Source organism: Schaedlerella sp., assembly GCF_056796775.1.
The window spans coordinates 1-57,671 of sequence record NZ_JBQIKP010000019.1; the positions used below are offsets into that span (position 1 = coordinate 1).

45 protein-coding genes (1 of these 45 running past the window's edge) are annotated in these 57,671 nt (G+C 51.9%); 7 read left to right on the forward strand and 38 right to left on the reverse strand.

From position 1 onward, the window contains the following. The 5 genes from ACTOY7_RS10250 to ACTOY7_RS10270 all read right to left on the reverse strand — a co-directional run. Nucleotides 1-728, reverse strand: a 728-nt coding sequence (locus tag ACTOY7_RS10250) for an AraC family ligand binding domain-containing protein (RefSeq protein WP_482672672.1), incomplete at its 3' end; no start/stop codon positions are given. A 656-nt stretch (nt 729-1,384) separates the two neighbouring features. Continuing rightward, on the reverse strand, nt 1,385-2,872 hold the full coding sequence (malQ, locus tag ACTOY7_RS10255; protein ID WP_160282348.1) for a 4-alpha-glucanotransferase: 1,488 nt from the start codon (nt 2,870-2,872) through the stop codon (nt 1,385-1,387). 13 nt (nt 2,873-2,885) lie between these two features. Further along, nucleotides 2,886-5,312: a glycogen/starch/alpha-glucan phosphorylase gene (locus ACTOY7_RS10260; RefSeq protein ID WP_300885971.1), complete on the reverse strand. Its 2,427-nt coding sequence runs from the start codon at nt 5,310-5,312 to the stop codon at nt 2,886-2,888. A gap of 160 nt (nt 5,313-5,472) precedes the next feature. Next, on the reverse strand, nt 5,473-6,297 hold the full coding sequence (locus ACTOY7_RS10265; RefSeq protein WP_160282350.1) for a PHP domain-containing protein: 825 nt from the start codon (nt 6,295-6,297) through the stop codon (nt 5,473-5,475). A 59-nt stretch (nt 6,298-6,356) separates the two neighbouring features. Continuing rightward, complete coding sequence (locus ACTOY7_RS10270) at nt 6,357-7,151, reverse strand: ABC-2 transporter permease (protein ID WP_160282351.1); 795 nt, start codon at nt 7,149-7,151, stop codon at nt 6,357-6,359. 296 nt (nt 7,152-7,447) lie between these two features. On the opposite strand from ACTOY7_RS10270, the gene asnA reads away from it, so the two are divergent. Then, nucleotides 7,448-8,458 (forward strand): aspartate--ammonia ligase, encoded by a 1,011-nt coding sequence (asnA, locus tag ACTOY7_RS10275; RefSeq protein WP_160282352.1) that lies wholly within the window; start codon nt 7,448-7,450, stop codon nt 8,456-8,458. A 72-nt stretch (nt 8,459-8,530) separates the two neighbouring features. Here the strand turns inward: asnA and ACTOY7_RS10280 are convergent, their stop codons facing one another. The 13 genes from ACTOY7_RS10280 to ACTOY7_RS10340 all read right to left on the reverse strand — a co-directional run bounded on the left by ACTOY7_RS10280 (nt 8,531) and on the right by ACTOY7_RS10340 (nt 26,826). Beyond that, nucleotides 8,531-9,088, reverse strand: a complete 558-nt coding sequence (locus ACTOY7_RS10280) for a manganese efflux pump MntP (RefSeq protein WP_160282353.1) — start codon at nt 9,086-9,088, stop codon at nt 8,531-8,533. Between the two features lie 117 nt (nt 9,089-9,205). Continuing rightward, the gene (locus tag ACTOY7_RS10285) at nt 9,206-10,303 is read right to left on the reverse strand and encodes a galactitol-1-phosphate 5-dehydrogenase (protein ID WP_394684574.1); all 1,098 of its coding nucleotides are present in this window, start codon (nt 10,301-10,303) and stop codon (nt 9,206-9,208) included. A gap of 22 nt (nt 10,304-10,325) precedes the next feature. Continuing rightward, the gene (locus ACTOY7_RS10290) at nt 10,326-11,285 is read right to left on the reverse strand and encodes an alpha/beta hydrolase (RefSeq protein WP_394684573.1); all 960 of its coding nucleotides are present in this window, start codon (nt 11,283-11,285) and stop codon (nt 10,326-10,328) included. Nucleotides 11,286-11,713: 428 nt separating this feature from the next. Continuing rightward, nucleotides 11,714-15,259 (reverse strand): pyruvate:ferredoxin (flavodoxin) oxidoreductase, encoded by a 3,546-nt coding sequence (gene nifJ, locus ACTOY7_RS10295; protein ID WP_160282356.1) that lies wholly within the window; start codon nt 15,257-15,259, stop codon nt 11,714-11,716. A 286-nt stretch (nt 15,260-15,545) separates the two neighbouring features. Beyond that, nucleotides 15,546-16,760 (reverse strand): threonine ammonia-lyase, encoded by a 1,215-nt coding sequence (gene ilvA / locus ACTOY7_RS10300; RefSeq protein ID WP_160282357.1) that lies wholly within the window; start codon nt 16,758-16,760, stop codon nt 15,546-15,548. Then, the gene (gene ftsY / locus ACTOY7_RS10305) at nt 16,738-17,715 is read right to left on the reverse strand and encodes a signal recognition particle-docking protein FtsY (protein ID WP_160282358.1); all 978 of its coding nucleotides are present in this window, start codon (nt 17,713-17,715) and stop codon (nt 16,738-16,740) included. Before ftsY ends, ilvA begins: the two co-directional genes overlap by 23 nt. 17 nt (nt 17,716-17,732) lie before the next feature. Further along, nucleotides 17,733-21,293 (reverse strand): chromosome segregation protein SMC, encoded by a 3,561-nt coding sequence (smc, locus tag ACTOY7_RS10310; protein ID WP_300884839.1) that lies wholly within the window; start codon nt 21,291-21,293, stop codon nt 17,733-17,735. 9 nt (nt 21,294-21,302) lie between these two features. Next, nucleotides 21,303-22,010 carry a ribonuclease III gene (gene rnc, locus ACTOY7_RS10315; protein ID WP_160282360.1) on the reverse strand — a complete coding sequence of 236 codons (708 nt, stop codon included), beginning with the start codon at nt 22,008-22,010 and terminating at the stop codon, nt 21,303-21,305. A 119-nt stretch (nt 22,011-22,129) separates the two neighbouring features. Next, nucleotides 22,130-22,360, reverse strand: coding sequence for an acyl carrier protein (acpP, locus tag ACTOY7_RS10320; protein WP_044984316.1), 231 nt, complete (start codon nt 22,358-22,360; stop codon nt 22,130-22,132). 91 nt (nt 22,361-22,451) lie between these two features. Further along, nucleotides 22,452-23,483 carry a phosphate acyltransferase PlsX gene (gene plsX, locus ACTOY7_RS10325; RefSeq protein WP_300884837.1) on the reverse strand — a complete coding sequence of 344 codons (1,032 nt, stop codon included), beginning with the start codon at nt 23,481-23,483 and terminating at the stop codon, nt 22,452-22,454. Nucleotides 23,484-23,616: 133 nt separating this feature from the next. Next, complete coding sequence (locus tag ACTOY7_RS10330) at nt 23,617-24,771, reverse strand: ABC transporter permease (RefSeq protein WP_482670574.1); 1,155 nt, start codon at nt 24,769-24,771, stop codon at nt 23,617-23,619. Next, the gene (locus ACTOY7_RS10335; RefSeq protein ID WP_160282363.1) at nt 24,758-25,882 is read right to left on the reverse strand and encodes an ABC transporter permease; all 1,125 of its coding nucleotides are present in this window, start codon (nt 25,880-25,882) and stop codon (nt 24,758-24,760) included. Before ACTOY7_RS10335 ends, ACTOY7_RS10330 begins: the two co-directional genes overlap by 14 nt. A 14-nt stretch (nt 25,883-25,896) precedes the next feature. Beyond that, on the reverse strand, nt 25,897-26,826 hold the full coding sequence (locus ACTOY7_RS10340) for an ABC transporter ATP-binding protein (RefSeq protein ID WP_482670573.1): 930 nt from the start codon (nt 26,824-26,826) through the stop codon (nt 25,897-25,899). Between the two features lie 274 nt (nt 26,827-27,100). On the opposite strand from ACTOY7_RS10340, the gene ACTOY7_RS10345 reads away from it, so the two are divergent. The 3 genes from ACTOY7_RS10345 to ACTOY7_RS10355 all read left to right on the forward strand — a co-directional run bounded on the left by ACTOY7_RS10345 (nt 27,101) and on the right by ACTOY7_RS10355 (nt 31,074). Next, nucleotides 27,101-28,201 carry a sensor histidine kinase gene (locus ACTOY7_RS10345; protein ID WP_482672673.1) on the forward strand — a complete coding sequence of 367 codons (1,101 nt, stop codon included), beginning with the start codon at nt 27,101-27,103 and terminating at the stop codon, nt 28,199-28,201. A 16-nt stretch (nt 28,202-28,217) separates the two neighbouring features. After that, nucleotides 28,218-28,838, forward strand: coding sequence for a response regulator (locus ACTOY7_RS10350; RefSeq protein WP_300884833.1), 621 nt, complete (start codon nt 28,218-28,220; stop codon nt 28,836-28,838). A 139-nt stretch (nt 28,839-28,977) separates the two neighbouring features. Next, on the forward strand, nt 28,978-31,074 hold the full coding sequence (locus ACTOY7_RS10355; RefSeq protein WP_160282367.1) for a glycogen debranching protein: 2,097 nt from the start codon (nt 28,978-28,980) through the stop codon (nt 31,072-31,074). 36 nt (nt 31,075-31,110) lie between these two features. On the opposite strand, the gene dnaJ is transcribed toward ACTOY7_RS10355, so the two are convergent. The 4 genes from dnaJ to hrcA all read right to left on the reverse strand — a co-directional run bounded on the left by dnaJ (nt 31,111) and on the right by hrcA (nt 36,099). Beyond that, nucleotides 31,111-32,286: a molecular chaperone DnaJ gene (gene dnaJ, locus ACTOY7_RS10360; RefSeq protein WP_160282368.1), complete on the reverse strand. Its 1,176-nt coding sequence runs from the start codon at nt 32,284-32,286 to the stop codon at nt 31,111-31,113. 138 nt (nt 32,287-32,424) lie between these two features. Continuing rightward, nucleotides 32,425-34,290, reverse strand: coding sequence for a molecular chaperone DnaK (gene dnaK, locus ACTOY7_RS10365; RefSeq protein ID WP_160282369.1), 1,866 nt, complete (start codon nt 34,288-34,290; stop codon nt 32,425-32,427). 36 nt (nt 34,291-34,326) lie between these two features. Next, the gene (gene grpE / locus ACTOY7_RS10370) at nt 34,327-35,019 is read right to left on the reverse strand and encodes a nucleotide exchange factor GrpE (RefSeq protein WP_160282390.1); all 693 of its coding nucleotides are present in this window, start codon (nt 35,017-35,019) and stop codon (nt 34,327-34,329) included. A 30-nt stretch (nt 35,020-35,049) separates the two neighbouring features. Further along, nucleotides 35,050-36,099 (reverse strand): heat-inducible transcriptional repressor HrcA, encoded by a 1,050-nt coding sequence (gene hrcA / locus ACTOY7_RS10375; RefSeq protein ID WP_394684602.1) that lies wholly within the window; start codon nt 36,097-36,099, stop codon nt 35,050-35,052. 229 nt (nt 36,100-36,328) lie between these two features. Between hrcA and ACTOY7_RS10380 the strand changes: the two genes are divergently transcribed. After that, nucleotides 36,329-36,874, forward strand: a complete 546-nt coding sequence (locus ACTOY7_RS10380) for a chromate transporter (protein WP_160282370.1) — start codon at nt 36,329-36,331, stop codon at nt 36,872-36,874. Continuing rightward, entirely contained in the window at nt 36,871-37,425 is a 555-nt protein-coding gene (locus ACTOY7_RS10385; protein WP_300885998.1) for a chromate transporter, read from the forward strand. The genes ACTOY7_RS10380 and ACTOY7_RS10385 overlap by 4 nt, the downstream gene beginning before the upstream one ends. A gap of 162 nt (nt 37,426-37,587) precedes the next feature. Here the strand turns inward: ACTOY7_RS10385 and ACTOY7_RS10390 are convergent, their stop codons facing one another. From ACTOY7_RS10390 to argC, 15 genes are all read right to left on the reverse strand, one after another. After that, the gene (locus ACTOY7_RS10390) at nt 37,588-38,754 is read right to left on the reverse strand and encodes a M20 family metallopeptidase (protein WP_160282372.1); all 1,167 of its coding nucleotides are present in this window, start codon (nt 38,752-38,754) and stop codon (nt 37,588-37,590) included. A 47-nt stretch (nt 38,755-38,801) separates the two neighbouring features. Continuing rightward, nucleotides 38,802-40,067, reverse strand: a complete 1,266-nt coding sequence (gene hemW / locus ACTOY7_RS10395; RefSeq protein WP_300886003.1) for a radical SAM family heme chaperone HemW — start codon at nt 40,065-40,067, stop codon at nt 38,802-38,804. Between the two features lie 79 nt (nt 40,068-40,146). Further along, a complete protein-coding gene (gene lepA / locus ACTOY7_RS10400; protein ID WP_160282373.1) occupies nt 40,147-41,961 on the reverse strand; it encodes a translation elongation factor 4 in 1,815 nt (604 codons plus the stop codon). Nucleotides 41,962-42,042: 81 nt separating this feature from the next. Further along, nucleotides 42,043-43,020, reverse strand: a complete 978-nt coding sequence (holA, locus tag ACTOY7_RS10405; protein WP_160282374.1) for a DNA polymerase III subunit delta — start codon at nt 43,018-43,020, stop codon at nt 42,043-42,045. 71 nt (nt 43,021-43,091) lie between these two features. Beyond that, nucleotides 43,092-45,404 carry a ComEC/Rec2 family competence protein gene (locus ACTOY7_RS10410; protein WP_482670571.1) on the reverse strand — a complete coding sequence of 771 codons (2,313 nt, stop codon included), beginning with the start codon at nt 45,402-45,404 and terminating at the stop codon, nt 43,092-43,094. Continuing rightward, complete coding sequence (locus ACTOY7_RS10415; RefSeq protein ID WP_305182237.1) at nt 45,401-46,342, reverse strand: GerMN domain-containing protein; 942 nt, start codon at nt 46,340-46,342, stop codon at nt 45,401-45,403. Before ACTOY7_RS10415 ends, ACTOY7_RS10410 begins: the two co-directional genes overlap by 4 nt. A gap of 24 nt (nt 46,343-46,366) precedes the next feature. Next, on the reverse strand, nt 46,367-47,707 hold the full coding sequence (locus tag ACTOY7_RS10420) for a sensor histidine kinase (RefSeq protein ID WP_330690737.1): 1,341 nt from the start codon (nt 47,705-47,707) through the stop codon (nt 46,367-46,369). 100 nt (nt 47,708-47,807) lie between these two features. Continuing rightward, nucleotides 47,808-48,497: a response regulator transcription factor gene (locus ACTOY7_RS10425; RefSeq protein ID WP_300886047.1), complete on the reverse strand. Its 690-nt coding sequence runs from the start codon at nt 48,495-48,497 to the stop codon at nt 47,808-47,810. Between the two features lie 13 nt (nt 48,498-48,510). Next, nucleotides 48,511-49,269, reverse strand: coding sequence for a helix-hairpin-helix domain-containing protein (locus ACTOY7_RS10430; protein ID WP_482670570.1), 759 nt, complete (start codon nt 49,267-49,269; stop codon nt 48,511-48,513). Nucleotides 49,270-49,412: 143 nt separating this feature from the next. Continuing rightward, nucleotides 49,413-49,847, reverse strand: coding sequence for a DMT family transporter (locus ACTOY7_RS10435; protein ID WP_160282378.1), 435 nt, complete (start codon nt 49,845-49,847; stop codon nt 49,413-49,415). A 246-nt stretch (nt 49,848-50,093) separates the two neighbouring features. After that, nucleotides 50,094-51,275 carry an aspartate aminotransferase family protein gene (locus ACTOY7_RS10440; RefSeq protein ID WP_482670577.1) on the reverse strand — a complete coding sequence of 394 codons (1,182 nt, stop codon included), beginning with the start codon at nt 51,273-51,275 and terminating at the stop codon, nt 50,094-50,096. Continuing rightward, nucleotides 51,265-52,164 (reverse strand): acetylglutamate kinase, encoded by a 900-nt coding sequence (gene argB, locus ACTOY7_RS10445; RefSeq protein WP_300886045.1) that lies wholly within the window; start codon nt 52,162-52,164, stop codon nt 51,265-51,267. Before argB ends, ACTOY7_RS10440 begins: the two co-directional genes overlap by 11 nt. A 77-nt stretch (nt 52,165-52,241) precedes the next feature. Next, nucleotides 52,242-53,465 carry a bifunctional glutamate N-acetyltransferase/amino-acid acetyltransferase ArgJ gene (gene argJ, locus ACTOY7_RS10450; RefSeq protein ID WP_482670576.1) on the reverse strand — a complete coding sequence of 408 codons (1,224 nt, stop codon included), beginning with the start codon at nt 53,463-53,465 and terminating at the stop codon, nt 52,242-52,244. Between the two features lie 108 nt (nt 53,466-53,573). After that, nucleotides 53,574-54,020, reverse strand: coding sequence for a GNAT family N-acetyltransferase (locus tag ACTOY7_RS10455; protein ID WP_160282380.1), 447 nt, complete (start codon nt 54,018-54,020; stop codon nt 53,574-53,576). A 111-nt stretch (nt 54,021-54,131) separates the two neighbouring features. Further along, nucleotides 54,132-55,172 carry an N-acetyl-gamma-glutamyl-phosphate reductase gene (gene argC, locus ACTOY7_RS10460; RefSeq protein ID WP_482670569.1) on the reverse strand — a complete coding sequence of 347 codons (1,041 nt, stop codon included), beginning with the start codon at nt 55,170-55,172 and terminating at the stop codon, nt 54,132-54,134. A gap of 467 nt (nt 55,173-55,639) precedes the next feature. Here argC and ACTOY7_RS10465 point away from each other — a divergent pair, with 467 nt between their 5' ends. Next, on the forward strand, nt 55,640-55,999 hold the full coding sequence (locus ACTOY7_RS10465) for a metal-dependent transcriptional regulator (protein WP_160282382.1): 360 nt from the start codon (nt 55,640-55,642) through the stop codon (nt 55,997-55,999). A 61-nt stretch (nt 56,000-56,060) separates the two neighbouring features. Here ACTOY7_RS10465 and ACTOY7_RS10470 read toward each other — a convergent pair whose 3' ends face one another. Beyond that, nucleotides 56,061-57,671, reverse strand: the 3' portion of a protein-coding gene (locus ACTOY7_RS10470) for a hybrid sensor histidine kinase/response regulator (protein WP_482670568.1). The gene runs 1,536 nt beyond the window's last position; 1,611 of the gene's 3,147 nt are visible here — the last part of the coding sequence; its start codon lies off the right edge, out of view — the gene reads right to left on this strand; it ends in the stop codon at nt 56,061-56,063.

Consider the following 57,671-nt stretch of genomic DNA (forward strand, 5'->3'; position numbering starts at 1 on the left):
AACCCTGTCCTTATGGCCGCCTCCACGGGCGGCACACCTTCCGATAACAGCTTCTTTGCCTCATTGATGCGGACTGTCTCAAGGTATCGGTACGGCGTGACTCCTTTTTCTTTGGTAAAGGCCCGCAGCAGCGTTGACTTGCTAAGCCCGGCATGGCGGCAGATCTGGTCTAAATAAATGCGCTCCGTAAAATGCGTTGTCATGTATTCGCAGGCTTTTTCAATCTCCTGCCCGCATTCCGGGATGCAGCTTTCAAAAGGCTTCCCATAATTCTGGATGAGGTATGAAAGCAGGAACAGCAATGTTTCCTCCTTCCCAAACTCCCCTGTTCCTTTCATGACCATCTCATGCAGCGGGCGCAGGTGGCAGGCTGTTTCCTCATCACAGATAACATTCTTTGAAAATCCCGGAAGCTCCCGTTTCCCGGTAGCTTCCTCCGCCAGATCGAGCATGACCTCCTTTGAAATGTTAAAACCCCGGTAATCAAACGTCCCTTCATCACTCTGCACACAGGCATGGCTGTCGCCCGGATTAAAAAGCACAATGCTCCCTTCCTCTATGGCATATTCCCTGTCACGGCAGGAAAGCACCCTCTCCCCTTTCTCCACAAAACCTATGACATAATGCTCATGGAAATGGCTTGGAAACGGCTGCACGATTCCCTCAAAACGGTATGCCTCCATCCTCAATTCATCATCATATACCACTGTCCTTATTTCTTTCTTCATGTGGATTACCTCCAAATTCAATTTTTGAATTTTGTCAAGAGCCATTTTACCTCTTATTTTTTCCTGCGTCTTGTAAAATATCTTCATTTTTCAGATTTAACGTTTCCTGCTATCGTTAAAAAGTGGTGCAAAATCAAAAAACGGAGCTGCTCCCTCAACAGAAAAAAGGCTCAAAAAGCGAAAAAATAAAACCGAAGAACCCGCGAAATGCCTTATTTTCAGGCTTTTCAGCCATTCCGCATTGTATCAATTTCGGTGTTGCGATGTTTCTTTACACCTGTGGATATTTTCCCGATTTTAGCCAAGTGTGATTTGTAAAGCATTATTTTGAAGTATAAAAGCGTGTTGCGTCTTTATCCCTCATTCAGATACTCCTGGCATTTTCGGATAGAATGTGCGATTGCCGGGCGCACAATAAAAACTGCCATACCAACGCTTTCCCGTAAGTATGGCAGTTTTTTCTCAGGTTACAGTTCACTGGCAAGCCAGCGAACTGTAACGAATCCGACCTATTTAAAGTTGCCTTACGGCAAGAGGCCGTATTCCAGCCCCAGTATGTACTAGACTGTGACCGTTCAGCGTGGCGCACGGCCCAGGAGTGAACAGTAACTTTCTCGGGCCATATCCGACCAGGATCAGTCTCTATCCAGCCTTAGTCATCCCTCGCCCGGTATACGCCCGTACAGCTTCGTCATCCTGCGGATTTCCTTTGTCAGTTCCTCCGTGATCTGGCCCTTTTTCAGCCTCCACACCCAGTTATTGCCCAGTGTAGACGGAATGTTGATCCTTGCCTTCTCATCCAGACAAAGGAAATCCTGGATCGGGATGATGCACAGATCCGCAACGCTTCCCATTGCCATGGCGATGAAATCCCAGGACAGGGTATCTTCATCCAGCGCCGGCTTGCGCAGATATTCCCGGGCAAAATCCCGGCATCCCTTGTCTACATTATGGAACCAGCCCCGGGTGGTATCATTGTCATGAGTTCCGGTATAGACCACGCAGTTCGGGATATAGGTATGGGGCAGGTAGTTGGCCGCCTCCCGGGAGTCAAACGCAAACTGGATCACCTTCATCCCCGGGAACCCGGTATCCTTCAAAAGCTGAAGCACCGTGTCCGTCAGATAGCCCAGGTCCTCGGCAATGATATCCAGCTTGCCCAGCTGCTTTTCAATGGCCCTGAAAAACGCGATTCCCGGTCCCGGCTTCCAGCATCCGTTGACCGCCGTCTCATCCCCGTAGGGAATGGTATAATATTCATCAAATCCGCGGAAATGGTCGATCCGCACCTTGTCGTACAGCTTGAAGCTGTAGGCGATCCGCTTCGCCCACCATTCGTAGTCCGTTTTCTTGTGGTATTCCCAGTCATACAAAGGATTCCCCCAGAGCTGTCCCGTAGCCGAAAATGCATCCGGCGGGCAGCCCGCAACCGCAATGGGCAGGTTTTCCTCGTCAAACTGGAACAATTCCGGATTGGCCCAAGTATCCGCACTGTCAAATGCCACATAAATCGGGATGTCCCCGATGATCTGCACACCCTGCTTGTTGGCATAGGCATGCAGCTTCCTCCACTGACAGTCAAACTCGAACTGCTGGAATCGATAAAAGTCCATCTCCTCTTTCAGTTCTTTCTTCGCCTCTTCCAGTGCTTTCGGATCCCGGTCCCGGTATTCCTTTGGCCACTCAATCCAGCTCTTGCCGCCCTGCCGGTCCTTGATCGCCATATACAGGCAGTACTCCGTCAGCCATTCTTCATTTTTTTTCAAAAATTCCTCATATTCGTCATTCTTTTTAAATCGATGAAATGCTTTCCGAAGCACTTTGGACCGCCCGAAATACAGTGCTTCGTAGTCGATCCGATCCTTCTGCTTTCCAAAATTCTGGGCCTTGCACTCTGATTTTGTCAGAAGCCCATCCTTTCGGAGTGTTTTCAGGTCGATATAATAAGGATTTCCCGCAAATGTCGAAAAAGACTGATAAGGAGAATCTCCATAACCCGTAGGCCCCAGGGGCAGGATCTGCCACTTGCTCTGTCCGGCCGCCTTCAGCTGGTCTACAAAATCATACGCTTCCTTCGAAAAACAGCCGATTCCATATTTAGAAGGCAATGCAAAAATCGGAAGCAAAATTCCACTTTCTCTCATACAGGTTCTCCTCCTATTCCTCTGTCTTGTCCGTATTTTCAGAAGCTGCGTGTCCCTCTGTGGATTCGCCGGATGCATTGCCGTCAACATCTGCCTCGCGGGCCTGGTCTTTATCTGTCTCTAATTTCCAGATATCCCTGTTATACTCTTCGATGGTCCGGTCAGACGAGAAAAATCCTGCCTTCGCAATATTCACCAGCATCTTCTTCGCCCATGCTGTCCGATCCTCATAAGCCTTTAACGCCTCTTCCTTTTTCTTCGTATAGGCCTTGAAGTCAAGCAGCGTCATGAACCAGTCTTTATTTAGGAGCTCGTTTTTCAGCCTTGTCAGGTTCTCCTCCTGTCCGATCTCCAGCATCTTCTCACAGGTAATAAAGTCGATCGCCGCCTTGATATCCTGATCCTTTTCGTAATAGCTTCTGGATACATAATCCGCATGCTCATAGTGCTTGATGACCACATCACTCTCCGCGCCGAACACAAAAATATTGTCGTCTCCCACCAGCTCGTGGATCTCCACATTTGCACCGTCCTCGGTTCCCAGGGTGACCGCGCCGTTGAGCATGAACTTCATATTGCCGGTGCCGCTGGCTTCCTTAGATGCCAGGGAGATCTGCTCGGAAATGTCACATGCCGGGATCAGCTTTTCCGCCTTTGTCACGTTGTAGTTCTCAACCATAACGACCTTCAGATAAGGACTGACCTCCGGATCCTGGTTCACGATCTCCTGCAGACAGAGGATCAAGTGAATGATGTCCTTCGCGATCACGTAAGCCGGAGCTGCTTTTGCCCCGAAGATTACTGTAATCGGGGTCGTGGGCTTCTTCCCTGCCTTGATCTCCAGATACTTGTGGATCACATAAAGCGCGTTCATCTGCTGCCGCTTGTACTCATGGAGACGCTTGATCTGGATATCAAAAATCGAGTTGGGATCCAGTTCTACCCCCTGGGTGTGCTTCAGGTACTCACAGAGCACCTTTTTATTTTCATTTTTTATCTCCAGAAGGCGTGAGAGAACCTTTTCGTCCTGTTCAAATTCGAGAAGCTTTTCCAGCTCCTTGGCATCCTTCTTGTACCCGGTTCCGATCTGCTCGTCCAAAAGCCTGGTCAGGAGAGGATTGCAGTAGAGAAGCCAGCGCCGGAATGTGATGCCGTTGGTCTTGTTGTTGAACTTCTCCGGATAGATCCTGTAGAAGTTGTGCAGCTCATTGTCCTTCAGGATCTCGGTATGGAGGGCCGCTACGCCGTTCACACTGAATCCGTAATGGATATCTATATGTGCCATATGTACCACATCCGCATGGTCGATAATCGCAACACTCTCGTCCGAATATTCATTGACTTTTTCTGAGGTTTCCTTCGAAAACTTCCGACTCACCGAATGCCTGCTGATGACGGTATATTTTCTCCTCACCTTGTCATCCAGGATCTCAATGATCGGCACGAGCTGGGGAACGACCTTTTTCAGATAAGCCATGGGCCATTTTTCCAGCGCCTCCGCCAGTATCGTATGGTTGGTATAAGCGCAGGTCCGGGAAACCACGTCGATGGCTTCGTCCATATCCAGTCCCCGGGCAGTGAGAAGCCGGATCATCTCCGGAATCACCATGGTGGGATGGGTATCATTGATCTGGATCACCGCATAGTCCGGCAGGTCATAGAGATTGCTTCCCCGGGCAATACATTCATCCAGGATCAGCTGCGCTCCGTTGCTGACCATAAAATACTGCTGATAGATCCGCAGCAGCCGTCCGTTGTCGTCGCTGTCATCCGGATACAAAAACAGCGTCAGATTCCGCGCGATATCCTCCTTGTCAAAGCTGATCCCGTCCGATACGATGGATTCCTCCACGCTGTCCACGTCAAAGAGATGAAGCTTGTTGGTCCTGTTTTCATAACCTGTCACTTCAATATCATACATTCTGGACTGCAGTGTCAGTCCCCGGAAGGAAACCGGATAAGAGACATCGGTTTTCACAAGCCAGCTCTTATCTTCGATCCATGGATTCGGAGTTTCCTTCTGCAGCCGGTCTTCAAATTCCTGCTTGAACAGCCCCAGGTGATAATTCAGCCCGATCCCGTCGCCGCACATTCCCAGCGTGGCAATAGAATCCAAAAAGCACGCCGCAAGACGACCCAGTCCGCCGTTTCCGAGAGACGGCTCCGGCTCCAGCTCTTCGATCTCGCAGAGGTCCTTTCCGTTTTTCGCAAGGACATCCCGCGCTTCCTCATAGATCCCCAGATTGATCATGTTGTTTGACAGCAGCTTTCCGATCAGAAATTCCGCGGAAATATAGTAGATCTTTTTCTTTTCTTGGACTGCTTCCTTTTCTTTTGCAAGCTCCTGTACCATCTGCAGGAGCGCGCCGAAAATTTCTTCATTGGATGCTTCTGCAATTCCCTTTCCCAGATGTGTCTGCAATGTTTCCTGTACGCTCATAGTCTGTTTCAAATCCTCCTTAAATATCATTATACTCACGGCCGATGAAATCTGCTGTAAGTATCTCGCCAGCCGCAGTCGCGAAGCGGCAGATTTCCTTATACGGCTGTGTGCGTCATATTATACTGAACGGCAGATTTATCCGGCGCTCAGTATACATTTACCCCTGTTTCCCGATGTAGTATAATTCGATGGGGTCGATGGGATCAATGGGATTCTCCTGCTCCATCTTCGTATTGCGTCCGTGGCGGCGCAAAAGCTCTCCGCCCTTGTTATAGAACCAGAAGGAATAGGTCAGGATCAGCTTCACCTTCCCCATCTTTTCTTTTGTTGTCCTGTGATAATAGTTTCCCCCTGTCTCAAAGGCCGTCTTCTTATGGATCATGGAGATCAGTTCGGTCTCACAGGTCACTGGCTCCGGCAGAATGGTATAGGCCCTGCCCACGCAGTCCGGCTTGTGGGCGTCGCTTCCCCCTACCCGGACCTTGTCATATTTTTTGGCCAGCTTCAACGCATTCGCATTGGACTCCTCGGACTCACAGCAGTTGAATGACTCCACAAAATCAAACCGCTTCATCAGCTCCGGAGATATTCGGTAACGCTTGGTGTTGGCAAAGCTTAAGTACTTCTCCCCGCATGGATGAGCAGGTCCGAGCACGCCGCCGTTGCGGTGTACAAAGTCGATCAGGACGGAGACCCGCATCCCGCGCAGCTCCAGCAGCCGCATCTTTACTCCTTCCGGCATGATGACCAGAATATGGCCCGCGTCACGGGTATCGTACTCGATCCCCTTCAATACGACAAAATCCTTATGCCGTTTTCCCTTGATATGGTTCTTCCAGTAACGGTAGCCCTTGTAGGTGTTGTGATCGGTAATCACCATCCCCTGGAATCCCTTTGCCTTGAGCAGCATGATATACTCTTCCACTCCCACCTTGCTGTCCAGGGATCCTTCCCTAACATGACAATGCATATCAATCTTCATTCAGATATCATCTCCTTAATATCGATAGAGTTTACCTCCTCCTTATCTTGTGTGTTCTCTTATTTCTTATTCTTTTTCGGCGCTGCTTTTTTCTTTTTTTGATTCTTTCCCGCCGTGCCCTTTTTTGCGGCAGCCGGCTTTTTGTCCAGTTCATCAATCATAGCGCGCGCCTTTTCCACTTCATTTGCAGTGGAGTTCTGTTCCCGGATCTTTTTTGCGTTCTCCAGGGTTCTCTTTTTCCGCTTCCCGGATTCCATCAAGAGCTGCACGGCGATACCTGCGACAACAAGGACTCCGATGACCGCATACCGGACGATCTGATTGTCAAACGGCAGAAAGGATATGATTCCCGTGCCGGCACTCATTCCGCCGTTGATACCTGTGATCACGATGATGATCAGTTCCGCAAAGCGGATCGTAAACAGTGCCACAACCAGGCCGATTCCAGCGCAGGCCAGCGCAAGCTTCCAGTCCTTCGGCCGCAGGACAAGCAGCGCCAGAGAGCTTCCCGTGATCCAGGCGATCAGGAATACCCCGACATGATAAAATACCGCGCCCAGAATCGCCAGAAGGATTCCTCCTACTGCTCCGCAGATCAGGATCAAATTGGAACTCAGATTGAACGCCGCGGCAACTCCCGTACCGATTCCGAATCCGAGTGCCAATCCCAGGATCGCCGCCCATACCCGGATCAGCTTCAGTCCGAAGAAGCACCATAAAAGCCCGATCACGATGGAGAGCACCGATGCGATCATCAGCGCATTTTTCATGGGGCCGCCCATGCTCTCCAGATTCTTGAGGATTGCTTCATAATCCGTTCCCTGCATGCTGCTCATCAGTTTGTTAACATCCATAGCTCCATACTCCTTTGTCCCTTATAAATTTTTCTCCCTGATATACCGATTTTTCCGGTGTATTGTACCATTTGTCCTGAATTGTCAGTATATCGAAACTTTACCGATGAAGTTTTCCTATGAATTTATTCTACCAATTTTTGCTGTATTATACAAGAAAAAATTTGAGAGGCCGTTGACAATTTTAACAGCAGTTATTAAAATATTGGGTAGCTGTTCGTTACGCTTCATGGTGCCTTGTACCTTGCCGCTCCGAACAGTGATCTACTATAAAAATATCAAAGGAGTTTATGTATATGGAGCATTTAGTTATTCCTGACGGATACCATTCCCCGCTGACGATCCGGGAGACTGAGGTAGCCATCAAGGAAGTCAAGGATCATTTTGAACGCGCTCTGGCAAAATCACTGCATCTGACCCGTGTATCGGCGCCCCTGTTTGTCCGGCCGGAATCCGGTCTCAACGACAACCTGAACGGGGTGGAGCGTCCCGTCGCATTCGGCATCCGGGAGCAGGACGAAGCCCCGGCTGAGATCGTCCATTCCCTTGCCAAGTGGAAGCGCCATGCCCTCAAGCATTACGGTTTTCACTCCGGAGAAGGCTTATATACGGATATGAGTGCCATCCGCCGGGATGAGGACACCGATAATATTCATTCTTTATATGTGGATCAATGGGACTGGGAAAAGGTCATTTCCAAAGAAGAGCGGAATATGGAGACGCTGGAATATACGGTACGGAAGGTATTCAGTGCCTTGAAGGAGACGGAAGAGTTCATATCCAGACGCTACAATTACATAGATCCTCTTCTGCCGGAGGATATTTTCTTTATCACGTCCCAGGAGCTGGAGGATATGTATCCGGACTGTACCCCGAAGGAACGGGAGAACCGGATCACGAAGGTGAAAAAGGCGGTCTTTGTTTCCCAGATTGGAAAGGAACTTGCTTCCGGTCAAAAGCATGACGGCCGCGCGCCGGACTATGACGACTGGGAGTTGAACGGGGATATCCTAGTCTGGTATCCCACCCTGCATATGGGGCTGGAGCTCTCTTCCATGGGGATCCGAGTGGATGAAGCTTCTCTGTCCAGACAGTTAAAGCTGGCCGGATGTGAGGAGCGTGCCGAACTGCCGTTCCAGAAGGCCCTTTTAAACCGGGAACTGCCCTATACCATCGGGGGCGGCATCGGCCAGTCCAGGATCTGTATGTATTACCTGCGCAAGGCCCATATCGGGGAGGTGCAGTCGTCCATCTGGCCGGAGGACGCACTTCATGAGGCCAGGGAGCATGGGATTCAGTTATTGTAAGTAAACGATCAAAAAAGCAGGTCTGCTGCAGGCACCAAACCGAAAGCAGATCTGCTTTTTCGTTTTTCTCAATCACAGGATTCCCAACCCTTCCAGCAGGATCTTCGCTCCGATCAGGATCAGGATGATACCGCCGCACAGCTCAGCCCTTGACCTGTATTTTGTACCGAATATGCTCCCGATCTTTACTCCCACAGCCGAACAGACAAAGGTCACCACTCCGATGAAGCTCACTGCCGGGATGATGGATACTTTCAAAAATGCAAAGGTCACTCCTACCGCAAGCGCGTCGATGCTTGTCGCGACCGCCAGCAAAAGCATGGACCGCGCCGACATAGAGCCGTCCATCTGCTCCTCTTTGTCAAAGGACTCCTTCACCATCTTTCCTCCGATGATGATGAGCAGAATAAATGCGATCCAATGGTCATATTCCGTGATCGCATCGGCAAAAAATCTGCCCAGGTAATATCCGATCAGAGGCATCAGCGCCTGAAAGCCTCCAAACCAGGCCCCCGCAATGTACATGTGTTTTCTGCGGATCCTCCCAAGGGACAATCCCTTACAGACAGACACCGCAAACGCGTCCATGGAAAGCCCTACGGCCAGTACAAAAAGTTCAAAAATTCCCATTTTTCTTTTCCTTTCCCCTATCCTATATCAACGGTCCTTGCCATCCTATTGCGCTCCCTTCGGAAACATGTACTTTCATATTGGATTATAGCATAGAAGAACCGGCCTTCACAATCGCTATTTAGAAAACCCGAGATTGTCTTTGTTTTCCATATCCACTATAATCTTGATATAATCCTCCGTCTTATCCCGCATGATATGAAATCCCTGTTCCAAATCTTCCAAAGAAAATGTGTGGGTGATCAAGCCGGCAGGATCGATCCGTTTATGAGTCAGTCGTTCCAGTACATACTGCCAGTCGTCCTGCAGATCCTCGCTGAGTTTCTTTTTCTGAAATGAAAAGGAAGAATTCCATGTTCCGGTCACTGTCAGCTGATTTCTCAGGATCTTCCAGTATACGGCTTTTTCCAGATTCATATCGGAAAACGGATTTCCCACCAGCATGACTCTTCCCCCGGGGGCTGTATGATCGATTGCCCATGTTAAAGTCTCATTTTTCCCCACACATTCGTAAAATATATCCGCTCCCGCACCGTCCGTATGTTCCGTCAGCCATTGTCCCGCATCCTGTTTTCTGCTGTCACACCATGCTTCCTCCGGAAGTCCCAGCTTCCCAAGCATCTGTTTCTGAAATTCCTTGTTGCCGATGGCCAGGATATTTTTCACTCCTGCCTCCTGCAGGAACATGATCAGCAGGAGCCCGATCGTACCAAGCCCGCATACTGCCGCGATATCTGCCGGATCCGGCGCGGCCCGCCTCATGGCATGAACCGCTACTGCCATGGGTTCCAGCATGGCGGCCTCTGCAAACGTCACGTTATCCGGCAGTATGATCAGATTCTCCGCCGGAACTGCCGCATATTCCGCAAAACCGCCGTCTGCGCGGGAACCCAGATAGCTGTAATGCCTGCACATCTCATACTGCTCCTTCCGGCAGGGTCCGCAGGCTCTGCATGGAACCAGCGGGAAAATCCCCACACGCTTCCCGATCCATCCGGGATCTACTGCTTTTCCCGCTTTTTCCACTACTCCGGAAAATTCATGCCCCGGGATCAACGGGAAGGAATACGTGCCGTTCTGGTAGACCCTGGGGATGTCAGAACCGCAGATTCCGGCTGCTTTCACCTCAACCAGCACTTCGCCGTCATGAAGAACCGGTTCCTCTATATTATCCAATCTGAAATCATTGATATCATGCAACATCCATGCCTTCATGCGTCCTTCTCCCCTCTATAATTTACTTTTTCAGATTTTTCAAAAAGGCATCTGCCAGCTCCGGCCAGACAGCCACTTCAGGTTCCGGCGCTGGTACCCTTTCCGCATGCCGCTTTTCCTGTTCTTCCCATTCCGCCCGAACCCTTTCCGGTACGGTAACTTCCCCGGACTTCACCTTCCGCATTACACAGACCAGCTGTTCCTCCGTATACGGGCTCATATGCACTCCGTTGGCCCAGTCCTCATCTGCCAGGGACAGCCCGTGTATTCCTCTGGTGAACATATGGAACGCGCAGGGAACTCCGTTTTCCCGGCATGCCCTGACATACATCTCACTGTTCTCCACCGGCACCGTCTCATCCGTTGCAGTGGCCCACAAAAAACAGGGCGGCGTCTGCCCGGTGACCTGCTTTTCCAGAGACATATATTCCAGCTCTTCCGCCGAAGCATCCTCTCCCAGCAATGCAGCAAAAGAACCTCTGTGCGCCTCATCCCCGGAAGTAATGACCGGGTAGCTCAGGATCGCCGAATCCGGTCGGTTTGAGATCCCGCTGTATTCGACCGAATTGTCTCCGATATCCTTATAATGTACGCACAGACTGCCGCACAAATGTCCTCCTGCCGAAAATCCGCAGACCGTCAGCTCATCCCCGATTACAGAAAAGATATCCGCATTCTTCCGGATATAGCGGACTGCCCGGGAGATATCCTTCAGCGGCTGAAGCTTTAACGGAACCGACTTTAGAAAATTGACAGTATACGTCAGCACAAAGGTCTGATACCCTTTCTCATAAAATTTCCGCGCCACCAGCTCCCCCTCTGACGGCGCGACCACGCAGTAGGCCCCACCCGGTACGACCAGGATACATGGCCGTTTTACATCATCCTCGTGGATGTAAGAGGTGATATTGGGCACAAATCCAAAGGCATGGTCATAGGAATATTCTCCCGGTTCCCAGATTTTGTACGATTCTGTTTTCATGTTCTGCTTCCTCCGTATTTATATTTTGCTGTTGAAATATTCTTGCGTCACTTTTCTTTGCTTCTTGAAACCTTTCCGCTTCAATTGTAACCAAAAGCGTATACGTTGTCAATTCGGATTACATACAGAAGAACTGCCACTGGCAGCTTTTCGTTACATGTCACACCCTGACCAATCACTACGCTGATTGGTCAGGAGGATGCACATAAAAGCTGGGATTCAGGCCGTTCATTGCCGCAGGCAATTTAAAATGACGGCCTGAGTTACAGGGCACGCCTGGTCAAGGTGTGACCTGTAACAGCTTTTCTGCATACGATGATATAACAAAAGATCCCGGCATCCATCATTTGCCGGATGCCGGGATCTTTTTATCATTTTTTACAATTCACGCTTTAAATCCCCGCTGTAAAACGCAGATTCTTTCTCTCTTAGTCTTCTCCGTAGAGTGTTACCAGCTTCTTCAGATAAGCATATCTTTCCATAGCTTCCTTCTCATTCTGTGCGAAGAGTTTTGCAGCCTTCTCCGGATTTGCTCTCTTCAATGCGTTGTAACGAACCTCTCCGTCAAGGAATGCCTGGTATTCTTCACCCTTTGGCTCCTTGCTGTCCAGAGTGAACTTGTTGCCTTCCGCCGCCGGATTGTACCGGAAGTTGTTCCAGTATCCGCACTCAACCGCAAGCTGTTCCTCTGTCTGAGCCTTGCTCATGCCCTTCTTGATACCATGGTTGATACACGGAGCGTAAGCAATGATCAGTGACGGCCCCGGATAAGCCTCTGCCTCGGAGATTGCCTTGACAGTCTGGTTGAAGTCCGCGCCCATGGCGATCTGTGCTACGTATACATAGCCATAGCTCATCGCGATGCCTGCCAAGTCTTTCTTCTTGGTCTCTTTTCCGCCTGCGGCGAACTGCGCGGTTGCACCGGTCTTGGTCGCCTTGGAAGACTGTCCGCCTGTGTTGGAGTAAACTTCGGTATCAAATACCATCACGTTGATGTCTTTTCCGCTTGCAAGCACGTGGTCAACACCGCCGAATCCGATATCGTAAGCCCATCCGTCACCGCCGAATACCCACTGGGATTTCTTTGCAAGGAAGTCTTTTTCCTTGAGCAGCTCTGCTCTTTCCGGACATCCGCATCCGCATGCTTCCAGAGCAGCTACCAGCTTGTCTGTAGCAGCGCCGTTTTCCGCACCGATGTTAAAGGTATCCAGATATTCCTTAGCCGCAGCCTTCACGTCCTCATTGTCTCCGCTTTCCGCCAGCTTCTCCACTTTTACTTTCAGACGGTCTCTGATGGTATTCTGAGCAAGCAGCATACCATAGCCGAACTCTGCGTTATCCTCGAACAGGGAGTTAGACCATGCAGGTCCTCTTCCGTTGGCATCTACGGTATATGGTGTAGACGGTGAAGAGTTGCCCCAGATGGAGGAACATCCTGTTGCGTTTGCAATATACATCCTGTCACCGAACAGCTGGGTGATCAGTTTTGCGTAAGGTGTCTCGCCGCAGCCCGCGCATGCGCCTGAGAATTCAAGCAATGGCTGTTTGAACTGGCTTCCCTTTACAGTAGCCGGTTTGAACTTCGCGACTACTTCCGGTTTTACAGGAATCTCCACGCCAAAATCGAAGCCCTTCTGTACGGTCTCCACATTTGCTTCCATGTTTTCCATAACCAGAGCCTTCTCGCCCTTTTTACCCGGACATACATTCGCACAGGAACCGCATCCCGTACAGTCAAGGCCGGACACGGTGATGGCAAACTTCATCTCCGGCATACCGGTCATCGGCAGAGTCGCCTGTCCTTCCGGAACCTTTGCTGCCTCTTCTTCTGTAAGAGCTACCGGACGGATAACAGCGTGCGGACATACGTACGCACAGCGGTTACACTGGATACAGTTCTCCGGCTTCCAGATCGGGATATCTACCGCGATACCGCGCTTCTCGTATGCGGAGGAGCCGGACGGGGTAGAGCCGTCTACATAGTCCTTGAACGCGGATACCGGGAGGGAATTTCCTTCCTGTGCATTCACCTTCGCCTGGATATTCTTTACAAAATCAACCACGTCTTTTCTTCCGTCTTCACTTACATGCGGAACGGTCAGACCTTCGTCAGCAGCGCCCTTCCAGCTGTCCGGAACTGCTACTTCTACAACCTGCTTCGCGCCTGCGTCAATGGCGTCATAGTTCATCTGAACGATCTTGTCGCCCTTTCTTCCGTAGGTCGCCTTTGCGGCCTTCTTCATCAGGTCGATGGCTTCCTCTTCCGGAATGATGGCTGCCAGCTTGAAGAACGCAGACTGCAGCACGGTATTGATACGTCCGCCAAGTCCGATCTCCTTACCGATTTTGATACCGTCGATGGTGTAGAACTTGATGCCGTGGTTTGCGATAAACGCCTTTACCTGTCCCGGAAGATGCTTGTCCAGTCCTTCTGCGTCCCATGGGCAGTTCAGAAGGAAGGTACCGCCGTCTACCAGCTCCTGTACCATGTTGTACTTGTCAATATAAGACGGATTGTGGCATGCAACAAAGTTCGCCTGGCGGATCAGGTAGGTGGACTTGATCGGGGATTTACCAAAACGCAGGTGGGACATGGTCACGCCGCCTGACTTCTTGGAATCATAATCAAAGTACGCCTGTGCATACATATCCGTGTTGTCGCCGATGATCTTGATGGAGTTCTTGTTCGCTCCAACCGTACCGTCTGCGCCCAGTCCCCAGAACTTGCAGTTGATGGTTCCTTCCGGTGTAGTAACCAAAGGAGCGCCTGCATCCAAAGACAGGTTGGTCACATCGTCTTCGATACCGATGGTGAACAGCTTCTTCTCTGTATTCTTCAGTACGGCTACGATCTGTGCCGGTGTGGTATCCTTTGAACCCAGTCCGTAACGTCCGGAAAGTACCGGAACCGCGTCGAACTTCGTGCCCTTCAATGCCGCAACAACATCCAGGTACAGAGGCTCGCCCAGAGCGCCCGGCTCTTTTGTCCTGTCAAGGACGGAGATGGTCTTCACGGAATCCGGAATCGCGTCGATCAGTGCCTGCGCGGAGAACGGTCTGTAAAGACGTACCTTTACAACACCCACCTTCTCGCCTGCCGCAAGCAGATAGTCAATGGTCTCCTCGATGGTATCACATACGGAACCCATTGCAACGATCACGCGCTCCGCGTCCGGCGCGCCATAGTAGTTGAACAGCTTATAATCTGTACCGATCTTCGCGTTCACCTTGTTCATATAATCCTGAACGATTCCCGGAAGGGCATCATAGTATGGATTGCATGCTTCTCTTGCCTGGAAGAAGATATCCGGGTTCTGAGCGGAACCTCTCTGGCATGGGTGATTCGGATTCAGCGCATGAGCACGGAACTCGTCGATCGCGTCCATATTGACCAGGTCTTTCAAGTCTTCGTAATCCCAGGTTTCGATTTTCTGGATCTCGTGGGAGGTTCTGAATCCGTCGAAGAAGTTGATAAACGGAATCTTGCCTTCAAGAGCCGCGCAATGAGCAACCGCTGTCAAGTCCATTACTTCCTGTACGCTGGATTCACAGAGCATAGCCGCGCCAGTCTGGCGGCATGCATATACGTCGGAATGGTCTCCGAAGATGGAGAGCGCGTGGCTCGCGATCGCGCGGGCGGATACGTTGAACACGCCTGGCAGCTGCTCGCCTGCTACTTTATATAAGTTAGGAATCATCAGAAGTAATCCCTGTGATGCTGTAAATGTTGTAGTCAAAGCTCCTGCGGATAAGGAACCGTGTACAGCCCCGGCTGCACCTGCCTCGGACTGCATCTCTGTCACCTGTACGGTCTGTCCGAAGATATTCTCTCTTCCCTCGGTTGCCCACTCGTCAACATGCTCGGGCATAACAGATGATGGGGTGATGGGGTAGATCGCTGCAACCTCAGTATACGCGTAGGAAACATGAGCTGCGGCCTGATTACCATCCATGGTCTTCATTTTTCTTGCCATTGTTTGCTCCTCCTTAATTAGTACATTGTAAAAGTTTTAATTTTCACATGTGAGTTTATTATATCCCCAAAATTAGTAAAAGTCTATAGAAAGAATCATGGTTTTTTGTTTATTTTGGGGTACAAGGCCGAAGCATTTTTTTACGCCTCAGCCTTTTTTACAATATTTTTCATATAACATGCGTATAGTTTTTATCCTTTATTTGTGTAACTGCTCCCTCCGCGCTTTTGTCCCATTTTAATTCAATTCACGCAGAGAAATTCCTCGATCGCTCTTTTTTACCTTTTTAATACAATTTCGCGCTGATATGCTTCGGACGGAATCCTTTCCTCTCCAGCGCCTCCAGGATTCGGTGCTTATGCTCCGTCCCAAACGCCTCCATGGTGATGCGCAGCTCCACTGCCGCATTCCGGTTGGTGCTGACAAATTGGTTGTGCTCCAGCTTGATGACATTGCCCTGCTCCTCCGCAATGGTGGCGGCCACCCGCACCAGCTCGCCCGGCTTATCCGGAAGCAGAACGGATACGGAAAAAATCCGGTCTCTCTGGATCAGTCCATGCTGTACGATGGAGGACATGGTGATCACATCCATATTGCCTCCGCTTAAGACACAGACCACTTTTTTCCCTCTGCAGTCCAGCTGCTTCAAAGCGGCAACCGACAGGAGCCCTGAATTTTCCACGATCATCTTGTGGTTCTCCACCATGTCCAGAAATGCCCCGATCAGTTCATCATCCTCCACCAGGAGCATGTCATCCACATTTTCTTTCACATAAGGAAATACATTCTTTCCCACTGCCTTTACGGCTGTGCCGTCTGCGATCGTGTTGGCTGTTTCCAGCTCCACCACTTCCCCGGCTTCCAGCGCGGCGCTCATGCTGGCCGCTTCGATGGGCTCCACTCCCACCACCTTGATCTTTGGATTCAGCATCTTGGCCAGTGTAGCCACCCCGCTGATCAGACCGCCGCCTCCCACCGGGACCAGGATATAGTCTACCGTGGGCAGCTCCTGTACGATCTCCATGGCAATGGTCCCCTGTCCGGTCGCCACGTCCAGATCGTCGAAGGGATGGACGAAGGTATACCCCTTTTCCTCAGCCAGTTTTGTGGCATACTCACAAGCATCGTCGTACACATCTCCGTAAAGAATGACTTCCGCTCCGTAGCTCTTGGTCCGGTTGACCTTGATCAGCGGCGTCACCGTAGGCATGACAATGGTCGCCTTACATCCAAACGCGTTGGCCGCATAGGCCACGCCCTGGGCATGGTTTCCAGCGGAGGCCGTGATCAGTCCCCGACTCCGCTCCTCCTCGGAAAGGGTGCTGATCTTGTAGTAGGCCCCCCGCAGTTTGTAGGCCCCCGTATGCTGCATATTTTCCGGCTTCAGATACACCCTTCCGCCCGTCTGCTCGCTCAGATAATCACTGTATACCAGCTTGGTGGAACTGGTCACCCGCTTCACCACTTCCGTGGCATCTTCAAATTTCTCCAATGTCATCATTCTGGCTCTCTCCCTTCTCTTTTTCCTCATCTCTGTAGAATAACGCATTCACAAATTCATCCGCGTCAAATTTCTGCAGGTCATCAATGGACTCCCCGACTCCGATATATTTCACCGGGATTCCCAGCTCCGCCTGGATCGCCACGGCGATCCCTCCCTTTGCCGTTCCGTCCATCTTGGTCAGAATCACTCCGGTAATGTCCGCCACCTCGTTAAATTCCTTCGCCTGGGCAAGCGCGTTCTGTCCTGTGGTCGCGTCCAGTACCACCAGTGTCTCATGATAGGCTTCCGGATATTCCCGCTCAATGACCCGGTAGATCTTTTTCAGCTCTTCCATCAGGTTCTTTTTATTGTGCAGCCGCCCCGCCGTATCGCACAGCAGGATATCCGCCTTTCTGGCCTTCGCGGCAGCCACCGCGTCAAATACCACCGAAGCCGGGTCCGCCCCTTCCTGGCCGCCGATCATATCCACCTGGGCACGGTTCGCCCATTCCTTTAACTGCTCGCCTGCTGCCGCGCGGAAGGTATCCGCCGCCGCCAAAATCACCTTTTTACGCTCCGCGCGGAACTTTCCCGCCAGCTTCCCGATGGTGGTGGTCTTACCCACGCCGTTGACGCCGATCACGAACACCACAGACTGCCTGTCCTCAAATTCGTAGGCCGTCTCGCCCACATCCATCTGCTCCTTGATGCTGTCGATCAGAAGCTGCCTGCATTCCACAGGTTCTTTGATGTGCCGCTCTTTCACCTTTGCCTTCAAATCTTCGATGATCTCTTCCGTGGTTCTCACCCCCAGGTCGCCCATGATCAGAGTTTCTTCCAGCTCCTCATAAAAATCATCGTCAATCTTCGAAAAACCATGGAAAATGCTGTCCATCCCGGACACGATATTGTCTCTGGTCTTCGTAAGCCCTGACACAAGACGCTTAAAAAATCCCTGTTTCTCTTCTCCCATTTTACATGCCTCCTTCCCTATTTATCCAGCTCATCCTCCAGAAGGTCCACAGACACCAGCGTAGACACGCCCTTTTCCTGCATGGTGATCCCATACAGACGGTCCGCCGCCGTCATGGTCCCCCTTCGATGAGTGATCACGATAAACTGCGTATTCTCCGTCAGCTTGTGCAGATACTGCGCAAACCGCACCACGTTGCTGTCATCCAGCGCCGCCTCGATCTCGTCCAGCAGACAGAACGGCGACGGCTTTAAGTTCTGGATCGCAAACAGCAGGGAAATGGCTGTCAGCGCCTTTTCCCCTCCGGAGAGCTGCATCATGTTCTGCAGCTTCTTTCCCGGCGGCTGCGCGATGATCCGGATCCCTGCCTCCAGGATATCCTCATCCTCCATCAGCTCCAGGGTGCCCTTTCCGCCGCCGAAGAGCTGCTTAAATACATGATCAAATTCCGCAGAGATCAGCGCAAACTGCTCCTGGAACTGCTTGCGCATGGCAATGTCCAGCTCTTCAATGATCTTGACCAGCGTTTCTTCCGCCTCTGCCAGGTCGTCATGCTGTCCTTTGAGAAATTCATAGCGCTCCGAAACCTCTTTAAATTCCTCAATGGCATTTACATTCACATTGCCCAGCTTCTTGATCTCCGCCTTCAGGTTCTGGATCTGCCGCTTCATATACCCCAGCTCCGTCAGGTTCGGATTACGCAGCTCTCTGGCACGGCGCAGCGTCAGCTCATATTCCTCCCACATGTAGTTGATATGCTTCTCCGCAGCCTCCTCATAGGATTCCTTCCGGCTGTTGAGACGGAAGCATTCCTTATCCAGCTCGGACATATGCCTGGAGAGCTCTTCGCGTTTTCCCAAAAAAGTCTTATGCTTCTGGTTCAGCTCGTCCCGCTTTGCCACCTGGCTCTTGATCTCCGCCTGGATCTCGGTAAAAAGCTCCCCGGAATTTTCGATGGTCTCGGTCAGCTCCCGGATCTTCTCCTCCTTCTCCTGGATCTCTCCGGACGCATTTCCCTTACTAATGTCTACCTCTTTTAATTCTTCCTCAAACTTCGCCGTCTCTTCCTCAATTCGGCTGATGTTCTCCAATATAAATACATTCTGCTGCTCCAGGCTTGCGAAGGACAGATGGACCTCCTCGGAATGCTTTAGCTGCACGCTTTCCTGTTCCTTATCCTCCTCCAGCCCCTTCTGCAGCCGTTCGATTCGCTCATTGAGCTCCTGCTCCAGATTCTTGGAGGTCTCCAGCTCCAGCTGAATGGATTCTTCATTGTCCAGAATCTCCTGCAGTCGTTCCTCCAGAGTTTCCTGCTCCGCCCGGTATGTCTGGCGGCGCTCTGCCAGCTCCTTCTGCTTACCCTGAACCTGCTCCATATTCATCTTAACCGTATTTTCCGCGATCGACGCCTTGCTGAGCTGGTGCTGGATCTGGTCGATCTCATTGTAGCAGGCGCCCCGCTTCTGTTTGATGTCGTTGACCTCCTGCTCCATCTGGTCCATATCCCTTTTGAGCATGGCAACGGTCTCCTCAAACTCCTGGATCTCCCGCCTCCGGCTTAACAGATTGCTGGAATTTTTGAACGCCCCTCCGGTCATTGCTCCTCCGGGGTTGATCAGATCGCCTTCCAGAGTGACCAGGCGAAGGGACTGCCGGTACTTTCTGGCAATGGCGATCCCGGTATCAATATGGTCCACCACAATAGTCCTTCCCAGCAGCTGGTCAGAGAGCCCCTGAAAACGCTTCTCCACATGGACCAGCGTATTGGCCAGGCCGATGACCCCCTTCTCCTGCAGCGCCTTCTCATCCCGGATGCCGGAATTTCCATGCATGCTGGTCAGGGGAAGAAAGGTTGCCCGCCCGAATTTATTTTTTTTCAAAAACTGTATCATCCGCTTCGCCGTTTCCTCAGTATCCGTCACCACGTTCTGGATACTGCCGCCCAGCGCGGTCTCGATGGCAATCTCATATTCCTTTTCCACCTTGATGATATCCGCCACGACTCCAAGGAGCCCCGGCTCCCGATCCCGGTTTGCCATGACCTTGCGGATGCTGTTTCCATAGCCGTCGTACCGTTCGGTGATATTTTTCAGCGATTCCAGACGGGAGGATTCCCGGTGGTATGCGGTCTGCCCCAGGCGGAGCTTTTCCTGCTTCTCATTCAGCTCCCTCTGGTACTGTTCGATCTTCTGCTCTGTCTTCTGGATCTGTCCGGAAAAGTCTGAAATTTCTTTTCTGACACCAGAGAGCTCTGCTTCATAGGCTTCTAGAATCTCATTCTGCTGCTCTCCCTCTCCCCGCGTCTCCTTCAAGAGCCTGTCCAGCTCCGCCTTCCGGGCCGCGATCTGCTCCTGGGTGGTGTCGTAGTGCTGGATCTTCGCACGGGTAGAGGCCCGGTTTTCCAAAAGCTCCATGATCTCCTGCTTGCTGGTCTCCACCTCCGCCGTCTGTCCCGCGATCCGGCTCTGGACCGCGATCAGTGCTTCCTTGGCCTCTTGGTCTTTTTTTATGACCTCCAGCAGCTTGCCGCGGACATCCTCCTGTTCTCTGGAAAGCTCTTTTAACTGCCCCTGTCTGGCCTCAATCTCGATCCGGATGGTGTGCAGCCGATTGTCATAATGCTCATCGTTCATCCGTACCGTGTTGATCTGTTCCTTAAGGACATTGATCCGGCCTTCTAACTGCTGCTTTAACAGCGTCGTTTCGTTGAGCTGGCTCTTGGCCTTCTCGATGGAAAAATCAATGGCGTCCACCTCTTCCTCGATGGCGTCATACTCCGCCTTCATCTCTTCATAGCGGGTCTTCGCCTCGCTCAGTTCTTCCTCCGCGTTGCCAAGCTGCCCTTCGATCTCCTGGATCTGTTCCTTGATCCGCTCCGTCTCCAACAGAAACATGTTGATATCAAAAGTCTTTAATTCTTCCTTTTTTTTCAGATATTCCCTGGCCACCTCGGACTGCCTGGAAAGAGGCCCGATCTGCTTCTCCAGCTCCGACAGGATATCATTGACACGGAGCAGGTTCTGCCGTTCCTCCTCCAGCTTTTTCAGCGACAGGTTCTTCCGCCGCTTGAACTTCACAATCCCCGCCGCCTCGTCAAATAATTCCCGCCGTTCCTCTGGCTTGCCGCTCAGGATCCGGTCGATCTGCCCCTGCCCGATGATGGAGTAGCCTTCCTTGCCGATCCCGGTATCATAGAACATCTCGTTGATGTCTTTTAGACGGCATGCCGCGCCGTTGAGCAGATACTCACTTTCACCGGAACGGTATAATTTCCTCGTCACGGTAACTTCCTCATAGTCCACCGGAAGCCGGTGGTCCGAATTGTTCAGCGTGATGGCCACCGACGCATAGCTGAGCGCCTTTCTGTTTTCCGTTCCCGAAAAGATCACGTCCTGCATGGTGCCGCCCCGAAGCTGCTTTACCCGCTGCTCTCCCAAGACCCACCTAACGGCGTCCGCCACGTTGCTCTTTCCGCTTCCGTTGGGACCCACGATTCCCGTAATCCCTTCATGGAAGTCAAACCGGATTCGATTCGCAAACGATTTGAATCCCTGTACCTCAATGCTTTTTAAATACATCTTACACCTCTAGTAATTGTAACCAATTTGCGAACCCGCCTTCAGCTTCAGAATTGCCTGATAAGCCGCCTCCTGCTCCGCGGCCTTTTTCGTACGCCCTTTTCCCGCGCCGCAGCAGCTCTCTCCGATACATACCTCCACATGGAAGGATTTGTTGTGATCAGGGCCTTCCTCTCCCACCAGGCGGTAGGAAATGCTCTCTCCCATATCCGCCTGCACGATCTCCTGCAAAATGGTCTTGCTATCGAAAAAGAGCTTCTTGTGTTCTAAATCCGACAGGATGAACCTGTGAATAAACTCTTTTGCATTAGTAAAACCACCGTCCAGATAGATGGCTCCGATCAGCGCTTCCATGGCATCCGATGTGATGGAATCCCGTTCCCTTCCGCCGGTCGCCTCCTCGCCCCTGCCCAGGAGCAGATAGTTTCCCAGATCAAGATCACGGGCGCAGAATGCCAGCGACGGCTCACACACCATGCCTGCCCGGGTCTTGGTCAGCTCCCCCTCGGATATCTTCGGGTTTTCCAGAAATAAAAACTCACTGGATACCAGCTCCAGCACCGCGTCCCCGAGAAATTCCAGCCGTTCGTTGCACTGGAACTTGGGCAGATGCTTTTCATTGGTATAGGAGCTGTGCATCATGGCCCTGCGCAGCAGCGAATGATCCCGGAATTGATAACCGATCTGTTTTTCCAGTTCTTTCAGTCTGTCCTTCATCCTTTTCTTTCCAACGGTTCCTTTCTATGAAAAATATTCCTGAGAAATCTTCCTAAAGCTTCGCTGCATTTCTCTAAACAGCGAAAAAGCCCACATAGGGCTTTCTCTTGCTTCGATGACTACTCTACAACCTTCTTGATCTGATCAACCGCATCCTGCACTGTTACGATCTTGTCTGCATCTTCATTGTCGATCTCAATGTCAAATGCTTCCTCAAGCTCTGTGATGATCTGAAGGATATCCAGCGAATCCGCCGACAGATCCTCCACAAACTTTGTCTCCGGCTGAACATCATCCTTCGTAACATTCATAACATCTGCAATAATTTCCTGCAATTTTTCAAATTCCATAATCATCCTTTTCCTTTCTGATCTTGTTCCGCTTTGGATTCTTTGTAATGCTTCCTTACAATTCCACTCTTTTTTGTTTCCGTGGGCCGCCTTACCCGGACACTGACTTCGCATCCTCCGGCCTGCCGATAGCCTCCTGAATCTTCTCGTTAATCTGCTGTTCCTTAAAGGACACGCATTGAGTAATAGATGTACATACCTCTTTGGAAGTGGAATTTCCATGAGTCTTTACTACCAGGCCTTTCAGTCCCAGAAGAGGCGCCCCGCCGTACTGGCTGGCGTCAAAATCCTTCAGGGTGGCCTTCAATGCCGGCTTCACCAGGAGCGCGCCGATCTTGGAACGCAGGGATGTCATCATGCTGGCTTTGATCTTATGGATCAGCGTGCCGCCCACGCCTTCGTAGAGCTTTAAGATCACATTCCCTACAAATGCCTCGCATACCACAACATCCACCTCGCCCGCGGGAATCTCTCTCGCCTCCACGCTTCCCACGAAGTTGATGTCTTTGCATGCTTTCAGGAGCGGGAAGGTCTCTTTGACCAGCGCGTTGCCTTTTTCCTCCTCCGCGCCGATATTCACGATCCCTACCCTGGGATTCTTCTTGCCCACAATATGCTCCATGTAAATGGACCCCATCTGCGCAAACTGTACCAGATGGGAGGGCCTTGCGTCCACGTTGGCCCCGCAGTCGATCAGCAGCGCCACTCCCTTCGCCGTAGGAATGAGCGGCGCAAGCGGCGCGCGTTCCACTCCCTTGATCTTTCCCACCAGGATCTGGCCTCCTGCCAGCACCGCGCCGGAATTGCCCGCAGATACAAATGCGTCCGCCTCCCCGCGCTTGACCAGTTTCAATGCCGTCACGAGGGAGGAATCCTTCTTCGCGCGGATTGCCGCTACCGGCGGTTCTGCCGTCTCGATCACTTCTTCTGCATGGACGATCTCGATCTGCTCCTGCGGGTATGTGTATGCGGATAATTCCTGCTTCAAGACCTCTTCCCGGCCGGTCAGCAGGACCTTGATATCCTTCCGCTTCTTCACAGCCTCAACCGCGCCCTTCACCATCTCGCCGGGTGCATTGTCACCGCCCATGGCATCCAGGGCAACCCTTGTCATCTCCGACATTTCCATCCCTCCTTGCATTGCTGTTATACATTCTACTAAACATCCATATAAAAATCAAGAAAAAAGTATTCCCGCCCCGGAAAATCATTGCAGGCACCGGCAAAAAGAGCCGCCCTTTCGGACAGCCCCTTTTTCATACTCTCTTCCATTTTGATACCGTCAGGGTGACGCACACCAGCGCCGCAACGAATATCAGTTGCATCCCCAGCCCCTGGAGCACAGCCTGCTTCGCCTCTCCCGTCACATTTCCAAATTCCACGAGATACTCATTCACCACCTCGTACCAGTACACTGGCAGAAACTGTGATACCGCCTTGACACGTTTACTCATGATCTCCAGCGGCACAAATACCCCGCACAGGAAGCACAGTCCCAGAGACAGGACATTGACGATGCCGTTCAGCGTATTGACCGCATTTTTCCCATGTACAAACAGCCCCACCAGATAGGAGATGGTCAGGGCCACCAGCATCATGAGCAGTGTATTTAAGAGGAAATACACCACCCCGCCGCGCTCCGTCAGGCTGTCCCTGTACCAGAAAAAAGCTCCCGCAATACTCAGCGCCCACAGGCACAGTCCCAGTGTGGCAGCGGCCAGAAGCCCTTCCACACTCTGTCTCCGCCCGGATACGGCGCAGGCCCGCATCCGCTTCGGCAGGTCGCCCTTGCGGAACGCAGAGATCACGTTGCCCATCACATAGCAGAGTACGGACAGGAACAGGTAGGGGACATACCGGAAGTAAAATCCATAGGCTGACATTTCCCCCGATGCCCTGCCCGTATCCAGCAGCTCCACCTGCGCAGGCTCCAGCTTCCCCAGCGCTTCCGCCGTCTCTTCCCGGGTAAAGCCGGCTGCATGGAAGGCCCTGGCATCATTGAGAAAGCTGTTGATCTGCTGGTCTACATAAAACGCCGTATAGGATTCCGGAACCTTGGTAACGGTAAGCGCCTTCCCTTCCACAATGCAGGTTTCAAAAAAATCCTCCGGGATCCAAATGATGTATTCCACGTTCCGGTAAAACAGATCCTCCTGCAGCCTGGCCTTGTCATGCTCCGCCGCCGTCACCTCATGGAACTGCCCCAGATACGTTTTCAGTCCCTCCGCAAGGCTTCCCCTGTCTTCATCGACCACAGCGATCCTCACGCTTTCCGCCTGGTAGCTGCCCGCCGGATCCGCGCTTGAAAACTGCTGGAACAAAACGGTGATCCCTGCAAAGATCACAACATACATCAGGATCAGCCCCAGATTTCTTTTGACGATCTTCATATATCCTTTATATACTGTCATAACGTTCCCTCCTGATCAGTAAAAATGACGCCAGCGTCAGGATCACACACATGACGGCCAGTGTGACCAGGCTCCTGCTAAACCGCACCGGATCGTCGTATACGTTGATGCAGTAAAATGCGTCTGTGATCACCGCAGCCGGGTTGAGCCTGTTCACGATTGGGAAATTGCGCTCCACCAGGTACTTCATATCCGCGCTCATCAGACCGGCCAGAAAGCTTCCGGTCATGGAGACCGCCAGCAGGACCCCCACCTTTACTCCTTCCTTCATCTTTCCGATTCCTCCGATAAAAATGCCCATGGACACGCCCATCATACTGCCGATCAGGGAGATCAGAAGCATCTGCGGCATCTGTCCGTAAAATTCCTGCCGGAGCACAAACCGGAGATATGCCAGCAATATCAGCACATTCAGGTAATGCAGCAGAAAGCAGGACAGCATTTCCGTCAGGACCAGTTTCAGCTTATGGGTCGGTGTCACGCACCGTCTGGCTGCCAGCGCCGTCAGGTTCGCCTGGATCGAAAACGCCGCATCCATCCCGATAAATGCCCCGTACAGACATGCCATTGCGATCAGCGCGTAAAAGAACTGGGCATTGCCGTTGGTTGTCGTGCCTCCCAGGGAGACCTGCTCCACCAGCTCCTCATAGGCTCCCATCTGTTCCATGGCGTTCTGCATCCCCTCCGGGTGCTTTTCGGCCGCCAGCAGAAGGGTCTGTTTTCCATTTTCATAGTTCTCCAGGAGGGACTCCAAGATGCTCTCCGAGATCCCGCTGCCGGCCACCGTAAGCGCAGGCGTCTCCCCCACAAAATAAATCCCCGACGCTTTTTTCTCTTCCAGCGCCAGGCGTGCTTCCTCCCCGGACATTTCCCGGACTTCCACAAGATGGCTCTCGTCTGTTTCCATGGTTTCCAAAAACTCCAGAAAGACCGGATCCGCATCCGCTTCCTTTACTACGATCGTCTGTACGGTCTCAAAATCCGCCTCCTCCATGGATCCGAAGGCAAAATAGAACAGGGTTCCCAGGATCAGTGGAAAGACCAGAGGCCAGAAAACGACATTGACACATTTGATCTTCACCATCAGATTATACTTCATTAAGTGCAGCATGCCATTCCCTCCTTTTAATCCCGAAGCTGCTTTCCTGTGATCTCCAGGAAGACGTCATTGAGCGTGGGGAGCTCGGAAAACACCCTGCCGAACAGAATTTCCTGTTCCTGCAGGTAATTGAGGATCCGGATCAGGTTGTGCTTTGCCTTGGTGCAGCGCACGGTCAGAATCTGCTCCCCGTAGTCCACGCCAAATACATGGGGCAGCTCCCGAATGGCTTGAAGGTGCTCCTCCCCGAGGGCCACGGCTTCGATGGTCACGGTCTCCCCGGTCTTGATCATCATTTTCAGCTCTTCCTTGGTCCCCACCGCGATGCTTCTTCCGTGATCCAGGATCGCCACCCGGGTACAGATCTGCTCCACCTCTTCCATGTAGTGGGACGTATAGATGATAGTGGCGCCCTGCCGGTTCAGCTCCTGGATTCCTTCCAGTATCTTGTTCCTGCTCTGGGGATCCACGGCCACCGTGGGCTCATCCATAATGAGCAGCCTGGGTTTATGCGCGATCCCGCAGGCAATGTTCAGCCGCCGCAAAAGGCCTCCGGACAATTTGCCGGGGCGCGCCTTCCGGTAATCCCCCAGTCCCGCAAATGCAATGGCTTCTTCCACCAGCTCTTTCCTGCGCTGCTTCTCCTTTACATAGAGCCCGCAAAAATAATCAATATTTTCATAGACCGTCAGCTCATCGAACACCGCCACGTTCTGCAGCACGATCCCGATCTGCTCTTTCACATGATAGCTCTCCGGAGTCATCTCCTCTCCGAAAATGCGGATACTGCCTCGGTCATACTTCAAAAGGGCCAGCATGCAGCTGATCGCCGTTGTCTTGCCTGAGCCGTTGGGCCCAAGAAGCCCGAAGATCTCTCCCTCCTGTACCCGCAGGTTTAAGTGGTCCAGAGCCACCAGGTCTCCGTAACGCTTTACCAGATTTTTTATCTCAACCATATCCAAATTCCTCCTTCGATCCTCCGGACAGCTTCCGGGATTCCTTTCTGATACTGACATTATACCGTCCTCCCTTTTCCGGGAAAAGTGTGCATTGTCACAACTTGCATATGACATTTGTAACTATTGGAACGGCGTTACAGGTCACACCTTAACCAGGCGTGCCCTGTAACGGAACGGCAGTAGTATGAAAAATTCCTTCAAATTTTTCTTTACCTGACCAGCTGTTTCGTATTATAATAAAAGTAAAATTTTTTAGAACAGGCGAAACATTATGCATTATTTTCAAGACACCGGCTTATTACTCTTATATTGTATGGCTTCCATACTGTACTTTCCCGCAGATCTATTGTTCGTGCTGGCTTTTTTATGCGCCCTGATTGTTTGCTGCGCCTGTTATTTTCTGGAATCTCCCCGGATCCACCTGGGATTTGGAATCTGTTTTCTGTCTGCCTCCTTGTTATTTCCGCCTTTTTTCTGTTTTTTTCCGGCTTTGTTTTATCTGTTCCTGGCGGAACGCAGGTGGCTGATGCTGTCCTGCGCCTGCCTTTTGTTCCTGTATCATATGACCCATTCCGTAGATTCCCTGATGCTTCCTCTGTGGATGGGCATCTTCGGTTTTTTGCTGGCCGCGCTTCTGCAGAGCCATACCGGGCAGTATCAGCGGCTGGATATGTTGTTCCGGCAAAGCCAGGACGACAGCCGGGAGAATCATCTTCTGCTGACGGAAAAGAATAAAGCGCTTCTGGAAAAGCAGGACTATGAGATCTACACCGCCACCCTGCGGGAGCGGAACCGGAACGCCCGGGAGATCCATGACAGCGTAGGGCACGTTCTCTCCCGTTCCATCCTGCTGCTGGGCGCGGCCAGGGCCGTAAACCGGCAGACAGAGCTTTGCCCGGTACTGGACAACCTGGATGTTTCCCTGAATTCAGCCATGGACAGCATCCGCAGCAGTGTACATGACCTGCACGATGAGTCCGTAAACCTGGAGGAGACAGTCCGAAGCCTGACCGACGGCTTCACCTTCTGTCCGGTCCTCCTGCGGTATGATATGGGACGTAAGGTCCCCCGGGAAGTCAAGTACTGCCTGATCAGCATCCTCAAGGAAGCCCTTTCGAATGTGATGCGGCACAGCAATGCCAGCCAGGTCTGCGTCACCATGCAGGAGCATCCCGCTCTCTATCAGCTCTGCGTGGAGGACAACGGAACCGGGGCCGCTCCCGGGGATTGCAGTAAGGAATCCGGCCGAAGCGGGATCGGGCTGACCAATATCCAGGACCGGGTCCGTTCCCTGGACGGAACCCTGCAGATTTCAGCAGAAACCGGATTCCGGATTTTTATCACTATCCCCAAAAAACGTCAGGGAACATGATTCAGGAGGAAAACCAATGAAACTGGTAATCATAGATGATGACTGTCTGGTGTCCGGTGCGCTCAAGACGATTCTGGAAGCGAGCGGGGAGGTCACCATTGCAGCCACAGGTACAGACGGAACAGACGCGGTGAGGCTGTATCGGGAACACCTTCCGGATATCCTGCTGATGGACATCCGGATGAAACAGATGGACGGCCTGCAGGCCACCGTGGAAATACGGAAAGAATTTTCAGACGCAAATATCCTTTTGCTGACCACCTTTTCGGACGATGAATATATTGTTAAAGCACTGCGTTCAGGCGCCAGAGGATATTTGCTGAAACAGGATTATACCAATCTCCTCCCGGCCCTCAAGGCCGTGGCATCGGGGCAGACCGTGTTTGGCTGCGAAGTAGTTTCCAAGCTTCCCGGCCTGTTCCGAAAAACGGAGGCATTTGATTATGCCGCCGCGCAGATCAGCGACCGGGAGCTGGAAATCATCACCCTCATCGCCGACGGCAGGAGCAACAAGGAGATCGCGGCGGAATTATTCCTCAGTGAGGGTACGGTGCGAAACTATCTCAGCGATATTCTGGATAAGCTGAACCTCCGCGACCGGACGCAGCTCGCCGTATTTTACTATCAGCACAAATAACAGGTCACGTGATCCTAATCATTTTCTAATCGGGCAAAGGCTCAGGATCCGGCTTGAAATCACTGGCTCGGGCAGTTTTTTCAATACAGGTCCTTTATGCTTACAGCTATATACTTTTACGAATGAAAGGAGTGTTATCATGAACTCATCAGAAATGACACATATTCACAATGTACCCTTGGAGCCGCTGGATATCATATCCGGCTTTGAAGTCCGTCCCGGATTTTTCGGCACCATGGGCGCTACCCTTATTCCCTGCGGGGTCAGCTTTACGACCCAGTCCCACGGGGCAACCTCCTGCGAACTGCTCCTGTTCCACAAGTCGGAGGATGAACCCTATGCCGTGCTGAAATTTCCGGAAAATTACAAGATCGGGTGCGTCTATTCCATGATCGTATTTTATCTGGATATCACGGATGTGGAATATGCCTACCGGCTGGACGGCCCCTTTGATGAGCGCCAGGGATTCCGTTTTGATTCCAAGAGAATCCTTCTGGATCCTTACGCAAAAGCCGTTTCCGGCCAGAGCAACTGGGGATACAACAAAAATTACAACCGGGGGTACCGCGCCCGCGTAGTCCGAAGTAACTTTGACTGGGGAACCGCATATCATGCCAACATTCCCATGGAAGACCTGGTGATCTATGAGACCCATGTCAGAGGCTTTACCAACGACCGCTCTTCCGGCGTATCCCATCCCGGTACGTTCCGGGGATTGAGAGAAAAGATTCCGTATCTCAAGGAGCTTGGCATCAATGCCGTAGAGCTGATGCCTATCTTTGAATTTGACGAGATGCGGGATGCCCGTGTTGTCAATGACAGGAAGCTTCTGGATTACTGGGGGTACAATCCGGTCTGCTTCTTTGCTCCGAATACCAGCTTTGCCGCATTCTCCGAGGACAATCAGGAGGGAAGGGAATTAAAGCTTTTGATCAAGGCCCTGCACGACAACGGCATGGAGATCATCCTGGACGTGGTGTTCAACCACACTGCCGAAGGAAATGAGATGGGCCCCTGTTTTTCATTCAAGGGCTTTGACAACAATATATATTACCTGCTGACTCCAGACGGCCATTATTATAATTTCAGCGGCTGCGGAAATACCCTGAACTGCAATCATCCTGTGGTCCAGCAGATGATCCTGGACTGCCTGCGTTACTGGGCTACCGAATACCGGGTAGACGGTTTCCGCTTCGACCTTGCGACGATCCTGGGGCGAAATGAGGACGGATCTCCGATGAACCAGCCTCCGCTTTTGAGAACCCTGGCTTTTGATTCCATCCTTGGAAATGTAAAGCTGATCGCAGAGGCCTGGGATGCGGGCGGCCTGTATCAGGTAGGCTCCTTCCCATCCTGGAAACGCTGGGCGGAATGGAACGGACGGTATCGGGATGATATGCGCCGGTTCTTAAAGGGGGATTCCGGCTGTGCGGCGATCGCGGCGCAGAGGATCATCGGCTCACCGGATCTGTACGATCCCATCCACCGCGGGCTGAATGCCTCTGTCAATTTCCTGACCTGCCACGACGGCTTCACGCTGTATGACCTTTACAGCTATAATGTAAAGCATAATGAGGACAACGGCTGGAACAATACGGACGGTACAGATGACAACAACAGCTGGAACTGCGGTGCCGAGGGGGATACGGACAATGAAGAGATCCGCGCGCTGCGGATGCGGATGATCAAAAATGCCTGCGCAGTCCTGCTCTGCAGCCGGGGAACGCCGATGTTCCTCTCCGGAGACGAATTCGGAGATACCCGGTTTGGAAACAATAACCCTTACTGCCAGGACAATATCATCTCCTGGCTGGACTGGACTCTTTTGGCTAAAAACCAGGATCTATTCCGCTTTTTCCAATATATGATCCAGTTCCGCAAGGATCATCCCGTGATCCGCAAGAATCTGGAAGCCAGCCTGACCGGACTTCCTTATGCAAGCATCCACGGCGTGCGTCCCAACGAGCCGGACTACAGCCCGGACTCCCATGTGATCTGTGTTCTGTTTGCAGGATACGATCCCGCCAAGGCAAAAGAGGATCTGGTCTATCTTGCGGTCAACACCTATTGGGAGCCTGTTACCCTTACACTTCCGCCGCTTCCAAACGGCCTGAACTGGAAGATTGCGGTCAATACCGGAGATCCTGTACAGAATTATTTTTCAAGAGGTCACATGCCTGGTGCTGAGAGAAACATTCCAATGAAAGAAAGATCCGTTATTGTATTGGAAGTCTGAAATACAGAAAGGCTGCCGCCGGCAGCCTTTCTGTATTTATTCTTCAAAGACTTCTTTCATCTTATCCTTAAAGAAGCCTTTCTTTTTGGATTTTCCTTCATCCACCTTCTGGTTGAGGGTGTTCCCCGCCAGCTGGTCGAATTTACGCAGCGCTTCCTTCGCCTCTGCGCTCAGTCTGTCCGGAGTCTGGATCACCAAGGTCACATAATGATCCCCTCTTACTCTGGAATCCCGCAGGGACGGTACTCCCTTGCCCTTTAGGCGCACCTTGGTATCTGTCTTGGTCCCCGGTTTTACCGTATAGATGACTTCGCCGTCTACCGTTGCCACCCGGATATCCCCGCCAAGCGCCGCCTGTGCAAAAGAGATCGGAACCGTGGAGAAGATATGCATCTCCTGGCGCTGGAAGATGGGATGTCTGGATACATTCACTTCCACCAGCAGGTCTCCTCTCGGCCCGCCGTTTAAACCCGGCTCGCCCTTCTCGCGGATGCGGACGCTCTGTCCGTTGTCAATCCCGGCCGGGATAGACACCTGGATCTTCTTCTTGCTGGATGTATATCCGGTTCCGGAACAGGATGTACATTTTTCCTTGATCACCTTACCGGAACCGCCGCAGGTCGGACAGGTCTGTACATTCTGTACGGTTCCGAAAAAGGACTGGGAGGCATAGACGATCTGGCCCTTGCCGCCGCATTTTGAACAGGTCTCCGGAGATGTCCCCGGTTTCGCCCCCGTACCGTTACATGCCGTACAGGAATCCTTCAGGATCAGTTCCAGCTCTTTCTCACAGCCGAAAATCGCTTCTTCAAATGTAATACGGATGCTCTTGCGGATGTTGGCTCCCCGCATCGGGCCATTCCCGCGGCCGCCTCTTCTGCCGCCGCCGAAAAGATCCCCGAAGATGTCTCCGAAGATATCGCTGAAATCCGCACCGCTGAAATCAAAGCCACCGAAGCCGCCTGCTCCGCCGGCGCCTCCTTCAAATGCTGCGTGTCCGAACTGATCATACTGGCGGCGCTTTTCCGGATCACTCAGTACCGCATACGCTTCCGATGCCTCTTTAAACTTTTTTTCCGCTTCCGCATCTCCCGGATTCATGTCGGGATGATATTTTTTCGCCAGAACACGATATGCTTTTTTTATCGCCCCGTCGTCTGCGTCCTTGCCTATGCCAAGCACCTCATAATAATCTCTTTTTGACTCTGCCATAACAATCTACCTTTCACATTATACTATCCAGGACAGCCATGATATTGCCGGCTGCCCTGGATGTTCAGGAGCATTTTTTTATATCTGCTCAGTACCTTCGCAGATATACCGCTATCCTGTGCTGAGCAGCTGCCAAATTTATACTTCTTTGTAATCCCCGTCCACTACATCATCGCCCTGGAAGCCTTCCGGTGCAGGACCTGCTTCCGGCATCGGACCTGCACCTGCCGCTCCTGCTGCCCCAGCCTGCTCATACATCTTCGTAAACAGCTTCTGCGCGCTTTCCATCAGTTTTTCCTTCGCTGCCTTGATCTCCGCAACCTGTGCGTCCGTTGTCTCTTCCGGAGCAGACTTTGCAAGGATATCCTTCAATGCCTGGCAGTCAGCCTCTACAGCTGCCTTGTCGGAAGCATCCAGCTTGTCGCCCACTTCCTTGATAGCCTTTTCGGTCTGGAATACCATGGCATCTGCTTCATTTCTTGTATCAATCGCTTCCTTGCGCTTCTTATCCTGCGCTTCGAATGCCGCTGCTTCTTTGACTGCCTTATCGATGTCTTCATCAGACATGTTGGAGCCTGCAGTGATCGTAATATGCTGCTCTTTTCCGGTTCCAAGATCCTTTGCGGATACATTAACGATACCGTTGGCATCGATATCGAATGTCACCTCGATCTGCGGGATTCCGCGCGGAGCCGGCGGGATTCCGTCGAGACGGAACTGTCCCAGAGACTTGTTGTCTCTCGCGAACTGACGCTCACCCTGTACCACGTTGATGTCAACTGCGGTCTGATTATCTGCCGCCGTAGAGAATACCTGGCTCTTCTTTGTCGGAATGGTGGTGTTTCTCTCAATCAGCCTGGTTGCCACTCCGCCCATGGTCTCGATGGACAGAGACAGCGGGGTAACGTCCAGCAGAAGGATATCGCCTGCGCCGGCATCCCCTGCCAGCTTGCCGCCCTGTACGGATGCGCCGAGGGCAACACACTCGTCCGGATTCAGAGACTTGCTCGGCTCTTTTCCGGTCAGCCGCTTTACTTCCTCCTGTACCGCCGGGATACGGGTAGAACCGCCTACCAGCAGTACCTGCCCCAGCTCGGAAGCAGTGATTCCCGCATCAGACAACGCACGTCTTACCGGCTCTGCTGTCTTCTCTACCAGGTCATGTGTAAGCTCGTCAAATTTTGCTCTTGTCAGGTTCATATCAAAATGCTTCGGTCCTTCGGATGTTGCTGTGATGAACGGAAGGTTGATGTTGGTAGTCGTCGCGGATGAAAGTTCCTTTTTCGCCTTCTCTGCCGCTTCCTTCAATCTCTGCAGCGCCATCTTGTCGTTGGATAAGTCTACGCCTTCCTTGGACTTGAAATCAGACAGCATGTAATCTGTTACCTTCTGGTCAAAGTCATCCCCGCCCAGTCTGTTGTTGCCGGCTGTGGAAAGCACCTCAATGACGCCGTCGCCGATCTCAATGATAGATACATCAAACGTACCGCCGCCCAGATCATATACCATGATCTTCTGTTCCTTTTCATTATCCAGTCCGTAAGCAAGCGCTGCCGCTGTAGGCTCGTTGATGATACGCTTTACATCCAGACCTGCGATCTTACCCGCATCCTTGGTCGCTTGGCGCTGCGCGTCATTAAAGTATGCCGGTACGGTAATCACAGCCTCAGTTACTTTTTCTCCCAGATATCCTTCCGCGTCTGCTTTGAGCTTCTGCAGGATCATTGCGGAAATCTCCTGAGGAGAATATCTCTTGTCATCAATCGTCACTTTATAATCGGAACCCATCTCTCTCTTGATAGAAGAAATGGTCTTGTCAGCGTTGGTCACTGCCTGACGCTTTGCAGGCTCGCCCACCAGACGCTCTCCTGTCTTTGTAAATGCCACGACTGACGGTGTGGTCCTTGCGCCTTCCGTATTCGCGATCACTGTCGGCTGTCCGCCTTCCATGACGGCAACACAGCTGTTTGTAGTACCCAAGTCAATACCTATGATTTTTCCCATGATCAATTCCTCCTAGTTTTTGTGAATTAAAAATGCTTAATTAGCTACCTTTACCATGCTGTGCCGTACGACACTGTCACGGTATGTGTATCCCTTCTGGAATTCCTCGGCTATAATGTTCTCGCCCAGTTCCTCGTCCTCCACATGCATGACCGCGTTGTGGAAATCCGGATTGAATTCCTGGCCCACTGCTTCGATTGGTTTTACCCCGACCTCTTCCAGTGTAGTCATCAACTGCTTGTAAACCTTCTCCATTCCTTCCAGGATCGGGTTTTTCTTTTCTTCCTCCGGCACTGCTGCCAGGCCGCGTTCAAAATTGTCCACGACGGGAAGAATTTTATTTATGATATCTTTCGCGCCGATCTCGTACATCTGGGATTTCTCCTTATCTGTACGCTTGCGGAAGTTATCAAACTCTGCCATCTGACGGGTAAGCCGATCCGTCAGCTCCTCGATCTTTTCGTCCTTTTTATCTTTTTTATTCTTCTTTCCGAAAAGCTTTCTGCCTTTCTTCTCTTCATCCTGCCCCTCTTCCTCAGATTCCTCCTCCGAGGGTTCTCCGGAATCTTCCTCCTCAGCCGCGTCTTCCTCTGCTGAAGTATCCGCTTCCTCCGCGCAGTCTGTCTCTTCCTCCGGGTCCTCACTCTCCTGTGCCTGCTCCCGGGCTGCCTGTTCTGCTTTTGCCTTTGCTTCTTCCACGGCTTCCTTTACCATGTCTTCCTTGGTCATCTTTTCTTCCACCAGCTTCACCTTCCTAAATTAATCTTCATCCAAATCTTTCTTGTTGATCGCATCCAACTTACTCTGCAAGGTCGTCAGCGTCTTCATGACGTGTTCATAATCCATCCGCTTGGGACCGATGATGCCGATCGTTCCCTTCATCCCGTCTCCCAGATCGTAGGTTGCCGTAACGACACTGCAGTCACGCATCGTCTTCACCGGCGCTTCATCGCCGATATAGACCTGGATCCCATGATTCTCTTCACTGGATAAGGTCTCAGTTACCAGTTCCGCCAGCTGCTGCTTCTCTTCAAATGCATTGAGGATCTCCTGTGCATTCTGCTTGTCACTAAGCTCCGGATACTTGAATATGTTGGTCGCCCCGCTTGTGTAGATCTCCATATCATCCTCCACATGGATGATATCCGCCACCGCATCCAGCACATTGCTGATGACATTACTGTGGATACCGGCCTGCTCCTTCAGCCGGGCGATCAGTCCTAAGTTGATCTCTTCGATGGACATCCCGTTCAATGTAGTATTCAAAAGCATGTTCAGCTTGAGCAGTGTCTCGTTGCCGAGCATCTCTCCCACATTGATGATCTTATTCTTGATCACATTGCCGCTCATCACGATCACTGCCACGATCTGCCGCGCGTCTACCTGGGACAGCTGGATGAACTTTAACGTATTCCTCCTGTTCACAGGGGAGGATACCAGGGTTGCGTAATTGGTATTCGCAGCCAGAACCTTCGCCGCCTGCTTGAGTACCTTCTCCACCCGATCCGTCTTCTCAAGCATCACGCTCTTGAGTTCTTCCAGTTCCTGTTCCTTATCCTGCATCAGCATATCTACATATAAACGGTATCCCTTATCTGAAGGAATCCGTCCGGCGGAAGTATGGGGCTGAAATATATAACCCAGATCTTCCAGATCCGCCATCTCATTGCGGATCGTTGCAGAACTCAGCTTCAGATCCGTTGATTTGGAAAGGGTCCTGGATCCGACCGGTTCCCCGGTCTCCAGATAATTCTGGATGATAGCCCGTAATATAGTATGCTTTCTCTCACTCAGCTCTACGACTGCCATCATATTCCCCCTTTCTTCTGCGGATCATCTTCTACATTTTATAAAAAGCTCTTGTTTTTTTCTATTAGCACTCCCTCGATTTGAGTGCTAACATCTTACGTATATTAAGATAGCACCTTGATTTCCGTTTGTCAACATACTTTATATATTTTTTATCTTTTTTACTTCCCCTTGCTATTCTCCGGAAAATATCGTAATATATTTTTGAAAAAAGCTGGAGGTTCACATTATGAAAAAGCTGTGGGAATTATATGTTACATTTCTTCGTGTGGGCGGCCTTACGTTCGGCGGAGGCATGGCGATGCTGCCCATGCTGAAAAAAGAGGTCATCGAAAAAAAAGGCTGGACCAACGAGGAAGAGCTGCTGGATATCTATGCCATCGGGCAATGTACCCCGGGCATCATCGCAGTCAACACCTCGACCTATATCGGCTATGAACAGGCCGGGATCATCGGCGCCGTCTGCTGTACCCTGGGTATGGTCACCCCATCCCTGATCATCATCACTCTGATCGCCACCATATTAAATCGGTTTATCGCGGAGCCCCTGGTGGTCCACGCGCTGTCCGGCATCCGGGTCGCGGTCTGCGCCATGATGCTCAATACGGTCATTTCCCTTGCCAGAGCAGGGATCAAGGACAAGCTAGGAGTGCTTTTGTTCCTGGCCGGCTTTCTTCTTGCTACGTTCTCACCGATTCCTACGATCGTGCTGGTTGTGTGCGCGGCTGTGATCGGAATCTTCGTAAATATCAGAAAGGAGAAGGCTGGATCATGATCTATCTGACTTTATTTATAGAATTTTTCAAAATCGGTTTATTCTCCATCGGCGGCGGCATGGCTACAGTGCCTTTCCTGATGGATCTGGCGCAGAAATACCCCTGGTTCACTGCTTCCGAGCTGGCGGATATGATCGCCATCAGCGAGAGCACGCCCGGCCCCATCGGAATCAATATGGCCACTTACGCAGGCTTTCACGCTGCCGGGATTCCGGGCGCCGTCCTGGCCACCCTGAGCCTGGTTTCTCCTGCTATCATTATCATTGTCATAATCGCAAAATTTATGTCTGATTTCAGTGAAAACAAATATGTCCGTGCCGCATTTTACGGCATACGTCCCATGATCGCGTCGCTGATCGGATATGCTGTATGGCAGATTGCTGTCATTACCTTTGCAGACCTGACACAGCCAAGGCCTGTGTTCCATTACTCTTCCATGGGCATCTGTCTTGTGGTCTTTCTGCTGCTGCAGTGGAAGCCATTAAAAAAGCTCCACCCGATCCTCTGGATCGGCTGCGGAGCCATACTTGGGATTTTATTCCGGCTGTAAAGATCTGATAACGCCTGCACCCTCTGATGGATGATATCCTGTGCGGCTGGACGATACTCACAGCAGATTTCCGACCGTAAGTGTATCTGGCGCTCAGGATATATCACTTCCGGGAACAGGCGTATTTTTGATAATCTTCCGAAAGGATCTGTGCCAGTTCTTTCACAGATTTCTCACCAGTTCTTTTAAAACGTTCTCGCAGCGCAGGATGTCTGCTATGGGAACAGATTCCTGAGGCTTGTGAGCCAGCTCCAGGTCGCCCGGACCATAGGACATCGTGTTTTTGTTTCCCAGTTTTCCCGCAATCACCGCAGTATCCGTATATCCTGGAAATACCCCTGTTTCTGCGGGCCTTCCTTCCACCTTTCTGCAGGAATCCTGGAGCCTGCTGAACAGCTCGGAAGTCTCGTCCATCTCAATAGCGGGACGGTCCCCGGTGATCCGATAGGTCACCTTTGCCTTAGGAACCGCTTTCTCTGCCTCCTCCGCCGCTTTTTTCACCATATGCTCCCCGTCCTCCTTTGTATAAGGAGGGACAAGCCGCATATCCACAGTTACCGTACACTGCTCCGATACCACATAGGGCTGGCTTCCGCCCGAAATCCGGCCAAAAGAGACCGTCGACGCTCCCATCTGCGGATGCCGCGCAAGCTGCGTAAAATCTTTTCGTATACTAGAGATGACCTCTGCCATCGCCGCAATGGCATCTGCCCCCTTCCATGGCGTCGCTGCATGGGCCGTGATCCCCTCCACGGATATTTCGAACCAGAGACGCCCCTTATGGGCCGCCTGCAATTCCCCGTTGGTAGGCTCCATATCCAGTACCAGAGAGTCCCTTGCAATCCATCCCGATTCGATCGCTTTTTCCGCCCCGGCCATATTTCCCTCTTCATCTACCGTACCAATCACCTTCAAGGTCCGACCGGCCATATTTCCATCCCGAAAATGCTCCGCAGCACTTTGAAATGCGGACAGCGCACAGGCAAACCCGGATTTCATATCGCAGGAACCCCGACCGTACAGCCGATTTCCCCTGATCTCCCCGGAAAATGGGTCTTCCTCCCATCCACTGCCTGCCGGGACGGTATCCATATGGCAGATAAAGATGCATTCCGGCTTTTCTTCCTTTCCCGGCAGGGAAAGCATCACATTATTCCTGCCAGGAAGCACTTCCTCTGTCCGAATCGTGACACGGTCATTCGTGTTTTGAAGCTCTTGTCCAAAAGAAAGCAAAAACTGTTCCATCCCTTTTTCACCGGTACCCGGATTCGTACTGTCGATCCGTACCATCTGTTGCGTCAGCTTAACCGCAAGTTGATTTTGTTCCATGATCTTCCTCCATATCCTTCCCCGTGAGCAGGTACATTTTTCATCATCTAAGACAGCAGGAACTGTGCAAATACGTAATTGCTGATATCAATTCCTCTCTTTGTAAGTCTTATCGTTTCTTTCTCAATCTCCAAAAGGCCATATTCCCGCAGCTTTTTTAACGTTTCTCCATAAACGGTATCCACAGGAATGCCGAACAAACGGAAAAATTCGGATTTTCTCACACCGCACATCATCCGCAGTCCAAGAAACATGAACTCCTCCATTTCATCCTTTTTAGACAGAAATTGCTCTTCTTCACAGATCTTCCCCGGATCTCCGGCACAAGCCAGATATGTTTCCATATCCGGCGTATGGCAAAACCGAGTCGTTCCGATCAGCGACGAGGAGCCAAGCCCGATCCCAAGGTACGCTTTCCGCTGCCAGTAACCAATATTATGCCTGCAGGCACAGCCCGGCTTTGCGTAGTTGGATATCTCATATCTGGCATATCCGTATTCCGTTAAGATGTTCTCCGTCTCCTCATACATGAGCCGCTCCGTCTCTTCATCCGGCAGAGGCGGATACTGCTGGTCATCTGATCCGGACGCGCCGGCCGGATCTGCCGGACCCTGTGCTCCGTCCCGCGCGTCCTGAGAAGCGTCCTTTTTTGCTCCTCTTCCCCTGTCCTCTGACTGCGGGTCTCTCGGCCCATTGCTATACCATTCATAAAAAGGAGTTCCTTCTTCAATGATCAGGCTGTATACGGATAGATGCTCCGGTGCGAGCTCGACTGTTTTTCTCAGTGTCTCCCTCCAACTCTCAGGAGTCTGCCCCGGGATCGCGGAAATCAGATCGATATTTACATTTTCCATTCCTGCCTGCCGGACCAGTCTCCAGGTATCCAGAAACTGCCGGTGATCATGAATCCTTCCCAGCATCCGTAGCTCTTCGTCCCTTACAGACTGCAGTCCGATGGAGATCCGGTTCACCCCGGCTCCTTTCCAGGCCAGAAGCTTTTCCTCTGTCACGGTTCCCGGGTTCGCCTCCATGGTGATCTCCGCCTCAGGATCCACCCGGAACGTCTCCCGGATTGCGGAAAAAACCGCCTGAATCTGGGTTGAGGACAGGATCGAAGGCGTTCCCCCGCCGATAAAGACTGTAGGCACATGACATGACGCATACCGTTTTCCATACCCCCTGATCTCCCGGATCAGGGCATTTACATATTCCTGACGCAAATCCTCTTTCGACGGGAAGGATAAAAAATCGCAGTAGGCACATTTCCGTACACAAAACGGAATATGCACATATAATTCCAGTTCATTCACAATCTCACCAAGTCCCCTGTTAATCTGTTACTTTAATGACCGGATGCCGCGCGGCAAGTGCATAGCACGCGCGGACAGTAAGTTAATCCTCATCCAGCTTCAGCACGCTCATAAACGCCTTCTGCGGGATTTCTACATTTCCCACCTGACGCATCCGCTTCTTGCCTTCCTTCTGCTTTTCCAGAAGCTTTTTCTTTCGGGTGATATCGCCGCCGTAGCACTTCGCCAGCACGTCCTTGCGCAGGGCCTTGACCGTCTCCCTGGCAATGATCTTGCTTCCGATGGCCGCCTGGATCGGGATCTCAAACAGCTGCCGCGGAATTTCTGATTTCAGCTTTTCGCACATCTTTCGTCCGCGCTCATAAGCCGTTCCGCTGTGGACGATAAAGGACAGGGCATCCACCTCTTCCTTATTGATGAGGATATCCAGCTTCACAAGCTCTGACCGTTCGTAGCCCATCAGCTCGTAGTCGAAGGAAGCATATCCTCTGGACCTGGATTTGAGTGCGTCAAAGAAGTCATAGATGATCTCATTGAGGGGCAGATGATAATGCAGCACGGCCCGCTTTTCTTCGATATATTCCATGCTCTGGTAAGCCCCCCGGCGCTCCTGGCACAGGTCCATGATCGCTCCGATAAATTCTGAGGTCACCATGATCTCCGCCTTCACCAGAGGCTCCTCCATATATTCGATCTCCGCCGGATCCGGCAGATTGGTAGGATTGGTCAGGTCGATCACCTCTCCGTTGGTCTTATGCACCTTGTAGATTACACTGGGCGCGGTAGTCACCAGGTCCAGATTGTACTCCCGTTCCAGACGTTCCTGGATGATCTCCAGGTGCAGAAGGCCCAGGAAGCCGCAGCGGAAGCCAAAGCCCAGCGCAACCGAGGTCTCCGGCTCAAACTGCAGGGCCGCGTCGTTGAGCTGCAGCTTTTCCAGCGCATCCCGAAGATCCGGATATTTTGCCCCGTCCGCCGGGTACATGCCGCAGTACACCATAGGGTTCACTTTTTTATATCCCGGAAGGGGCTCCTCACAGGGACGCCGCGCATCCGTCACGGTATCTCCCACCCGGGTATCCTTTACATTTTTCAGGCTGGCGGTGATATATCCTACCATACCGGCACTCAGTTCCTCACACGGGATAAACTGCCCGGCGCCGAAATACCCGACCTCCACCACTTCCGCCTTTGCCCCGGTAGCCATCATCAGGATCTGCGTCCCTTTGCGGATCTGTCCTTCCTTGATCCGGCAGAACACGATCACGCCCCGATAGGAATCATACACGGAATCAAAGATCAGCGCCTGCAGCGGTGCCTGCGGATCACCTTTGGGCGATGGAATCTGCCGGATGATCTCTTCCAGGACGTCGTCCACATTCAGCCCCGTCTTTGCGGAGATCAGCGGCGCCTCCTGGGCGTCAATACCAATCACATCCTCAATCTCCTCCTTGACACGCTCCGGCTCTGCGCTGGGCAGATCAATCTTATTGATCACGGGCATGACATCCAAGTCATGATCCAGCGCCAGGTAGACATTTGCCAGGGTCTGGGCTTCCACCCCCTGGGCCGCGTCCACCACCAGGATCGCCCCGTCGCAGGCTGCCAGACTCCGGGAAACCTCATAGTTAAAATCCACATGCCCCGGCGTATCGATCAGATTGAAAATGTATTCTTCTCCGTTTCTTGCCTTGTAAACCGTGCGCACCGCCTGGGCCTTGATGGTAATGCCCCGCTCCCGCTCCAGGTCCATGTTGTCCAGCACCTGGGACTGCATCTCCCGGCTGGTCAGAAGCCCGGTCTTCTCAATGATCCGGTCTGCCAGTGTGGATTTCCCATGATCTATATGGGCAATAATACAAAAATTCCGTATTTTACTCTGTTCTATCTCTGCCACGTCTCTTCCTCCTCAATCACGACGAATAGTATCTGCTTTCGTACAGGCAGCGCGGTAAATGGGCTATCCTGTGCTGAGCAGTTACGATGAATATTTCACAAGAAACAATTCCACTGCCAGATGGTCGGTCAGCCTTCCGGTCTTCACGGACTGCTCCAGCTCAGCGCCTTCCTCCATGATGGCCCTTAACTCCCGGCCCGGGAAATGCTTCGCCTGATCCATATACTTTCCGGCCACAAACGGGTGCAGTCCGGCCTTGGAGGCAATCTCTTTTCTCCCATATCCGGCTTTCAAAAGCCCTTTCACCTGGAGCAGGAGCCGATACTGCCGGATCATCAAAAATAAGATCCGCATGGGCGGTTCCTTTAGGGCCAGAAGATCATAATATAACTCCAGTGCTCTTCTCTGTTTCTTCTGTGCCACCGCATCCACCATCTCGAAAATATGGTTGGTAATCTGGGTCACACAGACTGCGTCCACGTCCTCTTTGGTAATCGAGTCCCGGCCGAAGGTATAGCAGAACAGCTTTTCCAGCTCCTTCGTGATATTCTCCATATCGGTTCCTGTTTTATTCAGGAAATATACGATGGTCTGCTCACTGACCTGCCTGTTTTCCTTCCGAATCAGCCCGGCCACCCAGCGCTTCAAGGTCGCTTCATCCTGAAAGCCCAGCTCGACCGCGCGTCCCTTGGCCTTCACTGCCTTATACAGTTTGCTCCGCTTGTCCACTTCATTTTCCACGAAAAGGAAGCTGGTAGTCTCCGGCAGCTCCTTGATATAATCCGCCAGATCTGTTCCGCCGCTTTTGAAAAAGCCCGAGTTCTCAAACACGATCAGCCTTCGCTCCGCAAAAAACGGCATAGTCTCCGCCAGGTCGATGACTTCCCTGATCTCGATGCCCTTCCCTTCATAACAGGCATAATTCATAGTGTCCCCTTCGGGAAGCATAGCTCTGGTCAAGCGGTCCCTGTACTGCCTTTTCAGATAGCCCTCTTCTCCGAAGAGAAGATAGATCTGCTTCAATTGTCCTGCCTTTAAATCTTCATTCAAACTTTTCATAGCTTCTATATTATATAGGAAAACGTTCTATTTTGCAAAGCATTTCCTTACATATGCGGTAATCGCATGTTCTACAAAAGAATTGTTCCCAAATATCCTTCCATATCCACCCTGCTTCCATCTGTTTTCACCGTCACTGCCCCGCAATCCTGCGTACTGAATAGCCGACACCCAAGCTGCCTCAGCCGTTCCAGTGTCTCCTGATGCGGATGGCTGTATCGGTTGTTCCGTCCTGCGGAAATAAATCCGACCGCTGGATCTGCCTCTTCCAGAAATGCATCTGAGGTAGAATTTTTTGATCCATGATGGGCCACCTTCAGAATATCGTATTTTTGTAAAACCCCGCTTTCTGTCAGTGCATATTCTCCATCCCCTTCTACATCTCCTGTAAAGAGCATATCAAATTTCTGGTATTTCAGAGCAAGTACCATGGATGAAGCGTTTCCGATCTCCCCGCCGTAATCCGCGGCAGGCGCCAGACAGGTAAGCGTCATCCCGCCATCTTGGACCTGCTGCCCTTTCCGAATCGTCACCGCTTTTGTTCCATAGCCTTCCGCCTTTTTGGCCAGCTCCAACAGCACTTCGTCCAGCACCTGTTCATCCGGCAGCACCAGTGTACGGATCCGGATCCCCATAGTCTGATTTTCCAGAAGCTCCTCTACCCCGTTGATGTGGTCAGCGTCCCCGTGGGAAATGAACACATAATCCAGTTCGCGGACTCCCCGGGATTTTAAAAAGGGCTCAATCCGGTAGGTTCCCACCTTTGACACATCCGTGCTTCCGCCGTCGATCAGATAATGCCTGCCGGAAGGCGTTCGGATATACAGTCCGTCCCCCTGCCCCACGTCAAGCATGACAGCCTGCAGTTCTCCCTGCTTTCCATGGCTGCACGCGCAGGTCAGGCAAAAAACGGCCGGCAGCATCACCATTACCGTTCTCACGAAATGTGTCTCACGCCTGATGTCTCCTGTCTTTTCTTTCTCCACTTTCCGAGTTTTTCCGCACGGTTCTTTTTCATTTTGCTTTCGGGACCGGATGGAGTCCAGCCCGGCCATACATCCGCCAAGCAGAACGATATAATAGGCTGCCATCCATATTTTCCCGGGTCGGCCGACCACGATCCTGGCAGCGGGCAGCCCCATGGACATCCCGCAGGCCCTTTCATAAACCCACAGGATGCCTTTGCAGACCTGCAGAATCCCCATTCCCCCGCCTGCCCACAGCATAGACAGCGCCGAGCCGGCAATCCCCGCGCCAAGGATCACAGACATCAGCGGAACCACCAGGAGATTCAGCAGCAGGGAATACAGAGGAAATTCAAAGTAATAATACAGCATCACCGGAAGCAGCATCAGATGAATGGACAGCCCGGCACACAATGGCCTTGGGGCCGCATGAAATCCATCCAGCACCGGATACACCAGCACGATCCCCAGGATTGCCCCGAAGGACAGCAGGAAACCGGCATCCAGCAGATACAGGGGCTGCCACAGCACCACCACTGCCGCGGCAGCGGCCAGGCTGGTGGGCAGATCGTAGGTCCTTCCGGACATGTCCGCTCCGATCCGCACCAGAAACATGACCAGCGCCCGCAGGCTGGACACCCCCCACCCGATCATCAGCGTATAGAGCATCAAAAACAAGATTCCGGCAAGACCCGCCTGCAGAAATGACAGACCGGATTTTCGCAGCAGCTTATAAAATCCGGTTCCGAGAAAGGACATATGTAGACCGGATATGGCCAATATATGGCCGATCCCGCTTTTCTGATACAGTTCCTTTAGTTCGGGATCCAATTCGCTCTTATCTCCCAGCAGGATTGCGGACATGCTGTTTCCATAATACTCTCCCAGAGCGGACACCAGCCGTTCCTTCCAGCGGCAGCGGAACACGCTCAGTCCTTCCCGGATATGCCATACCCGGGATTCCATAATCTGAACGTCTTCAGCCCACACACTGGCATGGATCCCCTGTTTCTGATAATAAAATTTTTGATCAAAATTCCCCGGATTGGAAGCCTCCTGAAAAAAACGGACTTCTCCGGTAAGATCGAGTTTGTTGCCGACGGCAATTTCTTTTACTTCCTGAATATTGTGATCTTGAAAAGCTTGTGATTTATCACGTTTGACATAAACAAGAATTTTCGATTCTTCAATGATCTGTTCTTTCAGACGGACCTGATTGTCCGTCAGATAATAAACCTGGTATTTTGGTTTTTCTTCTCTCCGAGAGACAGTTCCCGTGAGGCTTACCGCCTCTCTGTCCTCGACGGCCAGTTCCAGCGGGGAAGGCCTCAGATCCTTTGCGATCCGAAGCCCACCCACAAGAATCGCCTGTATCCCGATCAGCAAAACCGCAGCCAGGCAGAGCGGTCTTTTTGTCATTCTTCCTCCTTCTCTTCTTCCCAGGACAGATCCCGTTCCAGCGGCTGAGACAGGTCCACGGTCTCCTGGTAGGACGCATTCTTCTCTCCGTTGACCATGATCTGCACGCTGCCCGCGCCGGTTCCTTCCAACAGGGAATTTACGAGGGAATAAATGGCTACCTCCGGCCGGACGTCATAGACGCTGTTGAGAAATTCCGAGTCAAAATTGACGTAGCAGGTTCCCTCCTTGACCGTCACGCCCAGAAGCGCGGCTGAGGGATTCAGCGTCGGATAAGCCCCGCTTTTTTTCGGACCTCCCATCAACTTTTCCACGATCAGCTTCTCTCTGGGAACATTGGTGTTATATCTGACATCCATCTGCTGCCGGACCAGCTGGTCGCCGGACTCATTTGCAAAAAACAGAGTCAGCGTTGTCTGCTCATAGGCGCTGGGGGAAGAGCCGGCGCTCTCCGCAAAATCATCCCCGTTCAAAACCCCCAAAACCTTGCCGGACTCATTTTTCAAGTTTTCCTCTTCTACGGTGATCCATACTCCGTTGATCCCGTCCAGCCGCACCAGTGTCTGCACCACCGCGGCGCGCACCAATTTTTCCTCAATGGAAGGGATCTCATTATATTTTTTATTAAAGTCAATATATGCAATATCATGCTCTACCTTTAGGGACTTTACCTTGACATTCTCCGGAATGGCAGGCATATATTCAATGTCCTCCGACGGGCTCGCCATTTTTTCCAGCGCTGTCTCCGCCCCGTCATTCGGCGTCTCCTGCGAAATGTCGCAGACTACCTTAAACAGGCCGGTCCCTTCGCCGTTGATACAGTAGACAAAATCTTCCCCTTCTTCGATCTTTGTCTGTTTTGCACAGGACGGAAGCAGACACAGCAGACAGCAGGCTGCCGCGCCTGCGGACATCCATCTCTCTTTTCTATTTTTCATCCTGTTCCCCCTTATCTGATATGTCTATAAGGCCTGGGCCGATACATAGATCATAGGCACCCGGACCGTAAATGTAGTCCCCTCGCCTGGATTGCTGTATACCTTGATGGAGCCCCGGTGTATGATCACCGCATTTCTTGCAATGGCCAGTCCGAGACCCGTTCCTCCAATCTCCCGGGAATGGGACTTGTCCACCCGATAAAAACGTTCGAAAATATGATCCTGGTCTTCCTTCGGAATCCCGATTCCGGAATCCGCCACCTTGATATAAAAGAACTTGTGGTCCGCATTCAATGACACATGCACCCACCCGCCCTCGTTGTTATATTTGATCGCGTTTTCCACCAGATTGGACACTGCCAACGTCATCTTCACCTCGTCAATCTCCGCTGTCACAGGACGAAAGCTCTCCAGGACGACCTCCACATTCTTCTTCTCCGCAATGGGCTTGAGCCGCTTTAAGATCAGCTCCAGAAGCTGATTGATATTAACCGGCGCAATGTTCAAATCCGGAGCGGTCTTGCCCATCTTCACCAGGGTCAGCAGATCATTGATGATGTCGTTCTCCCGATCGATCTCTTTCGCAATGTCCTCCATAAACTCCTGATACAGCTCCACAGGCACCTGCTCCTGCAGCACAAGGGAATCTGCCAGCACCTTCATGGACGCCAGCGGGGTCTTGAGCTCATGGGACACATTGGACACAAATTCCTCCCTGGAAGCGTCCACCGTTTTCAGCCTTCCCAGCAGCTTGTTAAATGCCTCGGAAATCTGCCGGGTCTCCCGGTACGTATTGACATGCAGCTCTTCGTCCTCAAAGCCCTCCGTGATATTCTCGATGTCATTTCGGATCTTCCCCAGGGGCTGTACCAGCAGATAGGCCACCAATACGGAAAAAGCCAGCATCAGGATCCCGATGATCCACAGGATCCCCCTGCCCTTTGTATAAAAAATCCGCAGGCTGTCCTCAATCGTGTCCGTAGACACACTGGCGAGCATCACCCCGGTAATCTCCTCCGACCCGGACTCCGTGATCGGGGAGGTCACCTCAATATAGCGGTTTTTCTTGTCATAATAATTGGTGCTTTCTCCCTTCATGCACCGGATGACATTTTCCGAAACAATCGTCTTGCCTTCGTCCAGGGCATAGGTATCCTTGATCACCGTCAGCTCTCTGTTGACGATCATGACCCGTCCGTTATAAATATTAGTCAACTGTGTCAGGCTGGCATTGACGACTTCGGAAGAATTATCCACCAGATAATTGTAGCTGTTCAGCTGATCACATAGAATTGTGCATTGATTCTGTATTTCCGCCGTGCGCAGAGAAACCGCCCTGGATTCATATGCTTTGATGATCCCCATATAAGCAATGATTCCCGGCAGTATCCCTGCACATAAAATAACCACTATAATCCGAAAATACAGGCTTCTTATGATAGTATCTCTGATCTGAAAATGAAATTTAGCCTTTGAAATAGTAACCAACTCCCCACTTGGTATGGACGTACTGCGGTTCGCTTGGATTGATCTCGATCTTCTCCCTCAGCCTTCTGATATGTACATCTACGGTTCTGGCGCCTCCGGGATAGTCTGCGCCCCACACGATGTTCAGCAGATTCTCTCTGCTGTATACCTTATTGGGGTTCGTGGCGAGAAGCTCCAGCGCGTCAAATTCTTTTGCTGTCAGGTTGATCTCCCGTTCTCCGATAAATACTCTCCTGCTCTCACAGTCGATCTTCATATTGCCCTTGACCAGTATGGTGCTCTGAGGAGCCTCCTCCTTACGCGCGGTCCTGCGCATGATCGCCTTGATCCGGGCTTTTACCTCGAGAATATTAAAGGGCTTGGTGATATAATCATCTGCGCCGTATTCCAGTCCCAGGATCTTGTCCATGTCTTCGCTCTTCGCTGTAAGCATCACTACCGGCATATCGGAAAATTCCCGGATCTGCTGGCAGACCTCAAAGCCGTCCAGCTTCGGAAGCATCACGTCGAGAATAACCAGGTCGTACTCGCGCTTCCTCGCAAGGCTGAGCGCTTCTTCCCCGTCATACGCACAATCGACCTCCATGCCGTCCTGTTCCAGACTGAATCGAATCCCTTTCACAATTAACTTTTCATCATCCACAACTAAGATTTTTTTCGCACTCATATGACTCTTCCCTTTAATTTACTGTAATATCATCTTTGAGTTTATTGAATACCCCTTCTTTAATTCCCTCCACCTTCATCAGGTCCTCAATGCTCCCAAAAGGTCCGTTAGACTCCCGATACACGATGATACTTCCGGCTCTCGTATCCCCGATCCCATTCAGAGTCTTCAATTCCTCTCTGGAAGCAGTGTTGATATTTACCTTGCCGCCGGCATTACTGCCGGGCGGGCCGCTGTCGGGTACTGCAGGCTGTAAGCCTGCGGCTGCGTCTCCACCGGCGCTGCCGGATAAGAAATACCCATCCAGTCCCTGACGGACTTCTTCATCTGTGGGAATATAAAGCCTCTCGCCGTCTGACACGGCCTGGGCCTGGTTGATGCTCTCTTCCGCTCCGTCCTCCCGGACGCCGCCTGCACGCGCGATGGCCTCATAAAGCCTTGCGCCGGCCTCCAGTTCATAGACTCCGGGCGTGTTCACCGCCCCGCATACATATACAAAAATATGTTCCGTACTGCCTGAGCCCGCATCCGCATTCCCAATCTCCTGTAAGTTTCCTGCTGCTTTTCTGTCTCCGGTTTCCTCTGTGCTGCCAGAACCGTCCCTTTCCGGGGAAATGTCCTGATCTGCGGTATCTTCTTCCGTTCCCCGGCTGTCTTCCAGTCGGAGCGTCTCCAGCTGATCCGTACTCTTACGTCCGCATCCCGCAAACCAGAAGCATACCGTACATAAGCCCAGCATTCCTGCTGCTGTCCGCAATCTTTTTCTGTTCATGTCTCATCCTCACAGAGAAAACCAGTGCAAACCCCTTTACACCAGACATATCTATTGTATCGAATTCGTGCCTAAATTACAATAGGTAAAAATATTTTTATCTTTATTTTATCATTATGGCTGGTAAAACGGGCTGCGGCATTCTATCTTTCCCACTGGAAAATAGCGATCCCGACAAGAGCCAGAACAAGCCCTCCTGCCTTGACCCAGTCCCAGGGCGCCTTCTCCATGCCGAACAGACCGAACAGCTCGATCAGATATGCCACTGTCAGCTGCGCGATCACGATCAGCAGCGCGGATTTTGCCGGTCCCAGTGCCCCGACGCTCTTGATCACCGTCCAGGTAATCCCGGCCCCGATGGCTCCTCCCAGCAACATATACCTGGGCTCTACCCTGGTGATGGCAGAAATGTCATCCCGGCCCATGACCAGCCACATGACAAAGCAGACAGCAAAGGCGCTGAGCTGCACCCAGGCATTGGAGACCCACATCCCGGCCGTCTTTGTCACCTGGGTATTAAATACCCCCTGTATGCTCATCAGAGCTCCGGATAACAGTGCGATCAAAAACCCAATCATTCCACATATACCTCCATACCTACGTGATCGGACCATGCCTGCTGCCTGTTCTTCTAAAGAAGCAGCAGGATTGGTCCGGCCTGAGGATAGTATGCTCTGATCGTCATTTTTTATTCGCCGGCCCCAAAAAAGTGACAGGCACGGAGCCGCCGACTCTGCATAAAGCTTGACACCCGCAAACGATCTGCATAATACAGTCGGCAGCGCCGCGCCTGTCAGGGAACTGCCGCGAGGCAGATCCTGAAATCAGGACAGCGCCCTTTTCAGTTTTTCGATCATTTCATCCACATGTTTTTCTTCGATGATCAGCGGCGGAAGAAGCCGGAGTACGTTCCCTTCCGCAGAGATCACCAGAAGTCCCTCTTCCAGCGCCCGGCGGTTCACCTCCGCAAACGGTTTTGTGAGCACCAGGCCCTGCATCAGTCCTTTGCCCCGCCGTTCCAGGATGCAGTCTGTTTTTTCCGTCAGCTCATCCAGACGCGCCGTCAAATAAGGTTCGATCTTTTTTACATGCTCCACGATCTGCTCTTTTTCAAAAATCTCCAGTACCTTGCGTACCGCCATGCAGGCCAGAGGATTTCCGCCGTATGTGGTCCCGTGGTCCCCAGGCTTTAAGGACTGCTCCGCCACACGCTCCGTCATGGCGAATGCCCCCACCGGAATCCCGTTTCCGATGGCTTTTGCCATGGTCATGATATCGGGGCGCACACCGTAGCCCTGCCATGCAAACATGGTCCCGGTCCGTCCCATACCGCACTGCACCTCATCGCAGATCATCAGGATATCCTGCTCGTCGCAGAGCTTCCGGATGCCTTCCATAAATTCCTGCGCCGCAGGATGGATCCCGCCCTCTCCCTGGAGCGGTTCCAGGATGATTCCGCAGGTTTTTTCACTAACCAGCGCCTTCACGCTGTCCAGATCGTTATACTCTGCAAAATGTACCCCCGGAAACAGCGGCTCGAAGGGCTCCCGGTACTCCGGGTGCCCGGTGATGGACACCGCGCCTACGGTCCTGCCGTGGAAAGAATGGTTCATGGCGATAAACTCATACCGTCCGGACTTCTTTGTCCAAGCATACTTCCTGGCAGCCTTTAACGCTCCCTCAATAGCTTCCGCCCCGCTGTTCGTAAAAAATACTTTATCCATGCCGGACGCGTCAGCCAGAGCATCGGCAGCCGCCCCGCAGTTTTCATGGTAATACAGGTTGGATATATGGCTCAGCTTATCCAGCTGTGCTTTCAGCGCGTCGTTTAGCTCCGCATTGTGATACCCCAGCCCGTTCACTCCGATCCCGGCCGCAAAATCAAGATATCGCTTTCCTTCTGTATCATACAGATACACGCCTTCCCCATGGTCCAATGCCACCGGGAAACGATTATAAATATGCAGCAGATGCTCCTCTGCCCCTCGGATCTTCTCATTCACCATCATAATACCTGCTTTCTGCGTCATTTAAGATTGCCGTGCCGATTCCCTTGTTCGTAAAGATCTCCAGCAGCAGACAGTGGGGAATCCGTCCGTCCAGGATATGAACCCGGGAAACCCCGTTTTCAATGGCATCGATACAGTTCTGCAGCTTGGGCAGCATGCCCCCTCCGATATAGCCGTCCGTGATCAGCTCCCTTGCTTCCTCCGCCCGCAGCTCCGAGATCAGCGTTTTGGGATCCTCCGGATCCTTGTATACGCCCTCGATATCGGTCAGAAATGCCAGCTTTTCCGCCTTCACCGCACGGGCGATGGCGCAGGCCGCGTCATCCGCATTGATGTTGTATGTCTGGTAATCATCGTCCATTCCCACCGGGCAGACAATGGGCAGAAAATCCTTTTCCAGCAGATCGAACAGGATCGCCCCGTTGACCTCCTTGATGTCTCCCACGAAACCGATATCCTGGCCGTCCGCATATTTTTTGTCTACCCGGAGAAGCGCGCCGTCCTTGCCGCTGATCCCGATGGCACGCACCCCCAGCTCCTCTACCAGCTGCACCAGTCCTTTGTTGACCTTTCCCAGCACCATCTCGGCCACTTCCATCGTATCCTCGTCGGTTACCCGCAGTCCGTTGATGAATCTCGGCTCCATGCCGACTTTTCCCACCCATCTGCTGATCTCCTTGCCGCCTCCGTGGACAATGATGGGCTTGAACCCGACCAGCTTCAAAAGAGTCACGTCCTGAATGACCTGCTTTTTCAGTTCGCCATCGATCATCGCGCTTCCGCCGTATTTCACCACAATGATCTTCCGGTTAAAACGCTGGATATAGGGGAGCGCCTCGATCAGGACCTGGGCCTTATCCAGATATTGCTGCATATTCTCATTCATATTCTGTCCTTCTTTCTGATTCTTTTGTTCGGAACGGCAGACCACAGACCCGTCTGCTGCCGTTCTGAATCGTTATGTCAACTCCTGTAATCCGCATTGATATCAATGTATCCGTGGGTCAGATCACAGCCCCAGGCTGCTGCCGCTGCCTCCCCCTCCTTGATGTCGGCAATGGCCGTCACCTCGGGCTGAGACAAAATCTCCGTTGCCTGTTCCTCGCTGTAATCGACAGCCGCCCCATCCCGGACGAGCTGCAGTTTTCCTGCCCGGCTCTCCAGATACAGATCTACCTTTTCCGGGTCAAACTCTGCCCCGGAATATCCCATGGCGCAGAGGATCCTTCCCCAGTTGGCATCGTGCCCCGCAACCGCGGCTTTGGTCAGGTTGGAGCAGACGATGGATTTTGCCAGTGTCTTTGCCTGCTCTTTGGTGGATGCTCCAATCACCTTCGCCTCAAACAGCGCGGTCGCCCCCTCACCGTCCCCTGCCATTTTTTTTGCAAGCGTCTCATTGACATAATGCAGGGCTTTTGCAAACTTCTCGTACTCGGCCGTACCGCAGCGGATCTTCTCATTTTTCGCCATACCGTTTGCCAGGAGCAGCAGGGTATCGTTGGTAGAGGTATCTCCGTCCACGGAGATCATATTGTAGGTATCCTTTACATCCTCGCTCAGCGCCTTTTTCAATGCCTTCCTCGAGATTGCCGCGTCTGTCGTGACAAACGCCAGCATGGTACACATATTGGGATGGATCATGCCGGAGCCCTTTGCCATACCGCCGATGGTCACAATCTTTCCTCCGATCTCGATCTGAACGGCAGCTTCCTTTTCCCGGGTGTCTGTGGTCATGATCGCCCGCGCGGCCTCATTTCCATGCTCCAGATCTCCTTCCAGTCCTGCGGAGAGCTTCTCAATCCCCGCTTTTACCCGTTCCATGGGAATCTGCATTCCGATCACGCCGGTGGAACCGATCAGCACGCCTTCCTTGTCAATGCCAAGCACCTCCGCCGCCTTTTCGGCTGTCTCACGGCAGATCCGCTCTCCCTCTTCCCCGGTACAGGCATTGGCAATCCCGGAATTGACGATCACTGCCTGGGATTTCACACCGCTCTCCACCACGGCCCTGTCCCATTTCACCGGCGCTGCCTTTACGATATTTGAAGTAAACGTGCCTGCGATCTTGCAGGGCTTTTCACTGTAGATCATTGCCATATCTGTGCGGTCCGCATATTTGATCCCCGCGGCAGCCGCTGCTGCCTGAAATCCCTTTGCGGCGGTCACTCCGCCCTTGATGATTTCCATCTCTTTCATCCTCTCTTTCTCTCTTAACGCTGCTGAAGCCTTTTCGCCTTTTCAGTTACCGTTCGCCGGCCAGTAAACTAGTGTACTCTGATCCGGTCATCTATGGAATCACTGTTGGTTAAAGGCCGTGATATTTTCCGTATTCAGTACAAAGTCATAGTAATTGAGATCCAGGCGTTCCGTCCACCCGATGGTATTCCAGAACGCATTTCCAATGTCATTTTTCGTAAACGCTATAAGGGAAACCTTGCTGATCTGTTCTGCCTTCAGCGCTTCCATGGCCCGCACTACCATCGCCTTGCCGATGCCCCGCCTTCTGTAGTCCTCATGCACGCACACATGATACAGGCAGCCCCGTCGGCCGTCATGCCCACAGAGAATGCTGCCTACCACCTTTCCATCCTCTACCGCCACCACGCTGGTGGTGGGATTCCGTTTCAAAAAACGCTCCACGCCTTCCCTGGAATCATCAATGCTGCGGATCCCAAAGCCCCTGATCGTCATCCAGAGCGCAAATACACCGTCATAGTCTTCTATCGTCATTGTACGTATCATACCATTCCTCCCAAAATGAATGCCGGGGCCGTTCCGCACAAAGAGTTCCCCGGATACCGCAGGTCACACGCTGACAAGATGCCCGCAGCTCAGGCCGGCCCGTCTCCCCTGTCACGGGAATAACGGCACAAGCTCCAGCCCCTCGGATTCTTTCAGCCCAAACATCAGATTCATGTTCTGGACCGCCTGGCCCGCGGCGCCCTTTACCAGATTGTCAATGGCACCCATCATGATGATCCTTCCGGTCCGGGGATCAATCTTGAAGCCAATGTCTGCATAATTGCTGCCTTCTACCCATCTTGTCTCCGGGCAGACACCGTTTTCCAGCACCCGGACAAATGCTTCGTCCCCATAATATCTGTCATAGATGGCTTTGATCTCCTCTTCATCGGTCTTCCTCTTCAATGACGCATATTCCGTAACCAGGATTCCCCGGTTCATGGGAACCAAATGAGGAGTAAAATTGAGCAATACCTTTTCACCGGCCGCATACCCCAGCTGCTCTTCAATCTCCGGCGTATGCCTGTGGGATGCCACTCCATATGCCTTGATGCTCTCATTGACCTCACAGTACAGGTTCGGGACCTTGGCCCCTCTTCCCGCGCCGGAAACGCCGGACTTCGCGTCGATGATCAGCGTCCCCATATCAATCAGTCCTTCCTTTGCCAGGGGATACGCCGTCAGGATCGAGCAGGTCGTATAGCAGCCTGGATTGGCCACCAGCCGCGCCTTCTTCACATCATCCCGGTTCACCTCGCACAGCCCGTAGACTGCCTCGGGCAGGAACTGAGGACTCTCATGGCGGATTTTGTACCACTGCTCATAGACGGACACATCCTTGATCCTGAAATCCGCGCTCAGATCAATGATCTTTACCTTGGACAAAATGTCTTCATTGACGAGCGACGCGCAGAATCCCTGGGGCGTGGCCGTAAATATCACATCCGCCTGTTCTGCCAGTTCTTCCATATTATCATCCATGCAGGCCGCGTCTACGATCCGGAACATATTTCTGTAGACATCCGCATACTTCTGGTCAATATAGCTTCTGGAGCCATACCATACGATCTCCGTCTCCTTGTGGGCGGACAGAAGCCTCACCAGCTCGCCTCCCGCATATCCGGTCGCTCCGATAATTCCTGCTTTGATCATCCTTTGCACATCCTTTCTCATATAACCAGTAAACATCATATGTTACTGTTCACACCCTTTGGGTGCTCCAGTAACAGTATCCAGCCTATTTTAAGTCGCCTTCGGCGAGAGGCTGGATATTATGGCAAATGTCACTTTATTGGCCGGACGCCGTGCAGCAGGGTGCACGACGCCGTGTGAACAGTAACCATCATATACCTGTTCTTATCTAAAGTAAAGTTTTTTCTTCTTAGCTTTTCGGGAACACTTGCATAATTATACATCCAAAATGAATAATATGCAAGTTTTTTCTTTTTTTCTACATTTATTATCATGGCGGTGATGCCGCAATGAACGTTACTGTGAGCGCCCGGTCAGGGTGTGAACAACAACCAATGAACATCTGTTCTATTTATAAAGCGATGTTGATTCTTGAAAAAAGAAGTGATTTATGTTAGCATGGAACAAAGAAACGAGGTGAGTCACTCATGCATACCAATGAATCTGCTGAAAACTATCTGGAAACCATATTGATCCTGAGCGAATCCCGTCCGGTGGTGCGTTCCGTCGATATCGCGGCCGAGCTTGACTATAAAAAATCAAGCGTCAGTGTTGCCATGAAAAAGCTCCGTGAAAACAATCATATTACCGTAACTCCGGAAGGCTTTATCTATCTGACCGAGAGCGGGAAGGAAATCGCGGACCGGATCTATGAACGCCATAAACTTCTCTCCTCCTGGCTGGAGCAGCTCGGAGTCGATCCGGAGGTTGCCGTTGCCGATGCCTGCAGGATCGAGCACGTCATCAGCGCGGAAAGCTTTGAGGCCATCAAAAAGCATATTCTATAGAAAGAAAAGAGAGACATTCACAGCAGGGTGTACGTCTCTCTTTTTATTTTCCATCCTTGATTCAATCCAGGATCTTATTCAGAGTACTGAACAGGTTGTCAATATCGATCGGCTTTGCAATATGGCCGTCCATACCGCATCTCAGAGCCGCCTGTTTGTCTTCCTCAAACGCATTGGCTGTCATCGCCAAGATCGGAATCCCGGCAAGCTCCCGGTCATCCAATGCACGGATCTCCCTGGTCGCCTCATATCCATTCATCACCGGCATCTGGACATCCATGAGCACAAGCTGATAATATCCATGCTCTGAACGGCTGAGCATATCCACGGCGATCTGACCGTTTTCCGCAATCTCGACTTCAAAACCCGCGTCTCCCAGGATGGCCTCCGCGATCTCCTGGTTCAGTTCATTGTCCTCCGCCAGCAGGATACATCCGGTATGAAAATCCAGCCGCTTGTTCTCGTCAGGCTTGCTCTCCTCTGCCTCATCCGCATTCACGATCGAATACAGGCAGCTCCGAAGCTCTGAGAAAAACAGCGGCTTGCTGCAGAATGCGGTGACCCCTGCTTCCGTCGCCTCTTCCTCAATATCCGACCAATCGTATGCGGTCAGGACAATGACCGGCACATTGCTTCCTGTTTCCTTCCGGATCCTACGGGTCACCTCCACGCCGTTCATATCCGGAAGCATCCAGTCAATGATATACACGCAGTATTCATCCCCGCGCATGACTGCCTGGTGGGTGCGCAGTACCGCTTCCTTTCCTGACAGCGTCCATTCCGCTCGCATTCCGATCTGTCCCAGCATGTAGGACACGCTGTCGCAGGTATTAAAATCATCATCCACGACCAGCGCCCGGCAGTTCTTCAGTTCAGGAATGTTCTGAGGCTCCCTGGCACCGGAATGCAGACGGAACGTGAAGGAAACAATAAATTCCGTACCTACGCCCTGCTCGCTTTTCACTTCAATGGAACCGTTCATCATATCCACGATATTTTTCGTGATCGCCATTCCCAGCCCGGTTCCCTGAATCCCGCTGATGGTACTGTTCTTCTCCCGTTCAAAGGGCTCAAATATATGGGATACAAATTCCTCGCTCATACCGATGCCGGTATCTCTGATGTGGAATTCGTAGCTTGCGTATTCTGTCGTCGGCCTGGGCTTTTCCATCACCCGCATACTGATGATGCCGCCTGCGGTCGTGTACTTGATGGCATTACTCAGGAGATTTAAAAGCACCTGATTGAGGCGGAGCTTATCGCAGTAAATGTCCTCATCCAGGACGTCTACCGTATCAATATACAGCTCCAGCTGCTTCGCATGGATATCCGACTGTACAATGTTCCTCAGGCCGTGCAGGATATCCGGCAGGCTGCAGAGTTTCTCTTCCAGATGCATCTTGCCGCTCTCGATCCGGCTCATGTCCAGCACATCGTTGATCAGACTCAACAGATGGTTACCCGAGGTCATGATCTTTTTCAGATACTCCTCCACCTGCTCTGGCCGGTCAATGTGAGTGATAGCAAGAGCCGTAAAGCCTACGATGGCATTCATCGGAGTCCGGATATCATGGGACATATTGGATAGGAATACGCTCTTCGCCTTGCTTGCCCTGTTGGCCTGCAAAAGCGCGTCCTGCAGCAGATTTTTCTGCTCCATCTCATTGCGGAT

Bases quoted from the DNA above. Each gene is read 5' to 3' on its own strand.
- malQ (WP_160282348.1), bottom strand. From the start codon at position 2,872: ATGAGAGAAAGTGGAATTTTGCTTCCGATTTTTGCATTGCCTTCTAAA.
- ACTOY7_RS10260 (WP_300885971.1), bottom strand. From the start codon at position 5,312: ATGAGCGTACAGGAAACATTGCAGACACATCTGGGAAAGGGAATTGCA.
- ACTOY7_RS10265 (WP_160282350.1), bottom strand. From the start codon at position 6,297: ATGAAGATTGATATGCATTGTCATGTTAGGGAAGGATCCCTGGACAGC.
- ACTOY7_RS10270 (WP_160282351.1), bottom strand. From the start codon at position 7,151: ATGGATGTTAACAAACTGATGAGCAGCATGCAGGGAACGGATTATGAA.
- asnA (WP_160282352.1), top strand. From the start codon at position 7,448: ATGGAGCATTTAGTTATTCCTGACGGATACCATTCCCCGCTGACGATC.
- ACTOY7_RS10280 (WP_160282353.1), bottom strand. From the start codon at position 9,088: ATGGGAATTTTTGAACTTTTTGTACTGGCCGTAGGGCTTTCCATGGAC.
- ACTOY7_RS10285 (WP_394684574.1), bottom strand. From the start codon at position 10,303: ATGAAGGCATGGATGTTGCATGATATCAATGATTTCAGATTGGATAAT.
- ACTOY7_RS10290 (WP_394684573.1), bottom strand. From the start codon at position 11,285: ATGAAAACAGAATCGTACAAAATCTGGGAACCGGGAGAATATTCCTAT.
- nifJ (WP_160282356.1), bottom strand. From the start codon at position 15,259: ATGGCAAGAAAAATGAAGACCATGGATGGTAATCAGGCCGCAGCTCAT.
- ilvA (WP_160282357.1), bottom strand. From the start codon at position 16,760: ATGATGACATTGGAGAAATTTGAAGATGCCACGGAAGTGGTGAAGCGG.
- ftsY (WP_160282358.1), bottom strand. From the start codon at position 17,715: ATGGGAGAAGAGAAACAGGGATTTTTTAAGCGTCTTGTGTCAGGGCTT.
- smc (WP_300884839.1), bottom strand. From the start codon at position 21,293: ATGTATTTAAAAAGCATTGAGGTACAGGGATTCAAATCGTTTGCGAAT.
- rnc (WP_160282360.1), bottom strand. From the start codon at position 22,010: ATGAAGGACAGACTGAAAGAACTGGAAAAACAGATCGGTTATCAATTC.
- acpP (WP_044984316.1), bottom strand. From the start codon at position 22,360: ATGGAATTTGAAAAATTGCAGGAAATTATTGCAGATGTTATGAATGTT.
- plsX (WP_300884837.1), bottom strand. From the start codon at position 23,483: ATGTCGGAGATGACAAGGGTTGCCCTGGATGCCATGGGCGGTGACAAT.
- ACTOY7_RS10330 (WP_482670574.1), bottom strand. From the start codon at position 24,771: ATGACAGTATATAAAGGATATATGAAGATCGTCAAAAGAAATCTGGGG.
- ACTOY7_RS10335 (WP_160282363.1), bottom strand. From the start codon at position 25,882: ATGCTGCACTTAATGAAGTATAATCTGATGGTGAAGATCAAATGTGTC.
- ACTOY7_RS10340 (WP_482670573.1), bottom strand. From the start codon at position 26,826: ATGGTTGAGATAAAAAATCTGGTAAAGCGTTACGGAGACCTGGTGGCT.
- ACTOY7_RS10345 (WP_482672673.1), top strand. From the start codon at position 27,101: ATGCATTATTTTCAAGACACCGGCTTATTACTCTTATATTGTATGGCT.
- ACTOY7_RS10350 (WP_300884833.1), top strand. From the start codon at position 28,218: ATGAAACTGGTAATCATAGATGATGACTGTCTGGTGTCCGGTGCGCTC.
- ACTOY7_RS10355 (WP_160282367.1), top strand. From the start codon at position 28,978: ATGAACTCATCAGAAATGACACATATTCACAATGTACCCTTGGAGCCG.
- dnaJ (WP_160282368.1), bottom strand. From the start codon at position 32,286: ATGGCAGAGTCAAAAAGAGATTATTATGAGGTGCTTGGCATAGGCAAG.
- dnaK (WP_160282369.1), bottom strand. From the start codon at position 34,290: ATGGGAAAAATCATAGGTATTGACTTGGGTACTACAAACAGCTGTGTT.
- grpE (WP_160282390.1), bottom strand. From the start codon at position 35,019: ATGACCAAGGAAGACATGGTAAAGGAAGCCGTGGAAGAAGCAAAGGCA.
- hrcA (WP_394684602.1), bottom strand. From the start codon at position 36,099: ATGGCAGTCGTAGAGCTGAGTGAGAGAAAGCATACTATATTACGGGCT.
- ACTOY7_RS10380 (WP_160282370.1), top strand. From the start codon at position 36,329: ATGAAAAAGCTGTGGGAATTATATGTTACATTTCTTCGTGTGGGCGGC.
- ACTOY7_RS10385 (WP_300885998.1), top strand. From the start codon at position 36,871: ATGATCTATCTGACTTTATTTATAGAATTTTTCAAAATCGGTTTATTC.
- ACTOY7_RS10390 (WP_160282372.1), bottom strand. From the start codon at position 38,754: ATGGAACAAAATCAACTTGCGGTTAAGCTGACGCAACAGATGGTACGG.
- holA (WP_160282374.1), bottom strand. From the start codon at position 43,020: ATGAAAAGTTTGAATGAAGATTTAAAGGCAGGACAATTGAAGCAGATC.
- ACTOY7_RS10410 (WP_482670571.1), bottom strand. From the start codon at position 45,404: ATGACAAAAAGACCGCTCTGCCTGGCTGCGGTTTTGCTGATCGGGATA.
- ACTOY7_RS10415 (WP_305182237.1), bottom strand. From the start codon at position 46,342: ATGAAAAATAGAAAAGAGAGATGGATGTCCGCAGGCGCGGCAGCCTGC.
- ACTOY7_RS10420 (WP_330690737.1), bottom strand. From the start codon at position 47,707: ATGGGGATCATCAAAGCATATGAATCCAGGGCGGTTTCTCTGCGCACG.
- ACTOY7_RS10425 (WP_300886047.1), bottom strand. From the start codon at position 48,497: ATGAGTGCGAAAAAAATCTTAGTTGTGGATGATGAAAAGTTAATTGTG.
- ACTOY7_RS10430 (WP_482670570.1), bottom strand. From the start codon at position 49,269: ATGAACAGAAAAAGATTGCGGACAGCAGCAGGAATGCTGGGCTTATGT.
- ACTOY7_RS10435 (WP_160282378.1), bottom strand. From the start codon at position 49,847: ATGATTGGGTTTTTGATCGCACTGTTATCCGGAGCTCTGATGAGCATA.
- ACTOY7_RS10440 (WP_482670577.1), bottom strand. From the start codon at position 51,275: ATGGTGAATGAGAAGATCCGAGGGGCAGAGGAGCATCTGCTGCATATT.
- argB (WP_300886045.1), bottom strand. From the start codon at position 52,164: ATGAATGAGAATATGCAGCAATATCTGGATAAGGCCCAGGTCCTGATC.
- argJ (WP_482670576.1), bottom strand. From the start codon at position 53,465: ATGGAAATCATCAAGGGCGGAGTGACCGCCGCAAAGGGATTTCAGGCA.
- ACTOY7_RS10455 (WP_160282380.1), bottom strand. From the start codon at position 54,020: ATGATACGTACAATGACGATAGAAGACTATGACGGTGTATTTGCGCTC.
- argC (WP_482670569.1), bottom strand. From the start codon at position 55,172: ATGATCAAAGCAGGAATTATCGGAGCGACCGGATATGCGGGAGGCGAG.
- ACTOY7_RS10465 (WP_160282382.1), top strand. From the start codon at position 55,640: ATGCATACCAATGAATCTGCTGAAAACTATCTGGAAACCATATTGATC.